The 57,254-nt window shown below is 62.1% G+C and carries 50 protein-coding genes (1 of these 50 cut by a window edge); 26 read left to right on the forward strand and 24 right to left on the reverse strand.

Annotated features, from left to right (window positions below; all coding sequences use genetic code 11):
• A protein-coding gene (locus NKH73_RS11275; protein WP_352931243.1) for a glycoside hydrolase family 5 protein crosses the window boundary here: on the reverse strand, positions 1-114 show its 5' portion. Its footprint begins 1,128 nt before the window's first position; the window shows 114 of its 1,242 coding nt (coding positions 1-114); the start codon lies at positions 112-114; its stop codon lies off the left edge, out of view.
• Between the two features lie 116 nt (positions 115-230).
• Here NKH73_RS11275 and NKH73_RS11280 point away from each other — a divergent pair, with 116 nt between their 5' ends.
• The 3 genes from NKH73_RS11280 to NKH73_RS11290 all read left to right on the forward strand — a co-directional run bounded on the left by NKH73_RS11280 (position 231) and on the right by NKH73_RS11290 (position 4,498).
• Positions 231-2,138 (forward strand): heparinase II/III family protein, encoded by a 1,908-nt coding sequence (locus NKH73_RS11280; protein ID WP_352931245.1) that lies wholly within the window; start codon positions 231-233, stop codon positions 2,136-2,138.
• Between the two features lie 237 nt (positions 2,139-2,375).
• Positions 2,376-3,371, forward strand: coding sequence for a sterol desaturase family protein (locus tag NKH73_RS11285; protein WP_352931247.1), 996 nt, complete (start codon positions 2,376-2,378; stop codon positions 3,369-3,371).
• Positions 3,368-4,498: a GNAT family N-acetyltransferase gene (locus tag NKH73_RS11290; RefSeq protein WP_352931249.1), complete on the forward strand. Its 1,131-nt coding sequence runs from the start codon at positions 3,368-3,370 to the stop codon at positions 4,496-4,498. Before NKH73_RS11285 ends, NKH73_RS11290 begins: the two co-directional genes overlap by 4 nt.
• A 46-nt stretch (positions 4,499-4,544) precedes the next feature.
• Here the strand turns inward: NKH73_RS11290 and NKH73_RS11295 are convergent, their stop codons facing one another.
• The 6 genes from NKH73_RS11295 to coxB are packed head-to-tail and all read right to left on the reverse strand — an operon-like array spanning position 4,545 to position 11,504.
• Positions 4,545-5,891, reverse strand: a complete 1,347-nt coding sequence (locus NKH73_RS11295) for a PQQ-dependent sugar dehydrogenase (protein WP_502893897.1) — start codon at positions 5,889-5,891, stop codon at positions 4,545-4,547.
• Between the two features lie 35 nt (positions 5,892-5,926).
• A complete protein-coding gene (locus NKH73_RS11300) occupies positions 5,927-7,012 on the reverse strand; it encodes a c-type cytochrome (RefSeq protein WP_352931251.1) in 1,086 nt (361 codons plus the stop codon).
• Entirely contained in the window at positions 7,012-7,635 is a 624-nt protein-coding gene (locus NKH73_RS11305; RefSeq protein ID WP_352931253.1) for a cytochrome c oxidase assembly protein, read from the reverse strand. Before NKH73_RS11305 ends, NKH73_RS11300 begins: the two co-directional genes overlap by 1 nt.
• Positions 7,632-8,012: a hypothetical protein gene (locus NKH73_RS11310; protein ID WP_352931255.1), complete on the reverse strand. Its 381-nt coding sequence runs from the start codon at positions 8,010-8,012 to the stop codon at positions 7,632-7,634. Before NKH73_RS11310 ends, NKH73_RS11305 begins: the two co-directional genes overlap by 4 nt.
• Before the next feature lie 7 nt (positions 8,013-8,019).
• Positions 8,020-10,530, reverse strand: a complete 2,511-nt coding sequence (ctaD, locus tag NKH73_RS11315; protein ID WP_352931257.1) for a cytochrome c oxidase subunit I — start codon at positions 10,528-10,530, stop codon at positions 8,020-8,022.
• Positions 10,527-11,504 carry a cytochrome c oxidase subunit II gene (gene coxB, locus NKH73_RS11320; RefSeq protein ID WP_352931259.1) on the reverse strand — a complete coding sequence of 326 codons (978 nt, stop codon included), beginning with the start codon at positions 11,502-11,504 and terminating at the stop codon, positions 10,527-10,529. Before coxB ends, ctaD begins: the two co-directional genes overlap by 4 nt.
• 182 nt (positions 11,505-11,686) lie before the next feature.
• On the opposite strand from coxB, the gene NKH73_RS11325 reads away from it, so the two are divergent.
• From NKH73_RS11325 to NKH73_RS11345, 5 genes are all read left to right on the forward strand, one after another.
• The gene (locus NKH73_RS11325) at positions 11,687-12,124 is read left to right on the forward strand and encodes a DUF2267 domain-containing protein (protein WP_352931261.1); all 438 of its coding nucleotides are present in this window, start codon (positions 11,687-11,689) and stop codon (positions 12,122-12,124) included.
• Between the two features lie 268 nt (positions 12,125-12,392).
• Positions 12,393-14,342, forward strand: a complete 1,950-nt coding sequence (locus NKH73_RS11330; RefSeq protein ID WP_352931263.1) for a PrkA family serine protein kinase — start codon at positions 12,393-12,395, stop codon at positions 14,340-14,342.
• A gap of 18 nt (positions 14,343-14,360) precedes the next feature.
• Positions 14,361-15,668, forward strand: a complete 1,308-nt coding sequence (locus NKH73_RS11335; RefSeq protein ID WP_352931265.1) for a YeaH/YhbH family protein — start codon at positions 14,361-14,363, stop codon at positions 15,666-15,668.
• A gap of 9 nt (positions 15,669-15,677) precedes the next feature.
• The gene (locus tag NKH73_RS11340) at positions 15,678-17,264 is read left to right on the forward strand and encodes a SpoVR family protein (protein WP_352931267.1); all 1,587 of its coding nucleotides are present in this window, start codon (positions 15,678-15,680) and stop codon (positions 17,262-17,264) included.
• 462 nt (positions 17,265-17,726) lie between these two features.
• Positions 17,727-18,224: a DUF1772 domain-containing protein gene (locus tag NKH73_RS11345; RefSeq protein ID WP_352931269.1), complete on the forward strand. Its 498-nt coding sequence runs from the start codon at positions 17,727-17,729 to the stop codon at positions 18,222-18,224.
• Positions 18,225-18,242: 18 nt separating this feature from the next.
• On the opposite strand, the gene NKH73_RS11350 is transcribed toward NKH73_RS11345, so the two are convergent.
• The gene (locus NKH73_RS11350) at positions 18,243-18,449 is read right to left on the reverse strand and encodes a hypothetical protein (RefSeq protein ID WP_352931271.1); all 207 of its coding nucleotides are present in this window, start codon (positions 18,447-18,449) and stop codon (positions 18,243-18,245) included.
• Positions 18,450-18,546: 97 nt separating this feature from the next.
• Positions 18,547-20,529: a protein-L-isoaspartate(D-aspartate) O-methyltransferase gene (locus NKH73_RS11355; RefSeq protein ID WP_352931273.1), complete on the reverse strand. Its 1,983-nt coding sequence runs from the start codon at positions 20,527-20,529 to the stop codon at positions 18,547-18,549.
• Positions 20,530-20,807: 278 nt separating this feature from the next.
• Between NKH73_RS11355 and NKH73_RS11360 the strand changes: the two genes are divergently transcribed.
• The 3 genes from NKH73_RS11360 (at position 20,808) to NKH73_RS11370 (ending at position 24,938) form a co-directional block, all read left to right on the forward strand.
• A complete protein-coding gene (locus tag NKH73_RS11360; protein WP_352931275.1) occupies positions 20,808-23,219 on the forward strand; it encodes a phosphoketolase family protein in 2,412 nt (803 codons plus the stop codon).
• Positions 23,219-24,394 carry an acetate/propionate family kinase gene (locus NKH73_RS11365; protein ID WP_352931277.1) on the forward strand — a complete coding sequence of 392 codons (1,176 nt, stop codon included), beginning with the start codon at positions 23,219-23,221 and terminating at the stop codon, positions 24,392-24,394. Before NKH73_RS11360 ends, NKH73_RS11365 begins: the two co-directional genes overlap by 1 nt.
• 208 nt (positions 24,395-24,602) lie before the next feature.
• On the forward strand, positions 24,603-24,938 hold the full coding sequence (locus NKH73_RS11370) for a hypothetical protein (RefSeq protein ID WP_352931279.1): 336 nt from the start codon (positions 24,603-24,605) through the stop codon (positions 24,936-24,938).
• A gap of 11 nt (positions 24,939-24,949) precedes the next feature.
• On the opposite strand, the gene NKH73_RS11375 is transcribed toward NKH73_RS11370, so the two are convergent.
• Complete coding sequence (locus tag NKH73_RS11375; protein ID WP_352931281.1) at positions 24,950-25,888, reverse strand: sugar-binding transcriptional regulator; 939 nt, start codon at positions 25,886-25,888, stop codon at positions 24,950-24,952.
• 366 nt (positions 25,889-26,254) lie between these two features.
• Here NKH73_RS11375 and NKH73_RS11380 point away from each other — a divergent pair, with 366 nt between their 5' ends.
• The 8 genes from NKH73_RS11380 to NKH73_RS11415 all read left to right on the forward strand — a co-directional run bounded on the left by NKH73_RS11380 (position 26,255) and on the right by NKH73_RS11415 (position 34,359).
• Entirely contained in the window at positions 26,255-27,883 is a 1,629-nt protein-coding gene (locus NKH73_RS11380) for an ABC transporter substrate-binding protein (RefSeq protein WP_352931283.1), read from the forward strand.
• Positions 27,884-27,974: 91 nt separating this feature from the next.
• On the forward strand, positions 27,975-28,988 hold the full coding sequence (locus NKH73_RS11385) for an ABC transporter ATP-binding protein (protein ID WP_352931285.1): 1,014 nt from the start codon (positions 27,975-27,977) through the stop codon (positions 28,986-28,988).
• Positions 28,985-29,965 carry an ABC transporter ATP-binding protein gene (locus NKH73_RS11390; RefSeq protein WP_352931287.1) on the forward strand — a complete coding sequence of 327 codons (981 nt, stop codon included), beginning with the start codon at positions 28,985-28,987 and terminating at the stop codon, positions 29,963-29,965. The genes NKH73_RS11385 and NKH73_RS11390 overlap by 4 nt, the downstream gene beginning before the upstream one ends.
• Before the next feature lie 11 nt (positions 29,966-29,976).
• Positions 29,977-30,903, forward strand: a complete 927-nt coding sequence (locus NKH73_RS11395) for an ABC transporter permease (protein WP_352931289.1) — start codon at positions 29,977-29,979, stop codon at positions 30,901-30,903.
• Between the two features lie 11 nt (positions 30,904-30,914).
• The gene (locus NKH73_RS11400; protein ID WP_352931291.1) at positions 30,915-31,796 is read left to right on the forward strand and encodes an ABC transporter permease; all 882 of its coding nucleotides are present in this window, start codon (positions 30,915-30,917) and stop codon (positions 31,794-31,796) included.
• Between the two features lie 28 nt (positions 31,797-31,824).
• Positions 31,825-32,595, forward strand: coding sequence for a glycerophosphodiester phosphodiesterase family protein (locus NKH73_RS11405; protein WP_352931293.1), 771 nt, complete (start codon positions 31,825-31,827; stop codon positions 32,593-32,595).
• A gap of 56 nt (positions 32,596-32,651) precedes the next feature.
• Positions 32,652-33,566 carry a TIM barrel protein gene (locus NKH73_RS11410; RefSeq protein ID WP_352931295.1) on the forward strand — a complete coding sequence of 305 codons (915 nt, stop codon included), beginning with the start codon at positions 32,652-32,654 and terminating at the stop codon, positions 33,564-33,566.
• Between the two features lie 151 nt (positions 33,567-33,717).
• Positions 33,718-34,359 (forward strand): ThuA domain-containing protein, encoded by a 642-nt coding sequence (locus NKH73_RS11415; protein ID WP_352931297.1) that lies wholly within the window; start codon positions 33,718-33,720, stop codon positions 34,357-34,359.
• 225 nt (positions 34,360-34,584) lie between these two features.
• Here the strand turns inward: NKH73_RS11415 and NKH73_RS11420 are convergent, their stop codons facing one another.
• The 3 genes from NKH73_RS11420 to NKH73_RS11430 all read right to left on the reverse strand — a co-directional run bounded on the left by NKH73_RS11420 (position 34,585) and on the right by NKH73_RS11430 (position 36,738).
• Positions 34,585-35,244 (reverse strand): DUF6064 family protein, encoded by a 660-nt coding sequence (locus NKH73_RS11420; RefSeq protein ID WP_352931299.1) that lies wholly within the window; start codon positions 35,242-35,244, stop codon positions 34,585-34,587.
• Positions 35,245-35,346: 102 nt separating this feature from the next.
• On the reverse strand, positions 35,347-36,165 hold the full coding sequence (locus tag NKH73_RS11425) for an aldo/keto reductase (RefSeq protein ID WP_352931548.1): 819 nt from the start codon (positions 36,163-36,165) through the stop codon (positions 35,347-35,349).
• 165 nt (positions 36,166-36,330) lie between these two features.
• Positions 36,331-36,738, reverse strand: a complete 408-nt coding sequence (locus tag NKH73_RS11430) for a hypothetical protein (RefSeq protein WP_352931301.1) — start codon at positions 36,736-36,738, stop codon at positions 36,331-36,333.
• A gap of 323 nt (positions 36,739-37,061) precedes the next feature.
• Here NKH73_RS11430 and NKH73_RS11435 point away from each other — a divergent pair, with 323 nt between their 5' ends.
• Positions 37,062-37,463 (forward strand): ester cyclase, encoded by a 402-nt coding sequence (locus NKH73_RS11435; protein WP_352931550.1) that lies wholly within the window; start codon positions 37,062-37,064, stop codon positions 37,461-37,463.
• On the opposite strand, the gene NKH73_RS11440 is transcribed toward NKH73_RS11435, so the two are convergent.
• Positions 37,460-37,801, reverse strand: a complete 342-nt coding sequence (locus tag NKH73_RS11440; protein ID WP_352931552.1) for an RraA family protein — start codon at positions 37,799-37,801, stop codon at positions 37,460-37,462. The genes NKH73_RS11435 and NKH73_RS11440 overlap by 4 nt on opposite strands.
• Positions 37,802-37,885: 84 nt before the next feature.
• On the opposite strand from NKH73_RS11440, the gene NKH73_RS11445 reads away from it, so the two are divergent.
• Positions 37,886-38,761, forward strand: a complete 876-nt coding sequence (locus NKH73_RS11445) for an SDR family NAD(P)-dependent oxidoreductase (RefSeq protein WP_352931303.1) — start codon at positions 37,886-37,888, stop codon at positions 38,759-38,761.
• A gap of 331 nt (positions 38,762-39,092) precedes the next feature.
• Positions 39,093-39,731 carry a methyltransferase family protein gene (locus tag NKH73_RS11450; protein WP_352931305.1) on the forward strand — a complete coding sequence of 213 codons (639 nt, stop codon included), beginning with the start codon at positions 39,093-39,095 and terminating at the stop codon, positions 39,729-39,731.
• Positions 39,732-39,774: 43 nt separating this feature from the next.
• Here the strand turns inward: NKH73_RS11450 and NKH73_RS11455 are convergent, their stop codons facing one another.
• From NKH73_RS11455 to NKH73_RS11470, 4 genes are read right to left on the reverse strand one after another with little or no spacing between them, the layout of a single operon-like run.
• The gene (locus tag NKH73_RS11455) at positions 39,775-40,611 is read right to left on the reverse strand and encodes an N-acyl homoserine lactonase family protein (RefSeq protein WP_352931307.1); all 837 of its coding nucleotides are present in this window, start codon (positions 40,609-40,611) and stop codon (positions 39,775-39,777) included.
• An 11-nt stretch (positions 40,612-40,622) separates the two neighbouring features.
• A complete protein-coding gene (locus tag NKH73_RS11460) occupies positions 40,623-41,618 on the reverse strand; it encodes an ABC transporter permease (RefSeq protein WP_352931309.1) in 996 nt (331 codons plus the stop codon).
• Entirely contained in the window at positions 41,615-43,144 is a 1,530-nt protein-coding gene (locus tag NKH73_RS11465) for a sugar ABC transporter ATP-binding protein (protein ID WP_502893901.1), read from the reverse strand. Before NKH73_RS11465 ends, NKH73_RS11460 begins: the two co-directional genes overlap by 4 nt.
• A gap of 56 nt (positions 43,145-43,200) precedes the next feature.
• A complete protein-coding gene (locus NKH73_RS11470; protein WP_352931313.1) occupies positions 43,201-44,142 on the reverse strand; it encodes a sugar ABC transporter substrate-binding protein in 942 nt (313 codons plus the stop codon).
• 158 nt (positions 44,143-44,300) lie between these two features.
• Between NKH73_RS11470 and NKH73_RS11475 the strand changes: the two genes are divergently transcribed.
• Complete coding sequence (locus NKH73_RS11475; RefSeq protein WP_352931315.1) at positions 44,301-45,314, forward strand: LacI family DNA-binding transcriptional regulator; 1,014 nt, start codon at positions 44,301-44,303, stop codon at positions 45,312-45,314.
• A 164-nt stretch (positions 45,315-45,478) separates the two neighbouring features.
• Here the strand turns inward: NKH73_RS11475 and NKH73_RS11480 are convergent, their stop codons facing one another.
• On the reverse strand, positions 45,479-46,834 hold the full coding sequence (locus tag NKH73_RS11480) for a glutamine synthetase family protein (RefSeq protein ID WP_352931317.1): 1,356 nt from the start codon (positions 46,832-46,834) through the stop codon (positions 45,479-45,481).
• Positions 46,835-47,173: 339 nt separating this feature from the next.
• The gene (locus NKH73_RS11485; protein ID WP_352931319.1) at positions 47,174-47,872 is read right to left on the reverse strand and encodes a GntR family transcriptional regulator; all 699 of its coding nucleotides are present in this window, start codon (positions 47,870-47,872) and stop codon (positions 47,174-47,176) included.
• Between the two features lie 342 nt (positions 47,873-48,214).
• Between NKH73_RS11485 and NKH73_RS11490 the strand changes: the two genes are divergently transcribed.
• From NKH73_RS11490 to NKH73_RS11500, 3 genes are all read left to right on the forward strand, one after another.
• Positions 48,215-49,060: an alpha/beta hydrolase gene (locus tag NKH73_RS11490; protein WP_352931321.1), complete on the forward strand. Its 846-nt coding sequence runs from the start codon at positions 48,215-48,217 to the stop codon at positions 49,058-49,060.
• A gap of 29 nt (positions 49,061-49,089) precedes the next feature.
• Positions 49,090-50,676, forward strand: coding sequence for an ABC transporter substrate-binding protein (locus NKH73_RS11495; protein ID WP_352931323.1), 1,587 nt, complete (start codon positions 49,090-49,092; stop codon positions 50,674-50,676).
• 551 nt (positions 50,677-51,227) lie between these two features.
• Complete coding sequence (locus NKH73_RS11500; protein ID WP_352931554.1) at positions 51,228-52,403, forward strand: phosphatase PAP2 family protein; 1,176 nt, start codon at positions 51,228-51,230, stop codon at positions 52,401-52,403.
• A gap of 103 nt (positions 52,404-52,506) precedes the next feature.
• On the opposite strand, the gene NKH73_RS11505 is transcribed toward NKH73_RS11500, so the two are convergent.
• The 4 genes from NKH73_RS11505 to NKH73_RS11520 are packed head-to-tail and all read right to left on the reverse strand — an operon-like array spanning position 52,507 to position 57,126.
• The gene (locus NKH73_RS11505) at positions 52,507-54,168 is read right to left on the reverse strand and encodes an ABC transporter ATP-binding protein (RefSeq protein WP_352931325.1); all 1,662 of its coding nucleotides are present in this window, start codon (positions 54,166-54,168) and stop codon (positions 52,507-52,509) included.
• An 11-nt stretch (positions 54,169-54,179) separates the two neighbouring features.
• Entirely contained in the window at positions 54,180-55,007 is an 828-nt protein-coding gene (locus NKH73_RS11510; RefSeq protein ID WP_352931327.1) for an ABC transporter permease, read from the reverse strand.
• Positions 55,004-55,945, reverse strand: a complete 942-nt coding sequence (locus NKH73_RS11515; RefSeq protein ID WP_352931329.1) for an ABC transporter permease — start codon at positions 55,943-55,945, stop codon at positions 55,004-55,006. Before NKH73_RS11515 ends, NKH73_RS11510 begins: the two co-directional genes overlap by 4 nt.
• Positions 55,927-57,126, reverse strand: a complete 1,200-nt coding sequence (locus NKH73_RS11520; RefSeq protein ID WP_352931331.1) for a C45 family autoproteolytic acyltransferase/hydrolase — start codon at positions 57,124-57,126, stop codon at positions 55,927-55,929. The genes NKH73_RS11515 and NKH73_RS11520 overlap by 19 nt, the downstream gene beginning before the upstream one ends.
• Positions 57,127-57,254 lie beyond the last annotated feature (128 nt).

Here is a 57,254-nt window from a genome sequence, read left to right on the forward strand (position 1 = left end):
CGACCAGTTTAGCCATCCATGCACGCCAACGCCGCGTTGGAGCGGGATCGGCGCAGCATTGGCTGCAATCGCCATGCCGAGCGCCCACGCTGCAACAAACGCAATCCTTAGCATCGTCACCTCCGCATCCTGGTCGGAGATATTAACCGCAGGATCGGAAAAGGAGGATTGCCGTCGCGCGGCTTTTCGACAGCATGGTATATAAGCAACGAAACCTTGGCGGAGCGGGTATGAGAGTCGGCTGGTATATCAACCGGTTGCGCAGCATGGAGCCGGCCGAGGTGTTGCACCGGCTGGGCGAGCAGCGTCGAAGGATCGCTTCGCGCCGCCGCGACGACGGCTGGGAGCGTTATGCTTCGCCCCGATTGCACGCGGTGCTGCCTGGGTGGCGCGATGCTGCGCTCGCTGCGACGCCGGCACAATGGCAAGCCATAGCGTCGGCGGCGCAAAACACGCTTGGCGGCCAGTTTTCCGCACTTGGACGGACATGGCCACAGCGCGACTGCGATCGGCTGTTTCCTCCCGAGCTTTGGCGCCTTGATCCGGTGACCGGCAGGCTTTGGCCAGGCCCAGAGGCCCACACTTTCGATATCGATTTTCGCCATGGCGGCGACCGCGGCGATATAAAATACGTTTGGGAGATCAACCGGCTGCAGCAGTTGCCGCCGCTTGCCGCCCACCTGCTTCTGGCCGGCGACGACCAGTCCCGGATTGCCATCGAGGCGGCGATCGACAGCTGGCATTCAACCAACCCGCCTTTTCGGGGAGTCGGCTGGGCTTCCGGAATCGAAGTCGCGCTGCGGGCCATCAGCTTGATCGTCACCATGGACCTCGTCGGCGACCGACTGGGCGCGGCGACACGGCAGCAAGTGGGTGAAATACTGGCGGCAAGTGCCTATTGGCTGCCGCGGTTTCCCTCCCGGTTTTCCTCTGCCAACAACCATCTCGTCGCAGAACTGGCTGGCGAGTACCTGATCGGCTTGGCGCTGGGGATCAGGGCCGACGCTGCACGTGGCGCTCTCCTGGCCGAGACGCACAAGCAGATTCTCGCCGATGGCGCCGGTGCCGAGCAGACCCCGACATATGCCGCCTTCACGGCCGAACTCATCCTGCTGTGCGCCGCTGCTGCACGCCAGGCGGGGGCGCCGTTTCCTTCGCCCGTCGAAGCGCGTCTGGCCGCCTTTGCCGATTTCGTCGGCTGGCTCCCGCCGGCCGCCGGCTTTGGCGACAACGACGAAGGTCGCGTGCTGACGCTCGGGGGCGAGCGGGGCTATGTCCGATCGGTTGCCGCCGCCATCCGCGGCTTTCTGCGGATGCCGGGGAACGCGGCGGAGCCAGACGATTTTCGTGGGCTTTTCTTTGGCACGCCGCCGGAACCGGCGCCGGTGTCGCTTGGAATCAAGACGTTCACGCAAGGCGGGCTCTCCGTCTGGCGCGGTGAGATGAACGGCCGCAGCATCGATCTGACATTCGACCACGGTCCGCTCGGCTATCTCTCGATTGCGGCTCACGGCCATGCCGACGCGCTGTCGCTCACCTTGTGCATCGATGGCGAGCCGGTGCTGGTCGACCCCGGCACCTGGCTCTACGGTTCGGGGGGCGTCTGGCGCGGTTGGTTCCGCTCGACGCCGGCGCACAACACGCTGAATATCGATGGCAAGAGCCAAAGCATCATCGCTGGGGAGTTCAACTGGTCGCACAAGGCGATTGCGACATTGGTGGACAGCGAGCCGGGGACCCATTGGAAGCTGCGCGCGCGGCACGACGGGTATAGAAGCCGCTTCGGTGTCGTCCACCAGCGTACCGTGACGCAGCACGGCGACGGGATTCTCGTGATCGACCAACTGCTCGGCGGCAGGCGCGTGGCCGAGATCGTCTTCCAACTCGCCGCCGGCCTAGATGCCCGCCGGGACGGAGACATGGTCATGGTGCTGCGGAGCGATGAACCGCTGATGGCCATCCGCTTTCCGGACGCTGCGATCGACGTCCGCGCCGGCGGCGACGCACCGGGGCAGGGCGGCTGGGTCTCACCGCGTTTTGGCATCAGGCAGCCAGCCGAACGTATCGCTTGGCGTGGCGAAGTGGGCGAAGACGGAGTTAAGATCCACCTCGCGGCAATCCCCCCGTCGCAAAGGTAGGCATCGGCGCCGCAGCGGAGCGGCCTATCCGGTGTTCCGGCCGTATTCGAGATAATTACGTTGGGACATTTAGCGTTTTGTTACGGTTGACCTGCTAGTCTGGCGCAAATCCGGCATGCTTTGCTCGTTCCAGCCGCAATAGCCGCCTGGTCGCAGGCAACGCGCAGTGGATTTGGCAAGCTTTTTGCTTCGCAGTTCGCCGGATCGCCATTTCACGGCCCAGGAGCCACTGCACCGATGTTTTCTGAAGTCGCCAGAGTGATTGTGGAAAAACTCTCGAACGTCAATCTGCTGACGCTCGGCCTGCTTTTTCTCACGGCGCTGGGCAGCGCGGTGATCGCTTACTGGCGAACTGTCGAGCATAAATCCCTCAGAGACTTTTTCGATTTCGCCTTCCCGGCGGAAGTCATCCTGCACCCGTCGGCGCGAGCGGATGTCCTATTTTGGGTCACGAAACGGCTGATGATGCCTTTCCTGCTCATCCCGGCCGGCGTCACCTTCGTTGCTGCCGTGGGCTATGGGACACACCAGGCAGTCGGTTGGCTGTTCGACATCCATGCCCCGCTCATCGGCGGCCCGGCCGGGCCGGTGACGATCCTCATCTTCACCGCAACCATGCTGATCGCCTACGACATTTCATACTACCTCTACCATGTCGCCCAGCACCATTTCCCGTTCCTGTGGGAATTGCACAAAGTGCACCATTCGGCCGAGGTGATGGTGGGAATAACGAAGGATCGGGTTCACCCGCTGGACGATCTGATGAACCGCATCTGGGATGGCGTCATCCCGGGAATCTGCTTCGGCATCTGGAGCCTGATCGCGCTCGATCCGGTGGAGATCGCCATCTTCGGCATCAACGTCTATGTCATCCGCAATATCCTGATGATGGACTTTGTTCGCCATACCCACTTCAAGATTTCCTTCGGGCCGTTGAACAACATCATCTTGTGTCCGCACTGGCACCAGGTGCACCACAGCATCGACCCTCGCCACTACGACAAGAATTTTGGCCTGCTTTTTTCGTTCTGGGATCGCCTTTTCGGAACGCAGTTTGTCCCGGAGCCGAATGAAGACCTTAAGTTTGGCCTGATCGATCGCGATGTGCGCGATTATCAATCGCTCTTTGGGCTTTACGTCCTGCCGCTCAAGAAGATGGGGGGACATGTCGTCAGACTGTTCCAGAGGCGTCCCGATGTCATTGCACAGCCACAGGATCGTTCCCCTTCATGAACACCATTGTTTCGATTGACGCTTCGAGCGCCGAGCGCCTGGAAGTTGTCCGTTCGGCGGAACGCCTGGCTGCGATCGAAGCCGATTGGATGGATCTTTGGCATCGCACCGATGCGCTGATCTTTCAGAGCCATGCCTGGGTTTCGGCATGGTGGAATACCGTGGCGGACCGTGACCAACGCGCGCTGCGGATTGGCCTGGTCTGGAACGGTGACAGGCTCGTTGCTGTCGTTCCCCTGGCGATCGGCAGGCGCAAAGGCCTGCGGTTTCTTGAATGGGCTGCCAACAGCTATACCGATTACGGGGATATTCTGGTTGCTCCGGAATGCTCATTATCGGCTCTGCAGGACGTATGGGCCCAGATCTGCGACGCCGGCGGCTTCGATCTTGCCTTTCTCAATCGTCTCTTGCCGGGTGCGGCGGCGCGCAGAATTTTCACGTCGGACCTCTCACGCGGCATCAGGCTTCGCCCCAATCACAGGGAGGAAGTCAGTTATCGCGTCGCCGGACAGTGGAAGAACGGAGCCGCGTGGCTGGCCGAGCAGTCGAAAAAGACGCGGCAGAACTACCGGCGCGGCGTCAAGACGTTGGAGGAGAGCGGAGAAAGGAAATTTCGCCTGCTTGCGCCCGACGAGCCACTGCAGCCGGTACTGGAGCGGCTCGCTGCGCTGAAGCGCAGATGGCTGGTGGAGCGCAAGCGTGAATCCCGACTTTTCGACGAGGGAGCGCCGGTTCTCGCCGCACTCGTCGACGCGCTGGCGCGCGCCGGCTTGCTGCACATTTTCGTACTTGAATGCGATGGCGTGATGGTCGCAGTCTCGATCAACTTCGTCCAGCACCAAACGATGATGGCGTTCGTGACCACCTTCGATCCGGATTTCAGCCAGGCGTCGCCGGGCATGATCCTGATGATGGACTATATCCAGTGGTCGGTCGATCACGGCCTGGGCGTGATCGATTTCCTCTGTGGCGCAGAATCGTTCAAGCACAAGTTTGCGACCCAGGCCGTGACGCTGCAATCCGTTCTCGGGACTCGCACAGCGCAAGGCTCGCTTGCTTCTCTCGCCGATCGTATGCGTCAGAGGGTCCGGCATGTGCGCGAACGCGGATTGGTGCCGACGCCCTGATTTCGGTTTGATTTCGCTGGCCTCCCGTCGAGATAGCACGAACCGCTCAAAGTGCCGATTGCGTCTGAGATGGAACGACCCGCCAGACCTTGTTGCCGACATCATCCGCCACAAGCAGGGCGCCACGCCGGTCCACCGCCACTCCCACAGGGCGACCAAGGGCCTTGTCGTCCTGGCTCAGGAAGCCGGTCAGGATGTCCTGAGGCGGGCCGGAGGGCCTGCCGCCGGTAAACGGAACGAAAATCACCTTGTAGCCGCTGCGCGGTTTGCGATTCCACGAGCCATGCTGGCCGACGAAGGCGCCATTTTTGTATTCAGGACCGAACAGGTCGCCCGTGTTGAAGGTCAGTCCCAACGAAGCCGTATGCGCGCCGAGCGCATAATCCGGCTTGATCGCCTTGGCGACGAGGTCGGGCTGCTGCGGCTCGACGCGCTCGTCGACATGCTGGCCGTAATAGCTGTAGGGCCAGCCGTAGAAGCCGCCATCCTTCACCGAAGTCATGTAGTCCGGCACCAGGTCGCTGCCGATCTCGTCGCGCTCGTTGACGACGACCCAGAGCTCGCGGCTTTCCGGATTCCAAGATAGGCCGTTGGGATTGCGCAGCCCGGAGGCGAAGAGACGCGTCTGTTTCGAGGCGAGATCGATCTCCAGCACGGCGGCGCGGTTCTCCTCTTCCTCCAAACCGTTCTCTGCGACATTGGAATTGGATCCGACCGTCGCATAGAGCTTCGTCCCATCTTGCGAGGCGGTCACGTCCTTGGTCCAGTGGTGGTTCCTCCCGGCGGGCAGATCGACGATCTTCTCCGCCGGCGCGGTGATCTCGGTCGCGCCCTCCTGGTAGGGAAAGGCTACAATGGCGTCGGCGTTGGCGACGTAGAGCTTGCCGTTGAGCAGGGTCATGCCGAATGGCGAGAACAGCCCGGTGAGGAAGGCGGTTTTGGTTTCCGCCAACCCGTCGCCATCCTGATCGCGCAGCAAGGAGATGCGATTGGCGCTCGGCGTTTCCGCGCCGGCCTGGCTTTGGAAGAAATCTATGAAGAAGCGGCGTATGCTGAAGCCCTCGTCCGGCTTGGGCGGCGCAGCGCTCTCCGCCACCAGCACGTCGCCGTTCGGCAGCACGTATAGCCAGCGCGGATGGTCGAGCCCGCCAGCGAACTCGTTGACTGCAAATCCCTGGGTCGCTGTCGGCTTCGTGCCCTGCGGCCAGGGATTGGCCTTGGCGACATGGACGGTCGGCAACCACGTCGGATTGGGTTCCGCCAGGGTCGGGTTGGGGCCGTAGCCTTCCGCGACCGGAACTGTCGCCTCTTCGCGGGACAGGAAGAAGACCGCTCCGCCGGCTACGACGAAAAGAACGATCAGCACGAGAAGGGCGGTAAGCAACTTTTTCACCAGAACCTCGCAACATCGAAAGAACGCAAACGCGCTTATCGCGTTCCGGTTGCGGCCGGAGCGGCCAATAGGGAGAAATAGGCGGCAAGCGCGCGGATGTCGTCATCCGTCAGCCCCTTCGCGGCATTGGCCATGAGATGGCCGAAGCGCGTTCCACCTCGCTTTCCCGCCCTGAACAGCTCGAGCTGCGCCCCGATGTAGCGCTCAGGCTGGCCAGCGATGGAGGGATAGAGCGGACTGCGGTCCTGTCTTCCATGACAGCCGAGACAGGCGGGCACGCCGGTGTCCCTCATGCCCCTCTCGGCGATTTCCCTACCGCGCCGGACAAGCCCGGGATCGCCGCCGCTGCCGGGGTGCGTCGTCGGCAGGGCAGCGAAATGCCTGGCCAGGTCCGGCCAGAACTGAGGTCCTGCCTCAATGGCGGGCAGGCTCATCATCCCGCTTGCCCGGCTTCCCTCGGCGTAGGCACGCAGGCTTTCAAGGAGATAGGTTTCGCTCTGCCCGGCGAGAACGGGTATCGCGGGACCGCGACCCCGCCCGTTTCCACTGTGGCAGCGGACGCAATCCGCGAGCGCCTGCGGCAGGGCCCCGGCATCGCCTGCAGGAGGCGTAAGCGTTTCTCCATAGGCGAGGTCCCGATAGGTGGCTTCGTCCATCGCCGGCAGCTCGCGCAGGAAGGCGATCATGGCCCAGACCTCGTCGTCGCGTTCCTGCGTCGGCCAGGCCGGCATGCCGGTGAAACGCACGCCGTGCTTGACGATGCGGAAAAGCTGCGCGTCGGTCCATTCGCCGACGGTTCCGGCAAGGTCGGGCGGCTGCGGCAGCATGCTTGCGACGACAGGAGATCGCGGCTCGCCCGGCGCACCGTGACAGATGGCGCAGCCGCGCGCGAAATGCCCGGCGGCCGGCTGGATCGCATGGCGCGGCAGAGAGTCCGGGACGTCGACCGCAAGCGCATAGGTGCGCACTGCCGATCGCATGGCGAAATGGAGAAACCATTCCGTAATCTTCCAGTGGCCGCTTGAGGCACCGACATTGAAAAAGCCGATCCAGGCCGCCAGCACCACGACGAAGGGTAGAATGGCAAGCGCTATGGCGAGCTTCTTCCAGCTGATATGCATCAGCCTGTCTCCCGTGACGGAGTGGCGAGCATGCGTGCGAAAAGCGTCAAGCCGCCGGCCAGATAGACCGCTGCACCAACCAGAAGCATGATGACGCCGCCAAGCTCCTGATCCTGCTGCGCGGAAAGCGCCACGCCGAAGCAGCTTACCTCGCCTGTGCCGAATAGCGGCCTTGGGGTCAGCGCCAGCAACGCGCCGAGCAAGGTCATATGGATTGAGGTGAGAAGCAGGGCGAAGGCTCCGGCGGCATTGCCCGTGGCATCCGTGCCGCGGCGCGGCAGGCAGGCCAGCCACAAGAACAGCCCGGCGGCGAGAAACGTGGCCTGCTCGATGGCGGTGGCCAACAGCGAGCTTTGCGCCAGAGCCCGCAGGGCCGGCGCGTGCCAGGACCAGACGACGATGAGTTCGACGAGGGAGGCGGGCAGGGCGAGGGCGAACGCCCGGCTCGCACCTGGTATTTGGCCGAGCGGGAGCCCGATCGCAATCAGCGGCGCAGCGATCGCCACCACTCCCATATGCGCCAGCATGTGCGCCGAGAACGAATCCCGCCAGGCGTCGAGCAGCGGTCCGAGCCAGACCAGGGCGAGGATGAAGACACCCAGGATGAGGCAGGCTCGTCTCACCGGATACACTCCGTCAGGAACAGCGCGGGCATCGCGGTGAAGATCACGGCGATGAAGCTGAGACCCGAGAGCAGCAACGTCGCAAAGCCCTGAAACAGGGTCCGGTCTCGTCTCGTCGGATCGTCATGGGGCGGATCGTCGGTGCCGAAGCCCCATTGCCGCCAGGCGAGCCATGCGGACAGCGCGATCAGTGAGAGGGCGATCATAGTGGCGGCGGCGATTCCGGCGCGCACGGCACTGAAACCCAGTCCGACCAGCTCGGGTTTTGCGCAATAGACCGCCGCACCTATGTAGCAAACGAGGAAATGCGCAGCCCAGACCACAGGTGCGGTGAACAGCGTCCAGAGTGTCTCGATCTGTTTGGGGATGAGCCGCATCGCCGCCTCACATCGCCGCCGGAAAAAGGCCGATGATGGCGAAGGTGATGACGGCGGCGATCAGCAGGAAATGCCAGTAGAGCACCACGTTGCTCAGGTCCATATCATGCTTCTGCGTCAGCCGGCCCGCCAGCGAACGTGCCAGGCAATAGGCCTGCATGACCGTGCCGACGGCAGCATGGGCGAGCACCCAGAGCACGAGAATCCACACGATAGCGGGATAGACGTGGCTCGTCGGGTCCATGGGCCACGGTCCGGCCAGGCCTGCGACGGACGCGCCGACGGTCGTTAACAGGGACAGCACCAGCAGGCCCCGCATGGCGGTCGTGGCGCCTCGCCTGTTGAACCTGCGGGCCGCCATCATCAGGCCCCATGCTGCGGCGAACAGGATGGCAGCCGCCAGCGACCAGACTGGGTCAGGCCCGGAAATCCCTGCGGTGAAGTCGGCGTGGATCGTCCAGTAGAAGAAATAGCCGAAGACCAGGCTGGCGAAGGCTGTGCCGTCGCCGACCATGGTGATGAACATTGCCCACCAGCCGACCGAATCGGGGCCGGAGGCATAAAGCGGCAGGCTGAGGTCGAGGCCGACATGCTTTGTCGGCTTCTCGGGGATTTCGCCGGTTCCCGTCCAGAGCCAATAGATGACGGCGCAAAAGCAGATGATCGCGGACAGCGCCGTGGCGATCCACCAGTGGAAGGTCAGCGCGATGAAAGTAGCCCCGAGCGAAAGGGCCGAGACGATGGTGACATAGGAGGTGCCGCCGACTCGCAGCACCTGGATGGGCTCGGCGTCGAGTACGGAGGTCACCAATCCCTCGCGCCATCCCTCTTCCGCGTCGGGCAGGTAATAGCGGCCTTCATTGACCTTGCGCACAAGGTCCTTCTGGTCCCAGAGCGGGTAGCGGCTGCGCACGATGGGTATCGAGCGGACGCCCCAGTTCTCCTCCGGCTCGGAAATCCATTCCAGAGTGCCGGCGTTCCATGGGTTGAGCTCGCCGCGCGGCTGCCGGTGTTTCGGCCGGAGCGTGTCGAAGACAACCACCAGCACGCCCGCGGCGAAAACGAAGGCTCCGGCCGTCGAGATCAGGTTCAGCCAATCCCAGCCGATTTCGGCCGGATAGGTGAAGACGCGTCGAGGCATGCCGCGCAGGCCGCTCAGATGCATGGGGAAGAAGGCGATGTTGAAGCCGCAGAACATCAGCCAGAAGGCGACCCGCCCCAGCCGGTCGGAGAGTTTCTTCGCGTCGATCAGCGGGTAGTAGTAATAGAGGCCGGCTACGACCGGAAAAAGCATGCCGCCGATCAGCACATAATGCAGGTGCGCGACGACGAAATAGGTGTCGTGCGCCTGCCAGTCGAAGGGCGCGAGCGCCACCATGACGCCCGTCAGCCCGCCAATGACGAAGATGGCGAGCCCCCCGGCACCGAACAGCATCGGGGTCGAGAAAATCACCCGGCCGGCCAGCATGGTGGCGATGAAGACGAAGATCTGTACACCCGTCGGTATCGCCACCGCCTCGGAGGCAGCCGAGAAGAAAGCCAGCGAGATCTGCGGCAGGCCTGTCGCAAACATATGATGTACCCACAGGCCGAAGGAGAGGAACCCCGTCCCCACTGCCGCGAGCACTATCCAGGAATAGCCGACGATCGGACGCTGGGAAAAAGTCGGCACGATCATCGCCATCAGCGCGATCGCCGGCAGGAAGATGATGTAGACCTCCGGATGGCCGAAGATCCAGAACAGATGCTGCCAGAGCAACGGGTCGCCGCCGCGCGCCGCATCGAAGAACGGCCAATCGAACATCCGTTCCATCTCGAACAGGAGGTCGCCGGCGATCAGCGGCGGGAAGGCGAACAGGATCATTCCCGCCACGATCAGCAGGTACCAGGCGAAGAGCGGCATCAGGTTGACGCGCATGCCGGGCGCGCGGCATTTCATGATGCCGACGATGAGTTCGACCGCGGCAGCGATCGAGGCGACTTCGATGAAGGAAAGGCCGAGCAGCCAGATGTCGGCGCCGATGCCGGAGAATTCCTTGTCTGTGGCGAGCGGCGGATACATGAACCAGCCTGACGACGGCGCCGCACCGAAGAAGATCGAGCCGCAGACGAAGATGCCGCCGAGGAAAAAGCTCCAAAAACTGAAGGCCCCGAGGCGTGGGAACGGCATCTCGCGCGCACCCAGCATGGGCGGCAGGAGGAAGATCGCGACCGCCTCGAAGATCGGCACCGCGAACAGGAACATCATCACCGTGCCGTGCAGGGTGAAAGCCTGGTTGAAGAAGTCGGCCGACAGGAAGTCGTTGTCGGGCACGGCGAGCTGGAGGCGCATGAGCAGCGCGAGCACGCCGGCGAACAGCATGAAGGCGAAGGCCGTCGAGCCGTACCAGAGGCCGACCTGGAAGTTGTTCACCGAGGCCCAGTAGCGCCAGCCGGTCGGATTGGCCCACACGGCGCGCAGCCGCTCCTCCTGCGCCTTGTATTCTTGCCGTGAACGCTCGTTGACCTCAGCGCTCATTGCAGGCCTCTCAGCCAGACGGCCATGGCGCGAATGTCGTCCGGCGGCAACATGTCGAAGGCCGGCATGCTGGAGCCGGGTTTGATCCGTTCGGGCCGGGCGATGAAGCGGGCGATGGCGTCTTCGGTATTGGGCAGGATGCCGGCTCCGACGGTAACGCGGGAACCGAGATGCGAGAGATCCGGGCCGATCGTGCCACGCGCATCGGTACCCGCGACGAAATGGCAGGACCCGCAGCCATGGCGCAGGAACAGCGCGCCGCCGCCCGCGCCTGCCCGTTCCGCGGGAATTGCCTGGGCCGCCAGCCAGGACCGGAATTTGTCGGGTTCCATCGCCACAGCCGAGAATGCCATCAGCGCGTGGGACGTACCGCAATATTCCGCGCAGGGCCCCCGGAAGACACCGGGTTTCGTGGCCATAAGCGAAAGCCTGTTGGTGCGGCCGGGGATCATGTCCATCTTGCCGCCGAGCGAGGGGATCCAGAAGGAATGGATCACATCGGCGCTTTTCAAGGTTAGTTCGACCCGCTCGCCGACCGGCAGCCTGATCTCGTTGGCGGAAGCGACCGGCGGTCCCTGAGACGGGTGATAGACAATTTCCCACCAGAACTGCTTGCCGGTTATTTCGATCCGCAGCCCGGCGGAACTCGCCTGGGCGAAGGGCCGAAGGCCAGGCATCAGCCACAGTGCATAGGCGAGCAGGGCACAAAGCGTGACCGACGGGAAGATCACGCCGCCCCAAAGGATGATCCGGCTGGCAGACCTTTCGTTCAGCACGCGACGATTGAATAGGGCTGAATGAAGAAGCAGGCCGACCACGCCCAGCCAAATGACCGCGCCGCCGCTTAGCATTACCCAGAACAGCACGGCTATCTGCTGCGCTTCCTCTCCCGCCGGCTCAAGTGCCGACGGCACGCCGGCAAAGCCGCTCGCGAGTAATAATGACGCAGCGGTCAGGCTGAAGTATGGACCCATTTCCTACCCCTCCGCGGATAAACTGGCGAGAGGGGCGGAAGTTCCGGGCACTGAGCTTTCGAACCAAAGCTGCATTCGCGCCGCTGCTCTCTTTCGGCAATTTTTCGACGAGCGACGAAACAATTGCGCTCGATCCCCGTTTGGCCGTCATGGTGGGATTGCCCATGCCAAAGGAGGCGACGATGAGCGCAACCGGCTTGGAGGTTTTTGACAAAACCCTGCAGACGACAAACATCTGGCTGGACGAGATCATGGCCGATCACGGGCCCGACAGGCGCGTTGCCTGGCATATGCTGGGAGCCGTTTTACGCACCTTACGGGATTGGCTGCAGATCGAGCTGGCTGCCAATCTGGGGGCAGGGCTGCCGCTTCTCATACGCGGAGCCTATTATGACCGGTATCGGCCGCATGATCTGCCAGCCGACAGCCGTTCGTTGGAGGATTTCCTGCAGCGCATCGCCGAGGAGATGAAATCCAGTCGGCCCGTGAATCCCGAGGATGCGGCGAGATCCGTGTTCAAAGTTGTCGCCAGGCATGTCGACCTCGGCCAGCCGGCGAAAGTGCGAGACGCATTGCCGAAGCAGATCCAGGCGCTTTGGCCCGAGAGTGTCGGAGTCTAGCTGCAAGCGGCCTGATTCATTGCTCCGGAAAACGACTTGTTCGCAGCGGGCTGTTGCGCTCGGCAGGCGCTGGTGGAAGAATGGACATTCCTTGGAAACGTCTCATTGTGCGAGCGAGTCGCTGGCCGTGTTTCAGACGTTCACGATATCTGTCTGGACCCCTAACATCCGGCCTCAGACGCACTACGTGAAGGTAGGGAACCACAAAGGCTTTCCGACAGTTGAGTGAAGAGGCGACAGCAACCAGACCGGCCGGGGCGAGGATACCATGCGCGAGAACCACTCCGACGTCTTCGATCTGTTTTCGGAGATTTATACGAACGCGGCGCAAGAGGAGATAAGCATCCAGCAATATCTCCTTGCCTGCCGCGAGGATAAATCGATGTACGCCTCGGCGCCCGAACGGATGGTCGAGGCGATTGGCGAACCCACCCTGATCGACACCAGTAAGGATGAGCGGCTCGGCCGCATTTTCGCAAACAGAACAATCAAAGTGTATCCCTCCTTCGCCGAGTTCTATGGCATGGAGGACACGATCGAGCGCATTGCCGGCTATTTCCGCTACGCCTCTCAAGGGCTCGAGGAACGCAAACAGATACTCTATTTGCTCGGCCCGGTCGGTGGCGGCAAGTCCTCGCTCGCCGAACGGCTGAAAAAGCTGATGGAGGAGCGTCCGATCTACACGCTGAAGGTCGGCGGCCAGATCAGCCCGGTTTTCGAATCGCCGCTCGGGCTTTTCCATCCCGATCGCATGGGCGACTTGCTGGAGGACAAATACGGCATCGCTCGGCGCCGGCTGAACGGCCTGATCTCGCCGTGGGCGGCCAAGCGCCTCGACGAACTATCGGGCGACATATCCAAGTTCAGCGTTGTCAAGCTGATGCCGTCGCGGCTGCGCCAGATCGGCATTGCGAAGACCGAGCCGGGCGACGAGAACAACCAGGACGTTTCGGCCCTGGTCGGCAAGGTCGACATAAGACAACTCGAGAATTTCAGCCAGTCCGATCCGGACGCCTATTCCTACAGCGGCGGCCTTAACCGGACCACCCAAGGCTTGCTTGAGTTCGTCGAGATGTTCAAGGCGCCGATCAAGGTCCTCCATCCTTTGCTGACCGCTACCCAGGAAGGCAGCTACAACGGCACGGAAAACTTCGGATCTTTCCCTTATCAGGGCATCGTCGTAGCCCATTCCAACGAATCGGAATGGCTGCAGTTCAAGAACAACAAAAACAACGAGGCGTTCCTCGACCGTATCCTGGTGGTCAAGGTGCCGTACTGCCTGCGGGTCACTGAGGAAAGGCAGATCTACGAAAAGCTGCTGCGCGAAAGCGAATTGGCTTCCAGTCCATGTGCTCCGGAAGTGCTGGACATCCTCAGCCGGTTCACCGTCTCGACGCGGCTCGCCGAGCACGACAATTCGCCGCTTTACACGAAGATGCGAGTCTATGACGGCGAGAACCTCAAGGACATAGATCCCAAGGCGAAGTCGGTTCAGGAATACCGCGATGCCGCCGGTGTCGACGAAGGCATGACCGGCGTCAGCACGCGCTTTGCGTTCAAGATCCTGTCGCAGACCTTCAACTACGACACCAATGAAGTGGCCGCCGATCCTGTGCATCTGATGTACATTCTGGAAGAGGCGATCAAGCGTGAGCAGTTCCCGAAGGAAACGGAAGCCGCCTATCTCGACTTCATAAAGTCGGAACTGGCCACGCGTTACGCCGAGTTCATCGGCCATGAGATCCAGAAGGCCTATCTGGAATCCTACAGCGAATACGGCCAGAACCTGTTCGACCGCTACATCGCCTACGCCGATGCCTGGATCGAGGATCAGGACTACAAAGATCCCGATACCGGCCAGATCCTCAATCGCGAGGTGCTGGACAACGAACTGTCGCAAGTCGAAAAGCCGGCCGGCATCGCCAATCCCAAGGACTTCCGCAACGAGGTCGTGAAATTTACGTTGCGCGCCCGGGCGAGGAACCATGGCCGCAATCCGTCATGGACAAGTTACGAGAAGCTGCGCGAAGTCATCGAGAAGCGGATGTTCGGCCAGGTCGAGGACCTGCTGCCGGTGATCAGCTTCGGCTCCAAGCAGGACAGCGTGACGGAGAAGCGTCATACCGAGTTCGTGCACCGGATGGTTGGACGCGGTTACACCGAACGTCAGGTCCGCCGGCTGGTGGATTGGTACATGCGGGTGAACAAGGCGGGTTAGTCCGGCCGGGATGGTTCCATGCCGATCTTCATCGATCGCCGACTGAACCCAAAGGACAAGAGCCTCGGCAACCGCCAGCGCTTCTTGAAGCGTGCGCGCGAGGAGCTGAAGCGAAGCATCCGCGATCAGATCCGCACCGGCAAGATCGCGGATGTGGATGCCGAACACGCCGTGTCTATGCCAGCGAGGGGCACAGCCGAGCCGAGCTTCAGCGATGCGAAGGACAGCGGCAAGCGGCAGCATATCCTGCCGGGCAACAAGCATTTCGCCCCAGGCGACCGGGTTCCCAAGCCCGGCCAGGGCGGCGGCGGTGGCTCTCCCGGGAAAACGGTCTCGGAAGACGATTTTCGTTTCGTGCTCTCGCGCGAGGAGGTGCTCGACCTCTTCTTCGAGGATCTAGAACTTCCCGATATGGTCAAGCTCAACCTCAAGGAGATACTTGCCTTCAAGCCGCGCCGGGCCGGATTCGCCGCGACCGGTGCCCCGACCAATATCAATGTCGGGCGCACGATGCGAAACAGCCATGGCCGCCGGATTGCGCTCAGGCGTCCCAAACAAAAGGATCTCGATGCGGTTGCGGAGGAACTGGCAATCCTGGAGGCAGAGCCCCAGGGCGCGGCGGCACGCCAGCGCATCACAGCGTTGCGCGAAGAGCTCGAGCGACTTGAGCGCCGCCGCAAGCGGATCGCCTATGTCGACCCCGTCGACATCCGGTTCAACCGTTTCGATAACCGGCCGGTGCCGAATGCCAACGCGGTCATGTTCTGTCTCATGGACGTATCGGGCTCGATGGGCGAACGCGAGAAGGACTTGGCCAAGCGCTTCTTCGTGCTGCTGCACCTCTTCCTGAAACGGCGCTACGATCGCACCGATATCGTCTTCATCCGTCATACGCACGAGGCGCAGGAAGTCGACGAGGAAACCTTCTTCTACAATACGCAAAGCGGTGGCACGGTCGTTTCCACGGCACTCGAGGAGATGCACCGCATCATCGAGCAACGCTATCCCAGCAACGAATGGAACATCTATGCCGCCCAAGCATCGGACGGCGACAATTTCGTAACCGATTCCGAGCGCTGCATCGGCCTTATGGACGGCCAGATCATGCGCCTGTGCCAGTACTTCGCCTATGTCGAGATCCTCGACGAACGCGAGAGCCATATTTTCGGCGCCACCGATAATGGAACCTCGCTCTGGCGCGCCTACAGCGCCGTCAACCAGAGATGGCCGAATTTCCAGATGAGCCGCATAGCCAACGCAGCCGACATCTATCCGGTCTTTCGTCAGCTCTTTGCCAGGCAGCCGGCCCTGCAGAAGAGCGCTTGAGGGGAACCGATGGCGAACCAGATCAGCAAATCCGGCCAGACCAGCAAATCCAGCCAAACCAGCAAATCAGGTCTGCTCTTTTCAGGCTCCGACTGGGACTTCAAGACGCTGTCGCGCGCCTACGAGACAATCGAGGCGATCGCAATCGAAGAGCTTCACCTCGACGTCTATCCGGTGCAGATGGAGATCATCTCGTCCCAGCAGATGCTCGATGCCTATTCATCGGTAGGCATGCCGCTGATGTATCGTCACTGGTCCTTCGGCAAGCATTTCCTCTACCAGGAGTTGCTCTATCGCAAGGCGGGCCGGGGTCTGGCCTACGAACTGGTCATCAACTCCAATCCTTGCATCGTCTACCTGATGGAGGAAAACACCATGGCTCTGCAGGCCCTGGTGACGGCCCATGCGGCGCTCGGCCACAATCATTTTTTCAAGAACAATCATCTGTTTCGGCAGTGGACGGATGCCAGCGCGATCCTGAGCTATCTGGATTTCGCCAAGAGTTATATCGCTCGTTGTGAGGAGCGGCACGGCGTGGCCGCGGTGGAGGCGATCCTCGACTCGGCTCACGCGCTGATGGAGCAGGGCGTGTTCAGATATCACCGGCCGCCGAAGCTGTCGTCGGAAAGGCAGCGCGAAGGCGTCCGCGAGCGCCTGGAATACGAAGAGCGTTCCTATAACGATCTGTGGCGCACGCTCCCGCGTTCGAAGAGCGGAGACAATATTGGAGAAAAGGACCCCGGTACGGTGGAGCGGAAGAAAACGCTCAAACTGCCGGAGGAAAACCTGCTCTACTTCCTTGAAAAAAACAGCCTGGTCCTGGAGCCTTGGCAGCGTGAAATCCTCAGGATCGTCCGCGTCGTGGCGCAGTACTTTTATCCGCAGCGGCAAACGCAGGTGATGAATGAAGGTTGCGCCACCTTCGTGCACTACACGCTGATGAACACGCTGTTCGATCGCGGCCTGATCAGCGAAGGCGCGATGCTGGAAATCCTGCGCAACCATTCGAACGTGGTCTTTCAGCCGGCCTTCGACGATCCGCGTTTTTCCGGCATCAATCCTTATGCCCTGGGCCTCGACATGATGCAGGACATCCAGCGCATATCGACCGAGCCGACCGCCGAGGATCGCGACTGGTTCCCCGATATCGCCGGCAACGGCAATTGGCGCGAGACCCTGCTCGACGCGTGGGCTAACCATCGCGACGAATCTTTCATCCGCCAATATCTGAGCCCCGCCCTGATGCGTAAATGGCGGTTCTTCATCCTCACCGATGCCGCCAGCGAACCGCATTACGAGGTCGCGTCGATACACAATGAGCGTGGCTACGAAAAGATACGCGCCGGGCTCGCCCACAGCTACGACATCGGCGCGAGCCGGCCGGATATCCAGGTGGTGGATGTGGATCTGCTCGGCGACCGACAGTTGCGACTGGAGCACAAGGTGAAGAACGGCATTACCCTGGAGGAGGCCAATCGCGACGCCACGCTGCGCCATATCCGTCGCCTCTGGGGCTATGAGGTCAGTCTGGCGGCGATCGATGCGCAAACGGGCGTGACGCTTAACGAACGTTCGACCAGCCAAATTGGGGAATGACCAAAACCGGGATGGCCGGCGACGGCGTCGCTCTACCGCCGGTTTCCATTCTTGGGGTCCGATAATCTGGCCGTAGGACCCGGGAAGGTCGGCTGCGTGGGAATCTCGGATGGCGTATCGGGAGGAATTTCGACGGGCTGCCTCTCCGGGCTGGGAACGGGATCAGGCGAAGGCGGAGGCACGCCCGGAGGCTCATCCGGCGGCGTTTCCGGCGGAGCGGGTGGCCGGGCGGGCTCAGGATTGGGATTATCCGGTATCGGCACGGGATTGTTCGGATCAGGATCGGTCATGTCCGTTTCCTCGAGGAGAATCGCCTGGGATGTTCCCCAAGGAGGATCACCCTGGGATGACAACCATCGTGCCTAACGATGGTTCCCTGCCGTCACTTTCGTCACCTTTACCGCGTCGGGGAGCACCCTATGTACGCTGCGTATTGCGAGGCACGGTTCAGGGAGTAACGGCATGCGCGCGTTCATGATTGTCGCCCTTCTTCTGGTTGCAATCACAATGGCGCTCTCGCTCGCGCATGCGTTGGAGTTGCCCGGCAAGTTGCGCCTCAAGGAGGCCACCTACAAATCTGTGCAGGCGATCTACTATCCCGGCTTCACTGTTGGCGGGTTTGCCGAGATCGGCGGCATCATTGCACTCGCCATCCTGCTCTACCTGACGCCCTACGCAAGCGCTCGATTCTGGTGGACCTTGGCGGCCCTTGTCTTCTTGGTGGCGGGACATGCGACCTATTGGCTGGTCACGCATCCCGTCAACAATTTCTGGGTGCAGGATATCGCCGTGCCGAAACCAGCCGCGGCATTCTTTTCGATGTTCTCTCGTAAGCAAAGCGGCGACTGGAAAGAACTGCGCAACATCTGGGAGGCTTCGCATGTTGCCAGGGCGGGCCTGGCTATGCTGAGCCTGATCTCGGTTGCCGTTGCCGCGACATTTTTTGCTGGGAGTGAATAGCGCCTGGGAATGGCAGCGCTATTTGTTGGTCCGCATCTTCTGCCTTGGATTGATCCCGCCAAGGGCGTTCGTGTCGTTCTCGACGTCACCTTCGATCGTGTTTTCGCCGTCAAGTACGATTTCGTCGCCTTCCTTGATCGTGCCCTTGGACGTCCCTATTCCAGGATTGTTCCTCAGATCGGCATCGCTCGGTTTTTTCCATTTTGGATGTTTGGTTCCGCTCATAGCACAACTCCTTCGAAAGGGTCCTGCTCTAGAAACAGCAGGGCGCGATGAATGTTCCGGCGAAAGGCAGCCTGATACGGCTCTGATTGCGAGGGCGCTAAAGCCCGAATGGATAGGTGTCGGGAAAGCCGGTTCCGACATGCTCCGGCCCAAGCGGCGTCACCGCGGCGGTTTCGTCAAACCAGACGAACGCGTCAAATTGCTGGGCAAGAGAAGCATCCGCGTAATGGCTGCGCAGTTCGGTTTCCGGCCGATAGATCACGCCGATGAAGCGCTCCAGCCGCCGTTCCGACAGCCGCTTGCGGAGATCGTCGTCGCGCTTGATGTCGAGCAGGAAACGCGAGACGCCGCAGTCATGGCAAAGCCGCTCGTAGCTATCGCCATGGGAAGGCCGCACCCGTTTGATCTCCATCTCACCGTCCCAGTCGGAGGCCGCGGCGACCGTCCCCGAATGCGTGCTGAGCCCGATCAAGGCAGCCTCGTCGCCGAAACGCTGGCGGCAGAACTGGCCGATGTTCACTTCGTCCCTGACAACCCCCATCTCGGTGTAGCGGGCATCGCCGATGTGGGAATTATGCGCCCAGACGACCGCCTTGGCGTTTGGCCCGCGGGCTTCGATGAGATGCTCGAGCGTCTCGAACATGTGGGTGTCGCGCAAGTTCCAGGACTGCGCGCCGCCATAATACATGATCCGATAGTAGCGTTCTGCGGAAGCGATCAACCGGGCATTCTGGGTGGCATCCAGAAAATCGACGCCATCCTCCTGCGCATAGTCAAGTTGCTTGGCAAGCAGTTCGCGGCATTGTTCCAGCACCGCCTCCTCGCATTTCTCGTAGCCGGAGGTGAGTGCGACGCGGCCGTAGGTGGAGGGCTCATTTTGCCAGGGCGTCAGGCAGCCATAGCGTTCACGTGCGATCTTTGCCGCCTGCGGATCGACCCTGTCGAGATATTGCAGAACCGCGGCGATCGATCCGCCCATATTGTAGATGTCGAGGCCATAGAATCCCGCCAGTCGCGACGATATCCTGATCCGTTCATTGTGATATCGCATCCAGTCGACGAATGCCGCAACGTCCGTGTTGCGCCACATCCAGGTGGGAAACCGCTGGAACGGCGGATCGGCGTCGGCCCGTGGCGGCCGGCGGCGGACGTAGCGGTCGACCGCCGCAGCGTCAGGCCAATCGGCCTCGACAGCGACGATGGTGAAGCCATGCTTTTCGATGAGCCTGCGGGTGATCGCAGCGCGGGCCCGGTAGAACTCCGACGTGCCGTGGCTCGCTTCGCCGAGCAAGACTATGCGGCGGTCGCCAAACCGGTCGAACAATTCCCCGAACGCCGGATCGTCGAAATCCGGCAGCGGTTCGGCCGCTGCCGCGATCATCTCCGGCAGGCTGCGCGTGCGCGCGCGTGCGGTCGCGATATGGCTGCCGCTCTCGGGCCAGCCCTGCTCGCCGATGAGCGGCACGAACCGCACGCCGCCGAAATCCTCCTCGCTGTAGGTTGCAGCGCCGGTTCGGGTGACCTTGAGAAGGCGCTGATCGTGCGGTTCGTCGCCGACCGGGATGACGAGCCTGCCGCCGACGTCGAGCTGTTCCTGAAGCGCAAGCGGCGCACCAGGTCCGCCGGCGGCGACCAGAATGGCGTCGAAGGGCGCTGCGTCGGGCCAGCCCTTGGTGCCATCGCCGGTGCGGACTTCGATATTGTCATAGCCGAGTTCTTCGAACCGCTGTCTCGCCGTCTCGGCCAACCCAGCGTGGCGTTCGATCGTGTAAACGCGTTCGACGATCCGGCTCATCACGGCAGCCGCGTAGCCTGAACCGGTGCCAACCTCCAGGACATGGTCGCCTGGACCGATCTCCGCCATCTCGATCATCAAGGCGACGATGTAGGGCTGCGATATCGTCTGACCCTCGGCGATCGGCAGCGGCCCATCCTCGTAGGCGAATTCTTCAAAGCCGGGTGCGACGAAAGCCTCGCGCGGAACCTCACGCATCGCATCCAGCACCTCGCGGTCACGGATACCACGGCGGCTGAGATGGACTTCGACCATTCGGTTGCGAGCATCGGGAAGATCGAGCATCTTTTGCTCCTCTTGCAAGCTGGTGGCCCCCGCCCGATTGTGCCCTCAATCGTGCCAACCGGCGACAATCCCTCGATCGGCGTGCGCTCGGCCCGGCAGCGCTTGATCTCATTTTGGCGGCTCGTCTCCTTAACCGTTGGCGAGCTTCCAGGTTCCTGCAAAAGAGCGACTGGCGGGCGCGACGGCGGCTCCGGCCGAACTTATTTCCGCGAAAATCCTTTCTTCGGGCCGATATCACTCCAGATACCGACGGGCGAACGCATTCTGGAGACGTTTCGATGAATGACGAGGCTCGGACCACCGCACAGCCAACAGGCCTTGACCAGGTCAGTCTCATGGACCGCTATTGGCGCGCCGCAAACTACGTTTCGGTCGGCCAGATATACCTCCTCGACAATCCGCTCCTGCGCGAGCCCCTGAAAGCCGAGCACGTCAAGCCGCGGCTGCTCGGCCATTGGGGCACGACGCCCGGCCTCAACTTTATCTATGTCCACCTGAACCGCGTCATCCGCGAACGTAATCTCGACCTTCTGTTCATCTGCGGCCCCGGTCATGGCGGCCCGGCGATGGTCGCGAACACGTGGCTCGAGGGCACCTACAGCGAGATCTATCCCGAAATCGACCAGGACGAAGACGGGCTGAGAAGACTCTTCCGACAATTCTCCTTCCCTGGTGGGGTACCCAGCCATGCGGCGCCCGAAACGCCCGGCTCGATCCATGAAGGCGGAGAACTGGGTTATGCGCTGGTCCACGCTTTCGGCGCGGCCTTGGACAATCCCGATCTGGTGGTCGCCTGCGTCGTTGGCGACGGCGAAGCGGAGACCGGACCGCTCGCGGCGGCATGGCATTCCAACAAGTTCCTCAACCCGGCATCCGACGGCGCCGTGCTGCCGATCCTGCATCTCAACGGCTACAAGATCGCCAACCCGACGATCCTAGCCCGGATGGATGATGTGGAATTGCGGAGCCTGTTCGCCGGCTACGGCTACGAGCCATTTTTCGTCGAAGGTCATGAGCCGATTCCCATGCATCGGTTGATGGCCACGAAGCTGGACACGGCGCTCGACAGAATCCGCTCGATCCAGAAGCGTGCCCGTGAATCGGACTGGCAGGGAGAGCGCCCGCTGTGGCCGATGATCGTGCTGCGCAGCCCGAAGGGCTGGACCGGACCGAAGGAGGTCGATGGCAAGAAGGTCGAGGATTTCTGGCGTTCGCATCAAGTGCCGGTGTCGAATGCCCGCGGCAACGAGGCGCACCGCAAGATCCTCGAAGACTGGATGCGGAGCTACGAACCGGAAAAGCTGTTCGACAACAGCGGGCGTCTGCTTCCAGACCTGGCGGCGCTCGCGCCAACCGGGTCCAAGCGCATGGGCGCAACCCCCTTTGCCAATGGCGGATTACTGAAGCACGACCTAGTGCTTCCCGATTGGAAAGGCCTGGCGCTCGATGTGCCGCGTCCGGGAGGCACCAGAGCCGAGGCGACGCGGGTTCTAGGAAGCTATCTCCGCGACGTCATACGCCTGAATGCGGAGGCCAGGAATTTCCGGCTGATGGGACCGGATGAGACATCCTCCAACCGCCTCGACGACGTATTCGAGGTTACGGACCGGGTCTGGATGCAGCGGATCGAGCCCTATGACGTCCAGCTCTCCAGGGACGGCCGGGTCATGGAGGTGCTCAGCGAGCATCTCTGCCAGGGTTGGCTGGAGGGCTATCTGCTGACCGGCCGCCACGGTCTGTTCTCCTGTTACGAGGCGTTCATCCACATCGTCGATTCCATGGTCAACCAGCATGCGAAATGGCTGAAGACATCCAGCGAGCTCGCCTGGCGCAAGCCGATCGCTTCACTCAACTATCTGCTGACCTCCCATGTCTGGCGGCAGGATCACAACGGCTTCAGCCATCAGGATCCCGGTTTTGCCGACTTCGTCGCCAACAAGAAGGCCGATACGGTCCGGCTGTATTTCCCGCCGGATGCCAACACGCTGCTCTGGATCACCGATCATTGCCTGAGAACCTATAACCGCATCAACGTGATCACCGCCGGCAAGCAGCAAGCGCCGCAATGGCTGTCTGTCGAAGACGCAGAAACGCATTGCCGGGCGGGGGCAGGGATCTGGGCATGGGCCGGGACGGTTGCAACGGGCGAGGATCCGGATGTGGTGATGGCCTGCGCCGGCGACGTGCCGACGCTGGAGACGCTCGCTGCCACCGACATTCTGCGTTCGGCGCTTCCGGAGCTGAAGGTTCGCGTCGTCAACGTGGTCGACCTGATGACGCTGCAGTCGAATTCAGAGCATCCGCATGGCCTTGCCGATGAGGATTTCGACGCGCTGTTCACCAAGGCCAAGCCGGTCATCTTCGCCTATCACGGCTATCCCTATCTCATCCACCGGCTGACCTACCGACGCGCCAACCACGACAACATGCATGTGCACGGTTTTCGCGGGGAAGGCACCACGACGACGCCGTTCGACATGGTCGTGCTCAATGAACTCGACCGTTTCCACCTGGCGCTTGCCGCGATCAAACACGTGCCGGGGCTCGCCGAACGAGCAGAAGACCTTGCCGCAGAACTGCAAGCGAAGCTGGTGGAGCACAAGGCCTATGTCCGCGAGCATGGCGAAGACATGCCCGAAATTCAGAATTGGAACTGGCCTGAGAACAGTGCGACGAAGGCTGGCGATTGATGCGACAGGCAATTCTTGCACTGAACACCGGCTCCTCCAGCATCAAGTTCGGACTGTACGACCTCGGACCCTCCGCAGAACTGCAACTCGTCTCGCGTGGTGCGCTGGATCTGGGCGATGCACCGAGGCTCAGCGCGAAAGCGGCCGACGGAACGGTGCAGTGTGATCGGCCGCTTGCCGCAGACGCGCGCAATGCTGGCATCGACGCGTTGCTCGACTGGATCGAGAGCGAGCTTGGCGGCAGGAAGCTGGTGGCCGCTGGCCACCGCATCGTGCATGGCGGGCGCGAGTTCGTCGAACCCGTCCGTCTGACGCCTGACGTGATCGACGCCTTGGACAGGCTGACGCCGCTTGCTCCGCTGCACCAGCCCCGCAGTCTCGCGCCGATCCGGACACTTGCAGCGCTGCGGCCGGACCTGCCGCAGGTCGGGTGCTTCGACACAGCCTTCCATCAGACGATCGATCCGATCGTGAGCCGCTTCGCGCTGCCGCGCAGATACGATGCGGACGGAATCCGCCGCTACGGGTTTCATGGTCTTTCCTACGAGTACATCGCCGGGCGGCTCAAGCAGATATCGCCCGCTCTTGCAGCGAAGCGGACGATCGTCGCCCATCTCGGCAACGGAGCGAGCCTGTGCGCGATGCGCGACGGGAGAAGCGTCGATACGACGATGGGCTTTTCCGCGCTCGACGGCCTGGTCATGGGCACGCGTTGCGGTGTTATCGATCCGGGCGTGCTTTTGTACTTGATCCTGGAAAAAGGCGTCTCGGGGGAGGCGCTGCAGCACATGCTCTATGAGGAATCCGGGCTGCTCGGAATATCCGGCATCTCGGGCGACATGCGTGCGCTGGAGGCGAGCGACGATCCCCACGCCCGCGAAGCGGTGAACCTTTTTGCGTTCCGGGCCGCAAGGGAGACTGCCGCGCTCGCCAACACTTTGGGCGGTCTCGAATGCCTCGTGTTCACCGCCGGCATTGGCCAGCGCTCGGCGCCGGTCCGCAAGGCAATATGCGAAAGGCTCCACTGGCTTGGCGTGGCGATTGACGAGCCGTCCAATGTCTCGCATGCCGAGATCATAAGCCGACCGGGCAGCAAGGTCGAAATACGCGTCGTCGCGACCGACGAGGAGAGCATCATTGCTCGCCACACATGCGTGCAAGGGATTGCTCGCTAGCGCAATCGACGGCCGCTGTTTTCTATCGCATCGGCCCGAAATCGGAACCGATTTTCGGAAAGCACGATGCGCAGATTCAAAGCGCTAGAGCGTACTTTGTGCGTCCAACTGGACGCATGTCGCTCTAAGGCAAGGAACCCTGCGCCGCCGCGGTCGTTTCCCTGTCTGGTTACCAATGCGGGATCCGATTACCAAAGGGAGAAATCCAATGGCCGAAACCACCAGCACGGCAGGCGCCTCAAAGGCGGCAAACGAAGCGCAAGATGCGATGAAGAAGCAGATCGCCGAGCTTCGCCGCGAAATCGGCAAAATAAATCGGACCCTTTCCGACCAAGCCGAGGAGGCACAGGGCTGGTACGATAGCGCCGCCGAACGGGCCTCGCGCGCAGCCCGGCAATTGCGCAGCCAGGCGCACACCGTGTCTGAAACTGTCCAGGAGAACCCAGGCACGGTCTCTTCGGCGATGGTGTTTGGCGGCGTGCTCGGTGTACTCTTGGGAATTGCGATTGCAAAGAGTTCCGAGCCCGAGCGGCGGTGGTTCTAGGCCGGCCGAGCCTATCGGGTGTCAAGCATGGCTTTTGCGCTGTCGGCATCCGTTACGATCACGGTCGCCAGCCCGGCCTGTGCCGCAGCTAGAAGAATGGCATGTTTGTGCGTCCCGCCTGAGCCAATGATGCGGCAGGGAATGTTGCGATAGTCGTCGAGTTCCGGCGAAAGCACCTGACCGTTGAGAGGGTGGTCCACAGGCTTGCCTTCGGCATCGAGATAGCGGCCCAGGAGGTCGCCGACGGCGCCGGCGGCGATAAGATCTTGCGCATCCGTTCCCTCAGGCAGGCCGTAACGGACCTGGAGCGATTGCCGCGATACGTCTCCGACGCTCAGGTAGGAGACATCCACATCATAGGTGCGAGGGAATATCCTCTGGAACACCGACTGGGAAATGATCGCCTCGCGCGACTGCGGGCTCTCCGCGTAGATCGGTGCCGCGAAATAGCAGCATTGCGCGCCCAGGACCTGCGCGAAGCCGCGGACGATCTCGAATGTGTTGATCTCCAGGCCGCGCGTCAGTCCGCCCATCATGGACCGAATCTCCATCTGCTGCTCGCTGACGGCCGTCATGTGCCGTACGGTTTCCCGCAACGTCGCCCCCCAGCCGACACCGATAGAGGCAGGCTTGCGGCTTTGGATCAGCCTATCCAGATAGGCGGCCGCGCCCCGGCCAATGACCGAGTGCACCAGCCCGGGATCGCCCGGCGTCGGCACCACGACGGCATCCTGCAGGCCGAACCGGCTCCGCAGTTCACCCTCGATCTCGATATTGGCGGCTAGCGGCGAGCTGAAGCCTATACGCACGATCCCTTCCTCAAGTGCTGCGGCGAGAAGCTCGTTGACCCTGCGGCGGGTGAGATGCATCCGCTCGCCGATCTCAGCCTGCGTCAGGCCCTCGACATGATAGAGCCATGCCGCCCTAATCATCAGCTCCTGCTGGTCCATGCGCTCTTCCCCCTCGTGCCGTGGCCGCTTTCGGTTACAAACGTCACACTGGTGTAGCATTTGTAACTTACAAATACCGGCGATCTGTTTCCGGCTGATTGGTCGATTGCCAGCAGGAAAATCATGGCCGTTTCAGCCGGATAGCAGATTAAACAGGAATAGATCAACTTGGATAGATGCTCTTGATCTGGGCAGGATTTGCCATGGATATCTAGGATAAATCGGTATGAATACTTTATACCTAAATACATAATTGCGGATTGTCACAAATAATTCATCTGTCCATTACGAAACAGACACAGTGCTGAACGTAGAACCGGCCAGATTGCTTTGGCCACACTTGCCATTCTCGCAAAGGAGATTCCGATGTTTTCACTCACGCGGCGCGGCGCGCTTGGTATCCTCGGTGCAACCGCAGGCAGCATGGTGCTGCCGCGCTTCGCGATCGGTCAGGGCGCGCGCCCGTCAGTCACCATCGCCGTGCAGAAGATCACCAACAACAACACGCTCGATATATGGAACGAACAATCCAATGTCGGCGAGCGGGTGTTCTTCCCCAATTTCTGGGAAGGGCTGATCCTGCGCGACTGGATGGGCAACCAGGGCCCGGTTCCCGGCCTCGCGACCGAGTGGAAGCGCATTGACGACAAGACTGTCGAGCTCAAGCTGCGTCAGGGCGTGAAGTTCCACAATGGCGATGAGCTGACCGCCGATGACGTGGTGTTCAGCTTCTCGGCCCAGCGCGTTTTCGGCGACACGCAGCCGGTCGGCGGCAAGACGATCTTCGAGGATGACCACAAACCCGCGACGCCGAAGGAACTGCCTGCCACGATACCCGGCATCGGCCGCCGGCTGTGGCCCCGGCTCGCCGGCGTCGAGGCGGTGGACAAACACACGGTGCGTTTCCACAACGCAACCTCGGATGTGACGCTGGAGGGCCGCCTCTATGCCTTCGGCAGCCAGATCGCCAACCGTCGTGCCTGGGACGAGGCGGCGAACTATGTCGACTGGGCGCGCAAGCCGGTCACCACCGGCCCCTATTCGGTCGGCGACTTCAGGCCGGACGTGTCGCTCACTCTCGTGGCCTTCGACGACTATTGGGGCGGTCGCCCGCCGCTCGAGCAGATCCGCTTTGTCGAGGTTCCGGAGGTCGCCTCGCGCGTCAACGGGCTTCTGTCAGGCGAGTATGACTTTGCCTGTGACCTGCCGCCCGACCAGATTCCCGCCGTTCAGGGTGCCCCCGGCTTCGAGGTGCAGGGCTCGACGATTCTCAATCATAGGGTTTCGGTATTCAACACCCAGAATCCGATACTCGAAAACCCGCTGGTGCGCCGCGCCATGACCCATTCCATCGACCGCCAGGCGATCATTGACGCGCTGTGGGCGGGCCAGACGACGGTTCCGGCCGGGCTGCAGTTCCCCTACTATGACGACATGTTCGTGCAGGGTTGGACGGTGCCGGACTACAATCCCGACCTGGCGCGCGAGCTGCTGAAGCAGGCCAATTACAAGGGCGACGCGATCCCCTTCCGCCTGCTCGACAACTACTACACGAACCAGACTGCGAACGGCCAGATCATGGTCGAGATGTGGAACCAGGTCGGTCTCAACGTGCAGATCGAGATGAAGGAAAACTGGGCGCAGATCCACGACCCGGCCGGCGTGAAGGGCGTGCGTGACTGGTCGGCCGGATGCCCTTTCAACGATCCTGTTGGCGGCATCGTCAACCAGTACGGTCCGAATGGCGAAGTCCAGCAGAAGAAGGATTGGACCAATGCCGAGGCCAATCAGATGGCCGCGATCCTGGAAACCGGCACCGACCACGCCGCCCGCAAGAAGGCCTTCGCCCGCATGCTGGAAATCTGCGAGCGCGAGGATCCAGTCTATCAGATCCTTCACCAGAACGCGGTGTTCACCGGCATGAAATCGTCGCTGAAGTGGAAGGCCGCACCCGCCTTCGCCATGGATTTCCGCTCCACCAACTGGGCAAGCTGACCGTTCGCCATGAACCCGCTCCGGCAGGGAAACGTCCCGCCGGAGCTTTTTCTTTTCATGAGGTCCTTCGGGAGAGCGGAAGCGGATGGCGATGACAGCTGCAACGGCCAATCTGGTGGAACTGCGCAACCTAAAAATCGCGTTCGACGGCGTGCAGGTGCTGCACGGCATCGATCTCGATGTTGCACGCGGCGAGGCGCTCGGCCTGGTCGGGGAATCAGGATGCGGCAAGTCGGTCACATGGCTGGCGGCGCTCGGCCTGCTGCCCGGGAAAGCAAGCGTGACCGGTTCAGTGCGCCTCGAGGGCCGCGAACTATGCGGCAGCCCACGCAGCACGTTGGAGCAGGTGCGGGGCGGGCGGATCGCCATGATCTTCCAGGACCCGTCGAGCTCGCTCAACCCGGTCCTGTCGATCGGCCGCCAGATCACCGAGGCGCTGGCCATCCATCGGGGGCTCCGGGGTGAGGCAGCGAAGACCGAGGCATTGAGGCTGATGGACATGGTCGGCATTCCCGATGCCCGTGGCCGTTTCGATCTCTACACACATGAATTTTCCGGCGGACAATGCCAGCGCCTGATGATCGCCATGGCGCTGGCTGGCGAACCGGATCTGTTGATCGCGGATGAGCCGACCACCGCGCTCGATGCGACCATTCAGGCCCAGATTCTCGACCTCCTGATCCGGCTGCAGGCCGAGACCGGCATGGCGCTGGTGTTCATCAGCCATGACCTCGGCGCGGTGTCGCAGGTCTGCGAACGGGTTTGCGTGATGTATGCGGGCCGAATCGTAGAGGAGGGCTCGGTCGCGCAGCTGTTTTCCAGCCCTCGCCATCCCTATACGCGCGGCCTGTTCGATGCGATCCCGCGCATCGATGGTCCTCGCCGGCGGCTGATCCCGATACCGGGCACGGTGCCGAACCCGAAGAACCTGCCAAAGGGCTGTGCCTTTGGGCCGCGCTGCTCGCGCGTCACCGCTTTCTGCGAGACGTCGCCACCCTCCCTCCTGGCGCAAAAGTATGGCCGCAAGCTCGCCTGCGCGCACCCGATCGGGCCAGCCGCAGTCGGCAAGGCCGACCGCAGGGTCCCTGAAGATTTGCTGCAATGACGCCGCTGATCGAAGCAAAGGAGCTGGTGCGCATTTACGCGCTCAGGCACGGACCCTTCTCCCGTCCTAGCTTTGTTCGCGCTGTGGAGGATATCTCGCTGTCGGTATTCCCCGGCGAAACGCTAGGCATTGTCGGGGAGTCCGGTTCGGGAAAGTCGACGCTCGGACGAATGCTGCTCGGCATCGATCCGGCGCAGGGCGGCGAGGTGCGTTTCGAAGGGCAACCGATGCCAAGGCTTGGCACGCCGGAATGGCGGGCGCTGCGCGCCAAAATGCAGCTTGTCTATCAGGACCCGCTGGCCGCACTCGACCGCCGGCAGACGATCGCGACCCAGATCGGCGAGCCGCTGGACATCCATCAGATCGGGTCCAGGGAAAGCCGCGCCGGTCGCGTTGAGGAGCTGATGGCGGCCGTCGGCCTGCGCCCCGACCAGGCCGGCAGCTATCCGCATGAGCTTTCCGGCGGGCAGCGCCAGCGGGCGGTGATCGCGCGTGCGCTGGCTGCTCGGCCCAAACTCCTGGTGTGCGACGAGCCGGTCTCCGCGCTTGACGTGTCGATCCAGGCGCAGGTGGTGAACATGTTGAGCGACCTGCAGCAAGAGAACGGCATCGCCATGATCTTCATCAGCCATGACCTGAAGGTCGTGCGTAACCTGGCCGACCGTGTCGCCGTCATGTATCTCGGCAGGATCGTCGAGGAAGCCTCATCCGACGTGATTTTCCAGTCGCCCCGGCATCCCTACACCAAGGCGCTGGTTTCCAGCATGCCGATCCCCGGCAAGAGACTGGAGGGGCGCGTCATCCTGCAGGGCGAGCCGCCCAATCCGGCCGCACGTCCGTCGGGCTGCGCCTTTCATCCGCGATGCCCCGTCGCCCGCGACGTCTGCCGCACGACAACGCCGGCGCTGCGGCAGATCGAGAAGGGGCGTACCGCCGCCTGTCATGTCGTGTCGGACAACGCCGCAATGGCCGCCTGACGGAGCCCGCCATGATCCGTTTCGTTCTAGTGCGCGTTATGAGGGCCGCCATCACCATCCTTGCGGTGATGACCTTCGCCTTCGTCGTGCTGCGCATGTCGGGGGACCCGGCCGAGGTGATGCTGGGGCCGGACGTTCCGCAAACCGTCATCGACGCGTTCCGCAAGTCGTGGGGTCTCGACCAACCGGTCTGGATTCAATATTTGGCTTACCTCAAGTCGATCTTCACCGGTGATTTCGGCGTGTCGATGCGCGACAAGGCTCCCGCGCTGCAACTGGTGCTGGAGCGCGTGCCGGCCACGCTGCAACTGACCGTTCCGGCGCTCATCCTGAAGCTGCTGATCGGAATTCCGGCCGGCGTCTATGCGGCGCTGCACCGCCAGAGCTTCGCCGATCGCGGCGTGATCCTGCTGGCGATCCTCGGCTTCACCATCCCCTCCTTTGTCATGGGCCTGCTGCTGGTGCTGATCTTTTCGGTGACGCTGGGCGTGCTGCCTTCCGGCGGTCAGGAGACATGGCTGCACGGCATCCTGCCGACGCTCACCATGAGCGTAGGCGGCATAGGCATACTCGCCCGTTTCTCGCGCAGCGCCATGATCGAGGTGATGGGCCAGCCCTATATCCGCACGGCATCGGCCAAGGGGGTGAAATGGCGCGACGTGGTGTGGGGCCATGCGCTGCCCAACGCAGCCGTGCCGATCATGACCATCGTCGGCTTCATGGTCGGCTCGCTGATCGCCGGCGCGGTGGTGGTGGAATCGATCTTCTCCTGGCCAGGCATCGGCAGGCTGCTGATCGTTTCGGTCAGCAATCGCGACCTCGCCGTCGTCCAGTGCATCCTGCTCGTCGTCGCGGCCACCATGGTGGTGTCGAACCTCGCCGTCGACCTGCTCTACGGCTGGCTCGACCCGCGCCTGCGCTCGCCCGCGAGCCATTGAGGAGAACCGGCATGGCTTCGATCTATCCGGCGACCACACGGCCAAACGCGAGGCAAAGGGCTGGGTTCCTGTCGTCCATCCGCCGCAACGTACCGCTGAGCGTCGGGCTGGGAATCCTGTGGCTGGCCGCGATGGTGCTCGTTGCCATATTCGCCGATCGCATCCGCCCCTATGGGATCACGCAGATGAATCTCACCAGCCGGCTTTCGCATCCCGGTACGATGAAGCACTTGCTGGGCACCGACGAACTGGGCCGCGACGTGCTCTCGCGCCTCATCCAGTCGATCCGCCTTTCGCTCGTCATCGCCTTCGGGGCGACGCTTCTTTCGGCCGTGTTCGGCACGGCGCTCGGCTTCGCCGCCGCGCAATTCCGCGGTTTCGTCGAGCATCTGGTGCTGGCGCTGGCCGACTTTCAGGCGGCCCTGCCGTTTCTCATCATGTCGCTGGCGGTGCTGGCCTTCTTCGGTTCCTCCATGGTGCTGCTGGTCTGCCTGATGGGCTTCTACGGCTGGGAGCGCTATGCGCGCATCGCGCGCGGCCTTGCCATCTCGGCAGGCGCGCAGGGCTATGCAGCCTCGGTGGTGCAGCTCGGCGCCACGCCGGCGCGGGTTTACCTGCGCCACATCCTGCCCAATGTCGCCTCGACGCTGATCGTTTCGATGACGCTGACCTTTCCCGAGATCATCCTGATGGAAAGCGGCCTGTCCTTCCTCGGCCTCGGCGTCCAGCCGCCGGAGACCAGCCTGGGCAACATGGTCGGCTTCGGCCGCGAATATCTGACCCGCGCGCCGTGGATCATGCTGGCGCCCGCCCTAGTCATCATGCTCACCACGCTGTCCATCTCGCTGGTCGGAGACTGGCTGCGCGACAGGCTCGATCCCACGGTGCGGTGAGATGTTCCAGCAATCCGAGGAGACGTCTATGACCTTGATCACCGGCCATCGCGGCGCCCGCAATCTGTGGCCCGAGAACTCGCTTGCCGGCTTCCGCAACACGCTGGAGCTCGGCGTCGACGCCATCGAATTCGACGTCCACCTGACGGAGACGGGCGAGCTCGTGGTCATCCATGACGCGACGCTTGAACGCACGACGGAAGGTTTTGGGCCGGTGCGTAAGCTGACGCCGCAGGTGCGGGCAGGGGTAAAGCTAAAAGGCACGGACGAACCCATCCCGACACTGGCGGACGTGCTGACCGTGTTTTCTTCCAGGGACGGACCGGACCTGCATGTCGAGATCAAGATCGACGAAACCGGCACGCCCTATCCCGACATTGCCCGGCGCGTCGCCGAGGCGCTTCGTCGCTTCGGCGTTGAGGACAGGACGCATCTGACGTCCTTCGACATTTCGGTTCTGGAAGACTGCCGGCGCCACGCGCCTGAGGTCGCGCGCCTCGTCTCCGTCAATGCGGACTGGGCTGATAGACAGAGCGGCCTGGCGGCATTCCTTGCGCGCGTCGACGGCCTCGTCGACATCGTCGCCATCCATCACGAGCTGATGGAGGCGCAGTGGGAACTGGTCCGAGCCGCGCTGCCGCTCGACCGGCTTTGCGTGTGGACGGTGAATGAGGAGGCGACGATCCGCCACTGGCTGGAACGGCGGATCGGCCGCCTGACATCGGACCGCCCGGACCTCGCCATCGCCTTGCGCTCCGCCATGATGACGGCGGCACCGCTCGAAACCAATCCGGCCTGATCGCACCGATCGGCCACACAACGATGCCAATCTGGCCCAACCTGGAGACAAGACAAATGAGCAATCTTATCGCAACCGGCTTCAACGCGCAGTCTCGCGACGGCGAGCTGGACAGCCTTGAAGCCGATCTTCGCCGGCTTGAAAATATCGGCGTCGACACCGTCGAGCTTGCGCTCACCAGCATCGATCTTATCGCGGGCGGCCGTATCATCAGGGAAAGAGCGGACAGGCTCGTGGCGTTGGCCGGCGCATTCTCCTTCCGCTACACGGTTCATGGCCTTGTCTCCTCCAACTTCATGGACCCAGCCACCTGCAGGTACCAGCTGGAGGCGGCCAAGGCGCTGGTCGAGGTCTGCGACCGGATCGGCGCCCGTATCCTCGTCCAGCACGGCGGCTTCCTGCGCGCCGACCAGCCGCTCTTGCGCGCGGATGCGGACCGGCGCGAGCGCGAGGCTCTGTCCGAACTGGCGGAATTCGCCAAACCCTATGGCGTGCGCATCGCGCTGGAGAACATCTTCACCGCGGAACCGGGGCAATATCGGCAGACGCCGGCGGAAGTGGCCGAGACCGTCAAGGCCGTGAACCATCCCAATCTGGTCGCGCTGATCGACTTCAGCCATGCCTATCTCGAAGCGACCTATCGCGGACTGAACTTCCGCGAGCAGATCCGTGCCATGGCGCCGGTGGCCGGGCATCTGCATGTCCACGATTCCTTCGGGCGGCCACAGGGCTTTTACAAGCCCTACTTTCTGCAGGAAGCGACTGCGTTGGGTCTCGGCGACCTGCACATGCCGCTCGGCTGGGGTGACATCGCCTGGGAGGAGATCTTTGGCGAATTGGAGTTCCTGCCGGGAACGGTGCTGATGATGGAGATCGGCGAACGCTACCGCAGCGAGCAGCCAGCCAGCCTCGAACGCGCCAAACGCCTGATGGCGCTGAACGGCACGTGCAGTTCCATGGCAGCCGAGTGATCGGTCGTTCATTTGATTTTGGCCTGAAGGACGTTGCAACGGTCGGGACTGTCTGGGTATCGTTGGCATAGGTTGAATTGAGGAGCAGCCGGGCCGGATCGGCCGGCCGGCGATGGCTCGTTCGGCGATGAGGCCAATTGATGGAGAGGACATGCGGCAAGCGCTGATCGTGTGGGGCGGCTGGGACGGACACGAGCCGGAAGAAGGCGCGCGGGTCGTCAAGACGATGCTCCAAGAGGAAGGGTTTGACGTGCGCGTCGAAACCACGACCGAGATCTTCGCCGACCCAGCGATCGCCGATCTGAGCCTGATCGTCCCGATCTATACGATGGCCAAGCTTGCCAAGAACGAGGAGCTCAACCTGACAAAGGCAGTCGAGGGCGGTGTCGGCCTTGGCGGCTATCATGGCGGCATGTGCGACGCTTTTCGCGAGGCCACGGAATACCAGTTCATGTGCGGCGGCCAGTGGGTGGCCCACCCAGGCAACATCATCGACTACCAGGTCGACATCACCAGGCGCGACGATCCGATCATGAACGGCATCGATGATTTCTCGTACCGTTCCGAGCAGTACTACATGCATGTGGACCCGTCGAATGAGGTGCTGGCGACCACCACCTTCTCCGGCGAGCATGCGTCCTGGATAGACGGCGTGGTCATGCCGGTCGTCTGGAAGCGCCGGCACGGCAAGGGAAGGGTGTTCTATTCGGCGCTCGGCCACGTCGCCAAGGAGTTTGCGGTGCCTGAGATGCGAACGATATTTCGTCGCGGGCTGGTGTGGGCGTCGCGCTGAGAGCCCCGACGATCGGCTATGCCGGGAATCCTGCCACGCCATCAGATCTGGTCTAGGAGCTTTGTGAAGGATGGCGTCGAAACCTGGAAACAAAAAACCCGCCTCGGCGGCGGGTCTTTGGCGCAAATCAACACCATGAATAAATTCCTAGCATAACTGCCGTCACCTGTCAACTGATTCGCGAGCTCGAGCTCACGTTTCTTGCCAGAGCAAATGCCGATCGCATCATCGGGCAATGCGGCGCATGGCCAAGGCAGCGACAGTGGTGGCCGCTGCCAGAAGTGGCAGCCAGGCTTGCGGATCGCCCATGGCATGGAGCGTCAAGCCGCTGAGCAGCAGCCACAGCAGCGGTATCGGAAACAGCAGCGGCACGGGTCCGCTTGCTGCAAGCAGGACGCCGAGCGTCGCGATCGCCGTCGGGTCCGGCGCGATGCCGAAGATTTCGGCGCTCGCCCATGGCCGCCCGAAGAGCGGCGGCAGCAGGGGATAGACGACGAGGCCAACAGCTATGAGCAGCAGCCCGAACCGCCCTGCGATGTCGCGCCGGTCAAAGGCAAGGCCGCCGTGTGCGCCGCCGATCGCCAGCAGCAGCGCCTGCAGGCCGAAGGCCGGCGCGACGTAAGCGATAGCCCAGTTGATCACGGCATAGCGGCTCCACAGGAAGGACCAGCCGACGGAAGCAAAGAGCGCGGCGAGGATGAGCGCAATCCAGAGACCATGGCGACGCGGCCGCCTGAGCATGAGCAGGACAATGGCAAGGCCGCTGGCGAGCGTCAGGAGATGCAGCGGCCAGAATGCAGCATTATGCAACTCGAACATGCGCCAGTAGACGCGCGGCGAGAAGAGCAGGAAATCCTCCAGCCGGTAGGTCCACCATTCCGACATCTAAGCAGGTTCCGCAAAAGTGTCGCACGGTTTTGCGACAAGAACCTGCGACAAACAACAGAATCTAAGCAGGCATTCGTGGGCCAGCCCACGAATGCCTGCTTAGAGGTCCCTGATGTAGGCCGCCATCCGCTCGCGCATGGCCATGTCGGGGAGGGGACCGGTCGCGGCCATCATGTTCTCGCGCACATGGTCGACGCTGGTCGTGGCGGGGATGGCGACGGTGACGGAGGGGTGCGAAACGATGAATTTTAGAATGAACTGCGCCCAGCTCCCGGCACCGATCTCGGCGGCCCAGTCCGGCAGCGTCTCGCCTTCGAGTTGGCGCGTCAGCGCGCCTTGCTGAAACGGCCGGTTGACGATGACGGCCATGCCGCGCTCGGCCGCCAGCGGCAGGAGCCGCTCCTCCGCCTCGCGGTCGACGACGTTGTAGGTGAGCTGCACGAAATCGAGCGGATGCGCGCGCATGATTTGTTCGAACAAATCATGCCGTCGTCCTTCGGACGTCGTGATGCCGACATAGCGGATGCGCCCGTCCGCCTTCATGGCGAACAGGGTTTCGAGATGCGTCTCCCAGCCGACGAGGTTATGGACCTGCATGAGGTCGAAGCGCGGCACACCCCAGAAGCGGCGCGACTGCTCGATCTGCCCGGCTCCGTCGGTGGCGGAGGAGGTCCAGACCTTCTCGGCCGAAAACAGCGCTTCGGGCTGGCCGAGCTTCTCCAGGCCGTAGCCGATCACCGGCTGCGAGGAGCCGTACATGGGCGAGGAATCGATCATGCGGCCGCCTGCCGCGAAGAAGGCCGCGATCACCTCGGCGCATTCGTCGCGCAGCACCGGATCGTCGCCGACATTGAAGGTGATCCAGGTGCCGAGCCCCACTGCGGGGATCATCTCTCCCGAGGAGGGCACGGCCCGCATCACCGGCGCAGGCGGCGCGCCGGGCGCGGTTCCAGGCAACACGAAAGCCGCTCCGGAAGTGGCGGCAGCCTTCACGAATGTCCTGCGGGTGATGATCATCGTCTGCCGTCCTTGTATTCCCGAACCACAAGAATGGTTTCGGAGGCCTGCCTTCGCAAGGCCGACCTACCTGGAGGCCGCCCCTGTCCTGACTTGATGGCGCTGGCGGGCATATTTCACGCAGGCGTCTACCGTGCTGACGCAGAGCGCATCGCGGTGGTTCGTCGTATTGTTGTCGCCAGCGTAGGCGACCTCGGCAACACGGCCATCGAGCATTCGAATTTGCGTGTTGCAGTAGCCGCCAGGATTGACATTGACGGATCCTCCGACGGTCGGAATAGCACCCACCGCCAAAGTTGGAATCACGACGTTGAGATTGCCGCGTTGAACGGTACGCTGATAAGTCCAGATCTGGCCTGATCCGCCCGCATCAGCGGTGGCAGTCGGAAAGCCGGCGCACATTCGAACGTCCGCCTCGCTAAGACCGACCATCTCTTTGCGGGCTGCCGCCGTCGTTGCGTCTTCCTTCGACATGGTCGACGTGTCGTCAGGGGCGACGCAGGAAGACACGATGAAACTGCCGGCCAAGAAAACGAGAAGGACAGGCTTTCGGATGCTGGAAAATATCATACCGACTGTGATGATTTGCGCTGGCCCCGCCATCCTAGTTAGGCAAGCGGACAATCGAGTCAACCTGCACAACTTCACGATGTCGTTGTCGCGCCGGTCGCTTGGACATTGACAGCTAGTATCGGTTGTGGGGCGATCTGCGCGCCGCCAGGTTCAACTGGAACGCCGGCCTTGCATCGGGGTACTGGCTTTGCAGCAGGGCCTTGCAGAAGATAGGAGCAATTGCTGTGACAAGGAGCAACCTTTCCGACATCTACCGGGACTACATTGCCTGCCTGAACGCGCAGGACTGGCCGAAGCTGGGACAGTTCGTTCATGATGAAGCGGTCCACAACGGCCGGCGGATCGGATTATCCGGCTATCGCGAGATGCTGGAGAAAGACTTCGAGGAAATCCCGGACCTTTATTTCAACATCCAGATGCTTGTTTCCGATCCGCCTTACATAGCGAGCCGGTTGGACTTCGATTGCACGCCAAAGGGAACGTTCCTTGGCCTCGATGTGAACGGGAAGAGGGTCTCCTTCGCCGAGAATGTGTTCTATGAATTTCGCGGCGAGAAGATCGTGCAAGTATGGTCGGTTATAGACAAGGCGGCTATCGAAGCGCAGCTCGATGGATTCCGAGCCTAGCCCTGTTGCTTGCGCCAGGCCTGGTATTCCTTCTCCACCTCCTTCGTCAGGGGGTAGTACTTCCTGAGGTCGCCGCCCTGCGACAGCCGGTAGCGCGCGAATTCCTCCCACTCGACATGCTCGCTCGCGCTTTCGATGAGTTTCGGCGCCAGCGCGACCGGCACGACGACGACGCCGTCATCGTCGGCAACGATGATGACGCCAGGCATGACCAGCGCGTTGCCGCAGGCGATCGGCACATTGGCGGCGAAGGGGATGATGTTCGTCTGTGCGTGGTAATTGGGCGTGACGCCCTTTACCCAGATTCCGATGTCGAGCTCCTTGGCCCCCGGACTTATTTTGTTTGAAGTGTCGGCTTCTCAAGGAGGCCAATGGAACCACAACCTGCCGCTGGGGTTCTACTTCCAAGGATGGAGGTCGCCATGAATGGTAAGCTGCAAGACAAGGTCGCGATCGTAACGGGCGGCGGAACCGGCATCGGCGAAGCGATCTGCCTCAAATTCGCGCGCGAGGGCGCCAAAATTGTCGTCAACGGTCTGCCCGATGACCCGATTGAGGACATTGTCGCTGAAATCCTGGACGATGGCGGCGACGCAATCGCCTTTGCAGCCGACGTCTCCGATGAAGCTCAGGCGCGCGATTGCGTGGTTGCTGCGGTGGACCGTTTCGGTCGGCTGGACGTGCTCATCAACAATGCAGGCGTTCTGCTCGTCAACGCCGAAACTGATGAAATGCCGATCGACAAGTTCGACGAGCATATCCGCTGCAATGTTCGCTCGGCGTTCCTGATGACGAAATACGCCTTGCCCTATCTCCGCAAAACCCGCGGCGCCATCATCAGCGCCGGCTCGGAAGGCGGCGTCAACGGCCAGCCGCGGAACACTGTCTATGGCGGTACCAAAGGTTTCCTGCACGCTTTCATGAAAGGCGTCGCCGTCGAGCAGGCGCAATACGGCGTACGCGCCAATTGCGTAAGCCCGGGTCCGATCGATACGGCTTGGACGCACAAGGAAACTGGTGCCGTCGATGAAGAAGTCGAGAAGGCGCTGATCACGGCCGTGCCTTTCGGCCGTCGCGGTACGCCGGAGGAAGTTGCCAACGTCTATGCGTTCCTAGCCTCGGACGAAGCGAGCTACGTCACTGGCGCCGTCTGGCTGGTCGATGGCGGCATCACGCCGGCCAAGGGCGCGGTCGGCGCGATGGCGAAGGGCGAGGTCACCGCGCCGCCGCCTATCACGCTTGGCCTGCACCATTCACATGACGGCAACCGCAACAAAGACATCATGAAAGTCCAATAGCATACCCACTTCCGCGCCTCCGAACTGCGTTGCTCGTTGCCGGTGCGCGTTCGCGGCATGGGCCGACCTGCCTGAATGCATGAACGCTGCGGCGGTGGATCGATTGGAGAAGCAGCTCCCGGAAAGTCGCCTTTCAGTCTTTCCTATCCGGCCTTAACGATACGAAATCCTTCGAGCTCTGCGACGATCGGCAGGCGTCGCACTCGATGCCTGGGAGAGCGGCGATGTGCTCCGGCACGGGTCGCCGGGAAGAGACCACATCACCCGCGCAATTCCGCCTGATTTTTCAACTACTCGCCGACGGAAATCGCGTCGAAACAAGAGGGAAACTATGCCGGGTACCTTGAAGCCATCTGAAGCGCCCAACCTGCTAGGGGTGCAAAAGGCCAGAAAACGTGCCCTATTTGCAATATTGTTCTTGATTGCCTGCACTTTGCCTTTCGTTCGGTCCGTATGGGATTGGCAAGGGCCGGTTCAAGAATGGATCGAAAATGTTGGCTTTTCCCTGGTGCTGCTTGCCATAATCGGTCGCTGCTGGGCTTCACTTTACATTGGAGGACGCAAGGTACGGGAACTGGTGACCCATGGCCCGTTCTCAATCGTCAGAAATCCTCTTTATGTGTTCTCTTTTGTTGGCGCGATCGGGATGGGCGCGGGGAGTGGAAGTTTAACTATTGCGACCCTCTTCTTCGTTTTGTCGTTTGTTGTTTTTCGACAGGTCGTGACTCGTGAAGAGGCAGCGCTTCGCGCGATTTTTGGCCAAGACTATATCGAATACTGCCGCAGGGTTCCTAGATTTCTTCCCAAGATTCGCCTGTGGAACGCGCCTGAGAGGCTTGAGATCGAGCCGGCGCGCGTGATCAGGACTTTGTTCGACGCAGCGCCCTTTGTGCTCGCCATGCCACTGTTCGAGCTGTTGGGAGAACTTCAGCTGAGGGGCATTCTTCCGGTGTTTTTACATCTGCCCTGAGGACAGAAATCCGGAGATCAGGAAAGTCGCCTTTCAGGCTTTCCTATCCGGCCCTGACGATACGAAATCCTTCGAGCTCTGCGACGATCGGCAGACCCTTCCATCGTTCTATGTCGTGCAGCACGATCAATTGCCCAAGATCGCCGCCGATTTCGGTGTTGATGCGGTCGATGGTTTTCAGCTGCTCCCAGACGCTGCCGACGGCATTGTTCAGCGGCGCGTAGACGCCGTCGTGCTTGTGCCCGGTGAGCTGGCGCTTCGAATAGACACAATCGCCGGAGATGACCAGTCTGCCGCGCGCGGACTGGACGATGACGAACTGCTGCCCGATCGTGTGGCCGCTGCCCAGCCGCACATGGACGCCCGGCAGCACATCGTCCTTGTCGCCGTCGATCAGCGAGACGCGGTGATCGACCGATGCATCGAGAGCGGCGCGCAGCGTATCGGGATCGATGATCGCGGTGAGATAACCGAAGCGCGGCGGCAATGCGATCGCCTCATACCAGGAGAGCAACTCGCTTTTCTGGATGTGGAGATTTGCATTCGGGAACTCGGCGATCGATCCCATATGGTCGAAATGCGCATGGGTGACAAAAATGTCGGTGATGCCTCCGGGTCCAATGCCAAGCTCGGCCAGCATGCGGACCGGCGAGACCCAGTAGGGAATGCCAAATCTCAGCGAGAAGGCGTCGCTCGATTCCTGGATGAAGCCAGTATCGACCAGCACGTTGCGGTCGCCGCGCCGCAGCAGGACGAAGGAGAAGGGGAGGTCGACCTTGCCATCGTCATACATGCCGGCGACGAGATCCACCCAGGGCTGCTGCCGCGATCGGGCGAATTCGATGACATAGACCTCCCAAGGCGTGGTTTCGTTTGTCATCGCTTTCTCCTTCAGCGTTCCGCCAGCGAGCGGCCCAGGCTTGCCATGCCCACGGCAATGATCAGGATGGCGCCCTGCAGCACATATTGCGAGAAGGTCGGGGCGCCGAAGATGTTGAGGCCATTGAAGCCGAAGGCAATGATGAGGGCGCCGACCAGCGTGCCAAGCACGTGGAATTCGCCGTCACGCAAAGTTGCCGAGCCAAGGAATACTGCCGCGAATGCGGTGAGCAGGTAGGAGTCGGCAGCACTTGCCGTGCCGCTGCCGAGCCGCGAGGCAAGCAGTATACCGGTGAGAGCGGCGCACATTCCCGAAATGACGAAGCCGAGGATCTTGATGCGATCGACATTCACCCCGGCAAGGCGGGCTGCCACGGCATTGCCGCCGACGGCCTGGATCTCCTGGCCGAGCGGCGTCCGCTCGACCAGGAGCCAAAGTCCGCCGAGAACGAGGATCATGACGATGATGTTGTTGGGGATGCCGAACAGCCAGCGGCCAAGGGAAAGCTGGAGAAATGCCTCCGGCACGCCGGCCACAATGGGAACGCCGGCGGAATAGGCGAAGGCGAGGCCAGTCAGGATGGTGCCGACACCGAGCGTCGCGATAACCGAATTGACCTTTACCTTGGTGACGATGAAGCCGTTGACCAGGCCGATCACCGCGCCCAATGCGATGACGATGACCACCGCAAGCGGGATCGGCAGCTTGTCGTGGACGACAAGGCCGGTGATCAGAATGCCGTGCAGGCTGGCGGCGAAGCCGATCGACAGGTCGAGTTCGCCGACGACCACGGCAAGCGTCAGCCCGCCGGCAATGATCATGGCCAGCGAGGCCTGGTTCAGCACATTGGTGAAATTGCCCACGGTGGGAAAGGCTCCCGGCGACAGGATCGAAAATGTGACGATCATCGCCAGAAGCCCGATGATTGTTCCGTAGCGGGCAAAGATACCGAGCGCCGCCTTGGCTCCGGGCGACAGACGCCGGGCGCTAATCGCAACATCGCTCATGCGGGGTGATCCTCCGTCTGGCTTTCCGGTTCGAGATAGCTTGCTTCGACGATCGCCTTTCGCGACACCGCCGGACCGGTCAGCTCGCGAACGATGCGGCCTTCCGCCATCACCAGAACGCGGTCGCATAGCTCGGGCAGCTCGTCCGGTTCCGATGAAATCACCAGAACCGCCATTCCGGCCTCGGCTTGCTGGCGGATCAGCCGGTGGATCTCGGCGCGCGCTCCGATATCGACACCTCGCGTCGGCTCGTCGAGGATCAGCACTTGCGGCGTGCGCTGGAGCCAGCGGCCGATCGCCACTTTCTGCTGATTGCCGCCACTGAGACGGCCAACGGCCGTGCTGGCGTTGCGCGCCTTTATCGATAGCGACCGGATCATCTCGCCGGCCATGGACGTGCGGGCGCGGCGGTTCATCAGCGGCAGGTAGCGGCCGTGCACCAGCTTGTCGAGATTGGCGATGCCCAAATTGAAGGCGATGCTCTTGGAGAGAAAAAGCGCTTCCGCCCGGCGTTCTTCTGGGACCAGCCCGAGCCCGGCCTGGACGGCCGCTGCAGGGGAGGCGGGCGCATAGGGCCGGTTCGCCAGCATCATCTCGCCACTGTCCGGCCGGTCCGCCCCGAAAAGCAGCCGGGCGAGTTCGGTTCGCCCGGCGCCGACAAGGCCGCCGATGCCCAGCACTTCGCCGGCGTGGAGCTGAAGGCTGACGCCGCGGACTTTTGGCGCCCGCGTCAGCTTCTTTGCTTCCATCACCACATCGCCGCGAGCCCGTGTGGTGGCTGTCCTTTGAACGTCCCGAATTGCGCCGCCAACGATCGCCTCGACCAGCGCAGGGCGATTGAGTGCGTCTCCGGCGAACTCGGCGACGGAGCGGCCGTCGCGAAAGACCGACACGCGCGTGCACAGGTTCAGGATCTCGTCCAGCCGGTGCGAGATGTAGAGCACCGCCACCCCCGATGCGGAAAGATCGCGCACGATCGCAAACAGCCGTTCCGCCTCGCTGGCGGCAAGCGATGCCGTCGGCTCGTCCATGACAATCAGCCGCGCCTTGCGCACCAGGGCGCGGCAAATGTTGATCAGCCATATCTCAGTCGTCGACAGGCCCTTTACGCCGGCGTTGAGCGGTGCCGATATGCCGACGCGCCTGGCGATGGGTGCTACGTCGCGCGCGATCGCGCGCCAATCGGTCAGCCCAAAGCGCGTTTTCTTCGGCACGCCCAGCATGATGTTCTGCAGCACGGTCATGCCCGGTACAAAAGCGAGCTCCTGATGAATGAAGCTCATGCCGAGCTCGGTCGCCCGCTGCGGCGTGCCAATCTCCTGGCTGTGGCCGTCGAGTTCGAGACGACCGGCATCGGGGTGGTTCAACCCGGCCAGGATCCGGATGAAGGTCGACTTGCCCGCGCCATTGGCGCCGACGAGCCCGTGGACTTCACCTGATGCAATGTCGAGCGATACGCCCTTCAACGCCTGTGTGCCGCCGAAGGCCTTTGCGATATCGCGCGCGACCAGGAACGGGGTCGCCATTTCGGCGCCGCCTGGCTGCGGCGCATCCCTTGTCAACGTCGCCTCCAAACCAAGCCCTACTTTATGGCTTCCGGGTGGTCCTTGAGAAAGGCATCGGCGGTGTCCTTGGTCACCAGCACCGCCGGAACCTCGGCTGCCTTGGCTTGCCATGCGCCGCCTGCATCCTTGATGTCCTTCAGCATCTTGACCATGTTGTAGCCTTCGGTGAAGCTGTCCTGCCAGGCCGTCGCGGTCATGAAGCCGTTCTTGATGTTCTCCAGCGCCTGGGCATTGCCATTGATGCCGTAAACGAGGACGTCGTCGCGCCCCTGGGCGCGCAGTGAACCGATGGCGCCGATCGCCGGGTCGTCCCAGCATCCCCAGATCGCCAGGTTTTCCTTGCCGGCCGGATGCGAGGCCAGCCAGGCATTGGCGTATTGGGCGCCGTCCTCGAAATAGCCGGGAATGCGCACTTCGTTCTTGGTGACGGTGATGTCAGGGTGTTTGGCGACGATCTCGTCCATGACCACTTCGCGGTTCCGGCAGACTTCGCCGGTCCGGTAGGTGAGGGCCAGTATCGAACCCTTGCCACCCATTTTTTCGACCATGAGATCGACGACCGGTATCGCCATAGGTCCGCCCGAGCCGTTCGTGGCGGCGACGGTCGAGCCAAGCCCGCCGCCCCAGGTCACCACAGGTATTCCAGCGTCGCCCGCGGCAGCCAGGCCGGCGCCGATCGACGAATAGGGGAACACCATGTCGATGATCGCATGCGCCTTGAGCTGTGCGAAATTCTGGATCGCCGCATTCGCCTGGTCGGCACTGCCGGCCGCATCGACGACATTGGTCTTCCAGCCGAGCTCGTCGGCGGCCTTCGTGGCGCCCTGGATGTAGCGGACATTGTTGGCTTCGGTGGCGCTTATGGACACGATGCCGAGCAGCGGCTTGTCCTGCGCGGCGGCGCCGGCCGTTGCCAGCGAGAGCGCTCCAACGGCGATGATGCAAACTAGATTTCTCATGGTTCTCCTCCCTTCGTTTGATCTGCCGCCAGAGCCTCTTGTCAGCAAACCGTTTCGCTAACGTCCTGCAAAATGCGGCCCAATGCAAGCATGAATCCGCTGGACACAGCCATAAATCTGAACCAGACTTCAGCGAAACGATTAGCTATCAGGGCAAAATGGCCACTATAAAAGACGTTGCCAGGAAGGCAGGCGTGTCGACCGCTACGGTTTCGGCCGTGATGAACGATACTGCCTTTGTCAGCCCTGAGCTGAGGGCTCGCGTCGTCACCGCCATTCGCGAGCTGCGCTATGAGCCGTCGCTGGCTGCCCGTAACCTGCGTCGCAGCCGCAGCCAATTGATCGCCCTTGCGGTGGCCGACTTGTCGAACCCGTTTTATGCACGCATCGTCTGGTCGGCGGAGGCGGCCGTCGCGGCGTGGGGCTATTCGCTCGTTCTCTTCAACAGCGATGAAAAGCCCGACACGGAACGGCGCATCCTGTCGCGTATTCGCACTCTCGGTTGCGACGGAATGGTTCTGGTTCCGGTGGGCGCGGCAAATCAATACCAGCCGCATGAGTTCGAGGGCATGGCGACCGTTCTTCTGGGGCGAGCAATCGAAGGCAACAGCGCCGATACGGTGACCATCGACAATCGGGAGGCGGGCAGGCAGGCCGTCGATTACCTGCTCGACCTTGGGCATCGCCGCATCGGCTCGATCACCGGCCCGATGCAACTGTCGACCAGCAAGGGCAGGCTGGACGGCATGATCGATGCGATGGCCGCGCGCGGGCTTGCGCCGCAGCCCGGGCATATCAGGTCCGGCGAATTTCGCGAAGAAGCCGCCTATTCGGTCGCTCGCGATATGATGGGTTCGCCCGATCGCCCGACGGCGATCTATGTCGCCAATGGCGTCATGGCGATCGGCGTGATGAGAGCCGTTGCCGATCTGGGCCTGCGCTGTCCGCAAGACATCTCGATCGCCTCGACGGACACGGTTGCCGGCGCCGGCGGCTTGAAGCCGCGACTGACGAGGACGGAGCACCCCATTGCCGATATGACCAATGAAGCGCTGCGCCTGCTCGTCGATCGCATCGAGGAAAGGGTGTCGGAGCCAGTGCGCAGCATCGTTTTTCAGCCGGCTCTGATCGTCGGGGAAAGCTGCATGCCGCTGCGCGGGAATGCGGGCTGACGGATTCCTGCGGTCGGCCGCGGGATATCGGTCGCTCTACCAGGCGCCGAGATGTGAGCCTGAGGACCTGAAAATCGCACAAGCGCTCGGACACAGCGTTTCTGGAAGTGTGCGGCGCCGTCAGGCAGGCCCCTGACCCCGTGGTTGCTGGAGCGCCCTGCCGATCAAACGCTTTCGAGGTAAGTCTCGAGCTCGAAGTCGCTGACATTGAGCGCGAACGTATTCAGCTCCTGCCGTTTGCAGGCGATGAAGGAGTCGCGCAGGGTGGCCGGAAATATCTCCGCCACATGAGGCCCGCTGTCGAAGCTGGCGATCGCGGAGGCCCAGTCAGGCGGCAGCTTGGCCGGTTGAAGTCCTTTACCGTCTCTGCCCGCCGGATCGCCAGGCGACAATTGTCTTTCGATGCCGGTGAGTGCGGCGCCTAGTATTGCCGCAAGCACCAGGTACGGGTTGGCGTCCGCACCGGCGACGCGATGTTCTATCCGGCGTGCGCTCGACGGCCCGCCGGGAATGCGGATCGCAACCATACGGTTCTCGTAGCCCCAGGCAACCGCGGTCGGCGCATAGGATCTGGGGCGCAGCCTGCGGTAGGAGTTGAAGTGCGGCGCGAACACCAGCGTGCTTTCGGCCATGGCGGCGAGCAGACCGCCGACGGCATGGCGCATGACGTCCGAACCCTGGTCGGTGCCGTCATCGAAGACATTGCGGCCTTCGGCGTCGGTCAGGCTGAAATGGACGTGAAAGCCGTTGCCGGCTCGGTCGCCATAGGGCTTGGCCATGAAGCAAGCGGCAAAGCCGTGCTTGCGAGCTATGCCCTTGACTGTGCGCTTGAACAGCACGGCATCGTCGGCGGCGCGCAAGGCGTCGGCGACATGGTTCAGGTTGATCTCGAACTGGCCGACGCCGTTCTCGGCGATCGCGGTGTCGACGGGAATGTCTTGCATGCGGCAGGCGTCGTAGACATCGTGGATGAAGCCTTCGAAGTCGTCGATCTCGTCGATCGACAGGGCTGCGTCGGAATCGAGACGACGCCCGGTTATCGGCGAGACAGGTCCGACCGGCCGCTGCGATTGCGGGTCGACCAGATAGAATTCCAGTTCCGTAGCAGCGACCGGGGTCAGGCCCAGAGCCTTGTAGCGATCGAGGATACGGGCCAGCGCCCGCCGCGGATCACCGAGAAACGGCGCACCGTTCTCGTCGGCAAGCCAGAGCGGGACAAGTGCGGTCGGATGTGCCGTCCAGCTCACCGGCAGGATGCCGCGCCCCGTCCACTGGCAAAGGCCGTCGGCGTCGCCGTTGCCGAAAACCAGCGTGTTGTTCTCGATATCCTCGCCCCAGATGTCGAGCCCAACCAGCGAATAGGGCATGCGCAGCTTGCCCTCCAGCGCCTTGCGTGCCTGCTCGACGGGTATGCGCTTGCCGCGCATGATGCCGTTGAGGTCGCACACCGCAGCCCTCAGGCTGTGGATGTCGTCCCTGCGTTCAAGCCAATTCAGAACGTCCGTGATTGCATCGCCCAATTTCAACCCCTGATTCCGAAGGTGCCGTAGCCCTGCTCGGTTACGATATCTCTTATAGAAAGCTTGTGAGTTTGTGGAAACAGCTCTGGCGGTCACCAGAGGATTTCCGTTATTTTTTCAATTCACTAGCTGGGATATCGGGAGGCATTTCAAGACCAATTGCGCGATTTGCGATCGCAATATAGTAGTACGGTCGGGGAAAGCCAAGCGGCATTTGAACCGCCGTCTATGATGATCAACGAGATGGATGGACGGTTTCGGATGGATCAGGAGGTCGTGGCGGTTAGCGAGGCGGTTTGCGCCGCCTGGTGACTGCTCTCGACAGTGCTTCCCGGGTCGTCAGTTCCGGGTTTCCGGAAACTTGACGTGCTGCAAGAGATGCGTCGCGCCGTCGTTTATGTCGCGCACGATGGCGGCCCGCGCGCGCGGGCCGTCCTGCACTTCGATCGCGGCGACGGCTTCCTCGTGGTAATCGATATCGAGAATGGCGGCGAGATTGTCCTCGAAACCGGTGGTCAGGTTCCGGAGAAACGGACCGACCTGCATCCATACCGTCTCGATTAGGAAGATCATCTGCTCATTGCCGCAGTGGCGATAGATCGAGAACTTGAAGTTGTAGTTCTTGCGCAGATAGTCGTCGATGTCGCCCTTGCGGGCTGCCAGGGTCAGCTCCGTGCAATGACGACGGATCGCCCGCAGATTGTTGCCATTGATCAGCCTTGCGGCAAGCTCGGTCGCGGAACCTTCGAGGATCGTTCGCACCTCGGTCAGCTGCGAGAATCTTTCGGCCGAGATGACCGGCACCTCCATGCTGCCGTTCGGCATCGGGCTCAGCGCACGCAGCGCCTGCAGCCGCATGAAGGCGCTGCGCACCGGCATGTCGCTGGTGCCGAGTTCCTTCGCAAGCTTGCGCGAGGTCAGTTTCTGGCCGGGCGCAAACTGGCCCGACATCAATGCCCTGACCAGTTCCAGATAGACTTTCTCATGCAGGGGCACGGTGTCGACGGCGGTCAACCCGAAATGCGTTTTATCGGCCATTGGCGGTGCGCTACTTCATTCGTTCTGAAATCTACGCAGCTGGCTACATCTGCCGCTAGAAATGATGGCCGAACGCGGCATGAAGGCCGAAGTCAGCGATTTTTCAAGCACATGATAGACGCTTCAACCGCAACGCCGCAAGCCGCGTCGTCGTCGCTCTCCCGGTTGCGCCCGGCAAATGCGGCGACGGCGCGCGGCGGCTGTACACCGGCTCGCGTCCGCTCCAGCAAGGTCCGGCGTTATGCGATGTAAAATACGTACTTTGCCGGCATCCAAGATAAATAAATGCTTTTCAGTCGCACAAAATGATGGAACAATGAAATTGAGACTGGGGAAAATTTGATGCGCAAGGTCAGCGGACATGGCAAGCGCCTGTCCTATTACGATTTCGGCCACACGACGGTGTATGCCTCCCGCTTCGACCAGCGCTTTCCCTATTGTGCCTATGTGCCGGAAGATTATGACGAGGACGGCGACAAGACCTATGCGCTGGCGGTGATCGTGCATGGCACCGAACGCGGCATGCTCGCCTACCGGGACGCCTTTGCCGACTTCGCCGAGCAGAACGGCGTGATCGTGCTTGCCCCGCTCTTCCCGGCGAATATCTGTTTTCCGGGCGACCTTTCCTCCTACAAAATGCTGCGCGAGGGCGACCTCCACTACGATGCCGTGATGCTCGACATGGTCGAGGAAATGCGAGAGCGCTACCGCATCCGCGGCGACCGGGTGCTGATGTATGGCTTCTCCGGCGGCGGTCATTTCACCCATCGTTTCCTGTTCCTCCATCCCGAACGTCTGCTGGCTGCATCGATCGGCGCGCCTGGTGTCGTGACCCTGCTCGACTTCGATCATGATTTCTGGGTTGGGGTGCGCGACTTCGAGAAAGTGTTCGGCAAGAAGGTCGACCTCGACGCCATGCGCAAGGTCGCCGTGCAGATGGTGATCGGTGGTGACGATCTCCAAACCTGGGAGATCACCATCACTCCGGACGATGCCTGGTGGATGCCCGGCGCCGATCTTGCCGGCGCAACCCGCAACGACCGGATCAGGTCGCTGAAGGGCAGCCTTGAGAGACACGGCGTCGAGGTGCAGCTGGATGTCATGCCCGGCATCACCCACGACGACCGTGAGCTCATCGCCAAGGTCAAGGACTTCTTTGCGCGGACTTTGAATGCCGCGCCCGTCTGAAACTGCAGTCAACAAAACTGGAGAAAAAAATGGGAACAAGATCGGGAATGGGAAGGCGATTGGTCGGGGCGCTGGCGGCAATCGCCATGATGGCCTGCGCGCTGCCGGCGATAGCGCAGGAGCAGCCGAAAACCGGCGGCACGCTCAAGGTCCGTATCAACGCCGACATCCGCGCTACCGACGGTCTCAATCGCGATGCAAACACCGACACAGTGCTGCACCAGATCTTCGAGACGCTGGTGGCCTACCGCGCCGATCTCACTATCGGCCCGGCGCTTGCCGAATCCTGGAAAGTGTCGGACGACGGCAAGACCTATACCTTCATGCTTCGCGACGGCGCGGCTTTCCACAATGGCGACGCCGTGACCTCTGCGGACGTGAAATGGAACTGGGACCGCCGCATGGACGCAGCCAACCAGTGGTTCTGCATTCCGTTCTTCGACGGCAGCCAGGGCCTCAAGGTAGAGCAGGTGGCGACCCCTGATCCACGCACCGTGGTTTTCACGCTCAACGCGCCGAATGCGCTGTTTCTGGCGCAGCTCGCCAATGTGCAATGCAATGGCTGGGTCGCCAGCCCTAGGAATGTCGGCGCCGACGGCAAGTGGATCGCCGACAGCGCCATCGGCAGCGGCCCCTTCAAGCTGAAAGAGTGGGTCAAGGGCCAGTATGTCGCGCTCGAACGCTTTGCCGATTACAAGCCGGTGAAGGAGGCGCCGAGCGGTTTTGCCGGCAGCCGTGAGGCCTATGTCGACGAGGTGCGCTTCATGGTCATTCCCGACACGGCGGCATCGGAAACCGCGCTGTTTGCCGGCGAGCTCGACGTCCTGCCCGATCTTGAGTCGTCCCGTGTCGAGGAAGCCAAGTCCCGAGGCATGACGGTGCTGTCGACGCAAGGCCTGTCGTGGACGGCGATCCTGCTGCAGACCAAGGACCCGCTGCTGTCGAACGTCAAGATACGCCAGGCGCTGGCGCATGCCGTCGACATCAACCAGATCGCCGCCGCTCGCACCAATGGTGTCGCTGCCGGCGACCCCTCTGCCGTCGCCCAGGCGAGCTCGTTCTTCGACGGTGATTTCCTCAAATGGCCGCAATACGACCCGGTCAAGGCCAAGGCACTGCTGGACGAAGCCGGCTACAAGGGCGAACCGATCAAGATCCAGACCAACACCCGCTACCAGGGAATGTACGAGAACGCCGTGCTGCTGCAGGCGATGCTGACGGCCGCCGGCTTCAATGCCCAGCTCGAAGTGCTGGATTGGGCTGCACAACTCGACAATTACCTTGCCGGCAAATTCCAGATCCAGTCATTCGGCTATTCGGCGCGTCTCGATCCGTCGCTGATGTATGGCGTCATCCTCGGCGACAAGGCAACCGACCCGACGGCACAGTGGGACAGCAAGGAGGCCCTCGACCTCTACACGAAGTCGATGGCCACGACGGACCCCGGGCAACGCAAGGCGCTGTTCAAGCAGCTCCATGCCCTCATGGCAAAGGATGTGCCGATCCTTGGCCTTTATTACGAGCCATCCGTCGACGCCGTATCGCCGAAGGTGAAGGGCTATTCGGTATGGCCGGCGGCAAACCCCCGCGTATGGGGCGTCTGGAAAAGCGAATAGACTGGCGGTTCTCTGTCGCTCGAAAGACCGGAGGCGTGTTGCCTCCGATCTTTCGTTTGCAGGGTGGAAGGAGACTAAACTCACCAGCTCTCGGACGGCGCGTGTGCGCCAGGAGCCGACGCTTGGCGCTGCGGAAACGACCGTCCCAATCTAGGGCCGAAAGCGGACTGGCAGCTTCGCCGTCACAGCGGCCATCGGGCCTCAAGTCAGGAGGAAACCGGTCACCAACAACATTGCCCTATTCGCATATTTGATCCTTTTGCTCGGCGGTGTCCGGCGCTATAATCAGCGGTCGCTAAATTAGGACGGAGCAGTAAAACCAGAAAAGCGTCCGTCTTTGGGCCGGGGACCAACCATGGGAGGCAAACATGCTCAGCGCCTTATGCAAGGCTTGCGCAGTGGTCCTTTTGTCAGGGAACTGCGCTTTCGCCCAATCGGATTTGATAGAACCAGAGGCTGGAACGTGGAAGACGTGGGTAATCACGTCTGGCAAGGACTTCCGAGTCCCGCCGCCGCCTGACGCCTCCGCCGCAGCAGCCGAATTGGCGCAGATGCGGGATCTCCTGGCGCAAAAGGATCCGGCTGCCGCCGGCAAAATCACCTTCTGGGACGCCGGCTCGCCTGGGTACCGATGGATCGATCTGGTCAACAATCGCCTCCTCGAAAACCAGCAGATTCCAAATGCACACCGCGTCTACACCTATTTGACAATGGCGATGTACGACGCCACCATCGCTACGTGGGACGCGAAGTACTTCTACAATCGGCCGCGCCCGAGCGAGGCGGATGCGACGCTGGCAACTGCGCTGCCGCCGCCGCGGAGCCCCTCCTATCCATCCGAGCATGCCGCAGCCGCCGGAGCTGCCGCGACGGTTCTTTCTTATTTCTTTCCCGAAGAGACATCGTCGTTCAAAGAAATGGCCGAAGAAGCGGCACAGTCGCGTGTCCTTGCCGGTGTCCAGTTCCCAAGCGATTCTTCCGCCGGTCTGGAGTTGGGGCGGAGGGTCGCAGAGCAGTTGATTGCGCGGGCAAAGGCCGATGGCTCCGATGAAGCATGGACCGGCACTGTTCCGACCGGGCCGTGCATGTGGGTCGGGAACAAGCCCGCCAATGCAACCATGCCAAAATGGAAGCCGATCGTGCTGGCCGCACCCGATGAATTCAGGCCGACAGCGCCGCCCGACTGCCAGTCCCCGGCCGTAAAGGCCGAGATGGATGCAATCCGACAGTTTGAACGAAAATTCCCTAACAGCTACAAAGCCTTCTACTGGCAAAGCCCATCCGGCCTGTTCACCGACTGGTATGACTATACCAGCAAGTGGATGTTCGAGGACAAGACGGATTCGAACCCACCGCGCGCCGCTCGGGCTTACGCGATGCTCGCAACGGTCTACTACGACGCCTACATTGCGAGCAACGACGGGAAGTACGCATATTGGTACCTGCGACCCAACATGCTTGACCCGAGCATCACTCCCCTGTTCGCAGTGCCGGCACATCCCAGTTATCCGTCGAACCACTCCACGCTCTCGACCGCCAGATGCGAGGTCCTGGCATACCTGTTTCCCGACCATGCCGACTTCATCCGCAAGGTTGGCAAAGAGGCCGGCGATTCGCGCGTCTGGGCCGGCATCCACTACGAGATAGACAACAAGGCCGGTGCCGCACTCGGCAAAGCGGTCGCGGAGAAATTCATCGAGCGGGCGAGAAAGGACGGAGCAGACTAACGGAAGGAGAGGACATCTGCTCGACCTGTTCGGAATCTTCTTTGCCGATCGCCGGTCGAGGCCAAGGGTAGAACGGATGGTGCGGAGACGAGCCGTGTCGCCGTCATTGCGCCACGGTCTTGCGCGAGCCCGCACCATCGGCGAAACGGCGGTCAATCAGCATCGCCGCATCGAGAAGGGCGCGCGTATAGGCGTGGCGCGGCCGGTCGAAGACATCGTCGCGGTCGCCGATCTCGACGATCCTTCCGTCCTGCATGACGGCGACCCGGTCGGCAACCTGCTCGACGGCACCCAGATCATGCGAAACGAAGAGGCAGGCGAAACCGTAGCGTTCCTGCAACGACCGGATTAGAAGCAGGATCTGTTTTTGCACCGTCATGTCCAGCGCCGAAACCGGTTCGTCGGCGACGACGAAGGCCGGTCGCCTGACGATCGCCCGCGCGATCGCGACGCGCTGGCGCTGACCGCCCGACAGCTGATGCGGGAAACGCTCGAGAAGGTCGCGCGACAGCCCCACTTCCTCGATGACCTCATCCATGCGCGCGGTTCGCCGCTTGCGATCCAATTCGGTGTCGAGCTTCAACGGCTCGGTGACGATCTCGGCAATGGACTGGCGAGGATCGAGCGAGGAATAGGGGTCCTGAAAGACGATCTGCATGTCGCGACGTTGCTCGCGAGCGTCAGCGGATCGGTCATTTGCAATCGCCTTGCCAAGAAACGAAATCGTTCCACCGGACGGCCTGACCAGGCCGACAATGGCGCGGCCGAGCGTCGTCTTGCCGGAGCCCGACGCGCCGACCAATGCCAGGGTTTCGCCACGCCGGATGGTCAGGTCGACGCCGTCGACGGCGCGCTTGCGCTCCGCGCGCGCAAACAGTCTCGGACGGCCCGGATAGTCGATGACGACATTGCTGATCTCGACCAGGGGTGGGCCGTTGATGGCTTTTCTCGATCCGCCGGCGCTGCGCTTGGGAAGCGCATCGACTAACCGCCTCGTATAGTCGTGCTGCGGTGCGTGAAGGACCTGGATGCTGCTGCCCTGTTCGACCGCCTTGCCCTCGCACATCACCGTCACGCTGTTCACATAGTGCGACACCATGCCGAGGTCGTGGCTGATCAGCAGGACGGCGGTTCCATTCTCCCGCGTCAGCTCCACCATGAGGTCGAGCACGTCGCGCTGCACCAGCGTGTCGAGCGCCGTGGTCGGCTCGTCGGCGATCAGCAGGCGCGGTTTGAGCAGCATGACCGATGCCAGCATGATGCGTTGGCGCATGCCGCCCGAGAATTCGTGCGGATAGGCCGCAAGGCATTTGCCGGGATCCTTGATCTGGATCCTCTCCAGCATCGCCAGCGAGCGATCTTTTATCTCGGCGCGCGACATATCGCGATGCAGGCGAAGCCCTTCGGCCATCTGCTCGCCGATGGTGACGGCGGGATTGAGCGAGACCATCGGCTCCTGGAAGACCATGCCGATCTCAGCACCGCGGATCCGGCGCAGCGCCTTTGGGGCAATGCCGATGAGCTCCTGTCCTTCGAAGCGGATGCTGCTGTCCGCGGTCGTGACCAGCGGGGCAGGGAGCAGGTTCAGGATCGAGCGGGCCGCCATCGTCTTGCCCGAACCGGATTCACCGACCAGCGCCAGCATGTCACCGGAAGCGAGATCGAAACTCAGCTCGTCGACGATCCGCTTTCCCGACGGTCCGACCGAGATCGACAGGTTCTGCACTGAAAGCATCGTGTTCTTGTCCGCGGTGGGCACGAGCATGCTCCCAGCACCTACATCTTCGGGTCGAGCCAGTCGCGCACCGCGTCGCCCAGCATGTTGATGCCGAGCAGCGTGATCGAGATGCAGAGACCGGGCAGGATGATCAAATGCGGCGCCTGGCCGATATAAGGCCTTGCCGTCGACAGCATGTTGCCCCAGCTCGGCGCCGGAGGCGGGACGCCCAAGCCCAGAAAGCTCAGCGCGCTTTCCGACAGGATGATCCAGCCGAACATGGTGGTGGCGAGCACGATGATCGGGGCGACGCAGTTGGGCAGCACATGCCGCGCCATGGTGATGATCTCGCTGTTGCCCATCACGCGCGATGCCTCGACATATTCCCGCTCGCGAATGGACATCACGGACGCCCGCACCACGCGCACCACGATCGGCATGTAGGCAAGGCCGAGCGCAAGGATGATGCCTTCGCGGCTGGCGCCGATCACCGCCATCAGGCCAAGCGCCAGGAGCAGGCCCGGAAAGGCGAGGAAGGCGTCGTTGACCATCATGATGATGCGATCGACCCAGCCCCGCAGGAAACCTGCGAGAGCGCCGAACACGATGCCGGTGATCAATGCGAAGATAACAGTCGCAAAGGCGATCCACGCGCTGGTCCGCGCGCCGCTGGCGAGGCGGCTGAGCACGTCGCGCCCGAACTCGTCGGCGCCAAGCAGGTGCAGAGGCGAGGGGCCGCTGAGGCGCGACGGCAGATCGAGCTTGAGCGGATCGTAGGGCGCGATCCAGGGGCCGAACACGGCCAGAAGGATCAACGTTCCGGTGACAATGATCCCGAAGATCGCGTTGAATTTCAGACCGGGCCGGCCGAGCGCACGGGCGATCATGCGGTCACCCTCGGATCGAGCAGCGGATAAATCAGGTCGACGAGAAGATTGACCGCGACATAGATGAAGGCGACGAACAGCATCGATCCCTGAACAACGGGATAGTCGCGGGCATAGATGGCGTCGACCAGCAGCCGGCCGAGGCCGGGAATAGTGAAGACGGTCTCGATGACGACGATGCTGGAAAGCAGGCTGCCGAGCACGAAGCCGATCAGGGTCAAGGTGGGCGCGAAGGCATTCTTGAACGCGTGGCGCCACATCACCGCGCTTTCCGAAAGCCCCTTTGCACGCGCATGGGTGATGTATTCCAGTCGCGCCACTTCGATCGTGCTGGCCCTGGCCATGCGCGCTATCGGGCCGGACTCGACGAGCACCAGGGTGATCACCGGCAGGATCACATACAGGGCGGCTTGCGCGAAGTCGCGACTGAAAGGCACGTAGCCGACGATCGGCAGCCAGCCGAGGTAAAGACCGAAGATCAGCATCAGCATCAGCCCCAGCCAGAAACTGGGAATCGAGAGCAGGAAGGTCGAGGTGGCGACGACGGCGATATCGCGCAGGCTGTCCTGCTTCCAGGCGGCCAGCATGCCGGCGGGCACGGCGATCGCCGAAGCGACAAGCACGGCCAGGAAAACGATGGTCGAGGAAACGGCGAAACGGTCGAGGATCAGCGGCAGCACCTCTTGTCCGCTGCCGATCGAGTGCCCGAAATCACCTGTAAGGACGTTCCCGACCCAGATCAGATATTGCACCACCACGGGCTGGTCGAGCCCCATCTGGTGCTGCATGGCTTCGACCTGTCCAGGCTGTGCGAGGTCTCCCAGCATCAAGGTCGCGGGATCGCCCGGGATGAAGCGCATCATCACGAAGACTGCGACCGACACCAGGATGAGTGTCGGTATAGCGCTGGCAATGCGGGTCAGGACAAAGCGGACCATCGTTTCTCCTGTGCTGATATCGAAGATGTCTCCCGTGCCGGCACTGGTTTCTCCAGCCGCTCGAGGACCGCCTCGTCCATCGTGAGTTCATAGCGGGTGAACTCGCGGTTCTCAGTCGGCATGGGAGCGATCTCCATGACGCCGGCGGCTGGTTCGAAGACGATCATAGCAACTGTCGCCGACAGATTGCCGCCTTCTTTCTTGACCACCGGGCGGCACACGCTGAACGGCGAGGCGAAGTCGTCGAACAGCGCCTCCTTTAGATCGCCGATCGTGATATCGCCATGCCGCACCGACAAGTGCCGGCGCACGCGGTAGTCGCGATAGAGACTGTCCGGCACATCGCGAAGCCCGGTTTCACGCAGCTTGGACAGCGCCACCGGGCTCTGCCAGTGATTGGCATGGACGATCATGTCCTTGTCCGGATAGATCGCAAACGCCTCGTCCGGCGCGCATTCGAGATCGACCGTGAACCCTTCGGCGGTGCTAAGGATCATGTTGTTGGAGCCGGATTTCGGCGTTGTCGCCACCACCTTGATGGCGTGGGAGAAATGCTGCGCCTCGAGAGCCCGGCGCCGGATGAAGGGAAGCGGAATTCCGATCTCGCGATAGTCGCGGTCCGATTCGAGATAATTTGCGGTGATGCCGATGCCGGCCGCGTTGAAGCCGCTGCGCGCCAGTCCGCCTGCTTCGGTGAAGGTGAGGAGGTCCGGCCCGTCCGTTCGCCGGATGCGCAACACCACCGATGTCTCGACGCATTCGGCCTTCCAGTCCCAGTTCTGGCCATGGATGAGCCTGCCGTGCCGGGTTGCCTCCGGCAGGATCGCCGCGCCCGTGCACCCGTCGGGCTCGTCGTCGGAAATGCCTTTCTCGCGCCGGGCAAGCTGCAGGATTTCCGTCCGCGCATTGACCAGGATGATCGAGGACAGATCGACGTTGGCGCCTGACGCGATCCCTTCCATTTCCTCGACGAGATCGGGCGCCCATTGCCGAAGGCGCGGCAGGAACATCTGGGAAAACCGCCCGACATCGTCCGGCCTGAAGCCAAAACGGTCGAGTTGCCCGGCGTAAAGCGCCACCGAAGCGCCGATGCGCCCGCGTGCCTGTTCGCCATAGGCCATGCCGCGCGCTTTCGGCGTTCCTGCGATTTCGATAAGTGGAAAAGGTGTGACTGTTGTCATTAAAGGGAAAGCCTCAAACTCGTATGAGTCCGGATAGTAATGCATTTTGATTGAATGAAAAGCAGGAAAATTCGAAAGATTGCCAGTTCGAACTGCGTAGCGCATATCTATAATGCGAACGCCTGAGG

The sequence above is a fragment of the Mesorhizobium sp. M0938 genome (assembly GCF_040319125.1).
Classification (GTDB): domain Bacteria; phylum Pseudomonadota; class Alphaproteobacteria; order Rhizobiales; family Rhizobiaceae; genus Mesorhizobium; species Mesorhizobium robiniae.

Bases quoted from the DNA above. Each gene is read 5' to 3' on its own strand.
- NKH73_RS11415 (WP_352931297.1), top strand. From the start codon at position 33,718: ATGCGGCAAGCGCTGATCGTGTGGGGCGGCTGGGACGGACACGAGCCG.
- NKH73_RS11470 (WP_352931313.1), bottom strand. From the start codon at position 44,142: ATGAGAAATCTAGTTTGCATCATCGCCGTTGGAGCGCTCTCGCTGGCA.
- NKH73_RS11450 (WP_352931305.1), top strand. From the start codon at position 39,093: ATGCCGGGTACCTTGAAGCCATCTGAAGCGCCCAACCTGCTAGGGGTG.
- NKH73_RS11410 (WP_352931295.1), top strand. From the start codon at position 32,652: ATGAGCAATCTTATCGCAACCGGCTTCAACGCGCAGTCTCGCGACGGC.
- NKH73_RS11380 (WP_352931283.1), top strand. From the start codon at position 26,255: ATGTTTTCACTCACGCGGCGCGGCGCGCTTGGTATCCTCGGTGCAACC.
- NKH73_RS11465 (WP_502893901.1), bottom strand. From the start codon at position 43,144: ATGGCGACCCCGTTCCTGGTCGCGCGCGATATCGCAAAGGCCTTCGGC.
- NKH73_RS11345 (WP_352931269.1), top strand. From the start codon at position 17,727: ATGCGCGCGTTCATGATTGTCGCCCTTCTTCTGGTTGCAATCACAATG.
- NKH73_RS11390 (WP_352931287.1), top strand. From the start codon at position 28,985: ATGACGCCGCTGATCGAAGCAAAGGAGCTGGTGCGCATTTACGCGCTC.
- NKH73_RS11340 (WP_352931267.1), top strand. From the start codon at position 15,678: ATGGCGAACCAGATCAGCAAATCCGGCCAGACCAGCAAATCCAGCCAA.
- coxB (WP_352931259.1), bottom strand. From the start codon at position 11,504: ATGGGTCCATACTTCAGCCTGACCGCTGCGTCATTATTACTCGCGAGC.
- NKH73_RS11455 (WP_352931307.1), bottom strand. From the start codon at position 40,611: ATGACAAACGAAACCACGCCTTGGGAGGTCTATGTCATCGAATTCGCC.
- NKH73_RS11515 (WP_352931329.1), bottom strand. From the start codon at position 55,945: ATGGTCCGCTTTGTCCTGACCCGCATTGCCAGCGCTATACCGACACTC.
- ctaD (WP_352931257.1), bottom strand. From the start codon at position 10,530: ATGAGCGCTGAGGTCAACGAGCGTTCACGGCAAGAATACAAGGCGCAG.
- NKH73_RS11505 (WP_352931325.1), bottom strand. From the start codon at position 54,168: ATGCTCGTGCCCACCGCGGACAAGAACACGATGCTTTCAGTGCAGAAC.
- NKH73_RS11325 (WP_352931261.1), top strand. From the start codon at position 11,687: ATGAGCGCAACCGGCTTGGAGGTTTTTGACAAAACCCTGCAGACGACA.
- NKH73_RS11405 (WP_352931293.1), top strand. From the start codon at position 31,825: ATGACCTTGATCACCGGCCATCGCGGCGCCCGCAATCTGTGGCCCGAG.
- NKH73_RS11360 (WP_352931275.1), top strand. From the start codon at position 20,808: ATGAATGACGAGGCTCGGACCACCGCACAGCCAACAGGCCTTGACCAG.
- NKH73_RS11310 (WP_352931255.1), bottom strand. From the start codon at position 8,012: ATGCGGCTCATCCCCAAACAGATCGAGACACTCTGGACGCTGTTCACC.
- NKH73_RS11350 (WP_352931271.1), bottom strand. From the start codon at position 18,449: ATGAGCGGAACCAAACATCCAAAATGGAAAAAACCGAGCGATGCCGAT.
- NKH73_RS11290 (WP_352931249.1), top strand. From the start codon at position 3,368: ATGAACACCATTGTTTCGATTGACGCTTCGAGCGCCGAGCGCCTGGAA.
- NKH73_RS11430 (WP_352931301.1), bottom strand. From the start codon at position 36,738: ATGTCGAAGGAAGACGCAACGACGGCGGCAGCCCGCAAAGAGATGGTC.
- NKH73_RS11385 (WP_352931285.1), top strand. From the start codon at position 27,975: ATGACAGCTGCAACGGCCAATCTGGTGGAACTGCGCAACCTAAAAATC.
- NKH73_RS11400 (WP_352931291.1), top strand. From the start codon at position 30,915: ATGGCTTCGATCTATCCGGCGACCACACGGCCAAACGCGAGGCAAAGG.
- NKH73_RS11370 (WP_352931279.1), top strand. From the start codon at position 24,603: ATGGCCGAAACCACCAGCACGGCAGGCGCCTCAAAGGCGGCAAACGAA.
- NKH73_RS11335 (WP_352931265.1), top strand. From the start codon at position 14,361: ATGCCGATCTTCATCGATCGCCGACTGAACCCAAAGGACAAGAGCCTC.
- NKH73_RS11495 (WP_352931323.1), top strand. From the start codon at position 49,090: ATGGGAACAAGATCGGGAATGGGAAGGCGATTGGTCGGGGCGCTGGCG.
- NKH73_RS11330 (WP_352931263.1), top strand. From the start codon at position 12,393: ATGCGCGAGAACCACTCCGACGTCTTCGATCTGTTTTCGGAGATTTAT.
- NKH73_RS11425 (WP_352931548.1), bottom strand. From the start codon at position 36,165: ATGCGGGCCGTGCCCTCCTCGGGAGAGATGATCCCCGCAGTGGGGCTC.
- NKH73_RS11485 (WP_352931319.1), bottom strand. From the start codon at position 47,872: ATGGCCGATAAAACGCATTTCGGGTTGACCGCCGTCGACACCGTGCCC.
- NKH73_RS11500 (WP_352931554.1), top strand. From the start codon at position 51,228: ATGCGGGATCTCCTGGCGCAAAAGGATCCGGCTGCCGCCGGCAAAATC.
- NKH73_RS11285 (WP_352931247.1), top strand. From the start codon at position 2,376: ATGTTTTCTGAAGTCGCCAGAGTGATTGTGGAAAAACTCTCGAACGTC.
- NKH73_RS11460 (WP_352931309.1), bottom strand. From the start codon at position 41,618: ATGAGCGATGTTGCGATTAGCGCCCGGCGTCTGTCGCCCGGAGCCAAG.
- NKH73_RS11280 (WP_352931245.1), top strand. From the start codon at position 231: ATGAGAGTCGGCTGGTATATCAACCGGTTGCGCAGCATGGAGCCGGCC.
- NKH73_RS11300 (WP_352931251.1), bottom strand. From the start codon at position 7,012: ATGCATATCAGCTGGAAGAAGCTCGCCATAGCGCTTGCCATTCTACCC.
- NKH73_RS11445 (WP_352931303.1), top strand. From the start codon at position 37,886: ATGAATGGTAAGCTGCAAGACAAGGTCGCGATCGTAACGGGCGGCGGA.
- NKH73_RS11395 (WP_352931289.1), top strand. From the start codon at position 29,977: ATGATCCGTTTCGTTCTAGTGCGCGTTATGAGGGCCGCCATCACCATC.
- NKH73_RS11365 (WP_352931277.1), top strand. From the start codon at position 23,219: ATGCGACAGGCAATTCTTGCACTGAACACCGGCTCCTCCAGCATCAAG.
- NKH73_RS11510 (WP_352931327.1), bottom strand. From the start codon at position 55,007: ATGATCGCCCGTGCGCTCGGCCGGCCCGGTCTGAAATTCAACGCGATC.
- NKH73_RS11475 (WP_352931315.1), top strand. From the start codon at position 44,301: ATGGCCACTATAAAAGACGTTGCCAGGAAGGCAGGCGTGTCGACCGCT.
- NKH73_RS11420 (WP_352931299.1), bottom strand. From the start codon at position 35,244: ATGTCGGAATGGTGGACCTACCGGCTGGAGGATTTCCTGCTCTTCTCG.
- NKH73_RS11520 (WP_352931331.1), bottom strand. From the start codon at position 57,126: ATGACAACAGTCACACCTTTTCCACTTATCGAAATCGCAGGAACGCCG.
- NKH73_RS11490 (WP_352931321.1), top strand. From the start codon at position 48,215: ATGCGCAAGGTCAGCGGACATGGCAAGCGCCTGTCCTATTACGATTTC.
- NKH73_RS11375 (WP_352931281.1), bottom strand. From the start codon at position 25,888: ATGGACCAGCAGGAGCTGATGATTAGGGCGGCATGGCTCTATCATGTC.
- NKH73_RS11355 (WP_352931273.1), bottom strand. From the start codon at position 20,529: ATGCTCGATCTTCCCGATGCTCGCAACCGAATGGTCGAAGTCCATCTC.